This window comes from Serratia sp. NFX21, from assembly GCF_048517035.1.
GTDB lineage: Bacteria > Pseudomonadota > Gammaproteobacteria > Enterobacterales > Enterobacteriaceae > Serratia > Serratia quinivorans.
This window is the reverse complement of the sequence record NZ_CP183196.1, coordinates 4,922,125-4,978,697: the sequence shown is the minus strand read 5'-3', so window position 1 is coordinate 4,978,697 and position 56,573 is coordinate 4,922,125. Positions and strand designations below refer to the sequence as shown.

Genomic DNA, 56,573 nt, shown 5'->3' with positions numbered 1-56,573 from the left:
AGTTTCTTCGCGTGACGTTTCACAGCAGAAGCTTTAGCGCGCTTACGTTCGGTAGTCGGTTTTTCATAGAACTCACGACGACGAACTTCAGCCAAAACGCCCGCTTTTTCGCAAGAGCGTTTGAAACGACGCAGAGCAACGTCAAATGGCTCGTTTTCACGTACTTTAATTACAGGCATGTGCCTCTCACCTCAATAAAATTCGGTTTGCTGCTGGCCAAGCGCCAGCAATTTCAAAATGGTGCGGAATTTTACTTCAACGGATGCTGCTTTGTAAAGCACCACAGCAAATTGAACCTGCGGCCACCCTGGTAAAACATGCGCAATTTTGCATCGGGCGCTGATTATAGACTAATCAGAAAAAAATGCTCGTTTTTAATCAAACGGCATTTATGGCTGGAATCATCAACATAGCCCAGGGGAGCCGACAAGATGCGCCGCACTGGCGGTAAACCGGCCTGTTTGTGCTAAACTGGCGGCCGCACGTGAATGATGGGAAATGTAATGCGAGTACTGGGTATAGAAACCTCCTGCGATGAAACCGGAATTGCAGTGTATGACGATCAGGCCGGTTTATTAGCGAATCAATTGTACAGCCAGGTGAAGCTGCACGCCGACTACGGCGGTGTGGTGCCGGAACTGGCTTCCCGCGATCATGTGCGTAAAACCGTGCCCTTGATTCAGGCGGCATTGAAGGAAGCGAACCTGACCGCGGCCGATATCGACGGCGTTGCCTATACTGCCGGGCCGGGCCTGGTGGGGGCGCTGCTGGTGGGCGCGACCATTGGTCGTGCGCTGGCGTTTGCCTGGGGCGTGCCGGCAGTACCGGTGCATCACATGGAAGGCCACCTGCTGGCACCGATGCTGGAAGACAATCCACCGGCGTTCCCGTTTGTCGCGCTGCTGGTTTCCGGCGGCCATACCCAGTTGATCAGCGTGACCGGCATTGGTCAATACCAACTGCTGGGCGAATCGGTCGACGATGCGGCGGGTGAAGCCTTCGACAAAACGGCCAAGCTGTTGGGGCTGGACTATCCCGGCGGGCCAATGCTGTCGAAAATGGCGCAGCAGGGTACCGCAGGCCGTTTCACCTTCCCACGGCCAATGACCGATCGGCCGGGGCTGGATTTCAGTTTCTCCGGGCTGAAGACCTTTGCCGCCAACACCATTCGTTCCAACGGTAATGACGATCAGACGCGTGCGGACATTGCCCGGGCGTTTGAAGATGCGGTAGTGGATACGTTGGCGATCAAATGCAAACGTGCGCTGGAGCAAACCGGTTTCAAACGGCTGGTTATGGCCGGCGGCGTCAGTGCCAACCGCACGCTACGCACCAAAATGGCGGAAATGCTGCACAAACGCGGCGGTGAGGTGTTCTATGCCCGTCCGGAATTCTGCACGGATAACGGCGCAATGATCGCTTATGCGGGTCTGGTACGGTTGCAGAGCGGTGCCAATCCGGAACTGAGCGTTTCGGTGCGACCGCGTTGGCCGCTGGCTGAATTGTCTGCGGTATAAATAGTCGAAGGCCGGAGAGCTCCGGCCTTTTTGATTACTCTTCTTTTTTTTCTTCCTGCTCTACCGCGTCGTTTTTCTTCTTGCGGAAGACACCCCAGATTTTTCCTTCCTGGCCACGCCACAGGCGCTGAATATTGTCGTGGTGCCGCATCAGGATCAGGCACGACAGCATCGCTACCGGGAAGGTGAACTGCGGTTTGAACCACCAGACGTAGAACGGAGCAATCAGCGCGCTGATAATCGCACCCAGCGAAGAATAGCCGCTGAGCAGCACAGTCAGCAGCCAGGTGCCGGTCATCAGGCCGGTAAGATCCCAGCCGATCGGTGCTATGGCACCAAACGCGGTTGCCACGCCCTTACCGCCGCGGAAGTGGAAGAACACCGGGTAGATATGTCCCAGACAGGCGGCGATCGCCGTTAGGCCCAGATACAGCGGCGGGACATCAAGTTTGTATGCCAGCCAGACCGGCAGCATCCCTTTGAGAATATCGAATACCAGCACCGCCGCCGCAGCTACGCGCCCGCCGATACGCAGGACGTTGGTCGCTCCTGGATTCCCTGAGCCATTTTCACGCGGATCGGGCAGCCTGGCGATCCGGCAAACCAGGATCGCACTGGAAATTGAGCCACACAGATACGCGAAGATAATCATGCCAAGCGCGGTAGCACTCATAACGCGGTTCCGTTTAATAAGGGTCGTTTTACTCGCAACATATATGGATAATACCCATATTCCGCTGGAAGTGGTATCCGGCAAGGCCAAAAACAGAGAATGACGTGATGGATATCGTATTTATAGAAGAGCTTACCGTAATTACTACCATTGGCGTTTATGACTGGGAACAAAACATTCGCCAGAAGCTGGTGTTCGATATCGAAATGGGCTGGGACAATCGCCAGGCGGCCGCCAGTGACGATGTGAATGACTGCCTGAGCTACGCCGATATCAGTGAAGCCATCATCCAGCACGTGGAGCCCAATCGCTTTGCGTTGGTGGAGCGGGTTGCAGAGGAAATATCTGAAATATTACTCCAGCGCTTCAATTCCCCGTGGGTCCGTATTAAGGTCAGCAAACCGGGCGCTGTTGCACATGCCAGCCGGGTTGGGGTGATCATTGAACGTGGCACCCGGCCGGTGTGACGTTCTGTCATACCTGTGCAACTAAAGGTCATTAAATTGGTCTGAACCTGAGAATTGTTTTAGCGGCAATGTATTGAACACTGCCGCTTTTTTATGTTTATAGCCGTAAATTTATAGGGTGATCGAAGCACATGGCGGACATGCATTCACTGTTTATTGCGTTTGTTCTTGGGGTGGTCGAAGGGTTAACTGAATTCTTACCGGTGTCTTCAACCGGGCACATGATTATTGTCGGCGAGTGGCTGGGTTTTACCGGCGATAAGGCCAAAACCTTTGAGGTGATCATCCAGCTGGGGTCGATTCTGGCGGTGGTGGTGATGTTCTGGCGTCGCTTGTTCGGGCTGATCGGCATTCATTTCGGTGGTAAGCCGGTTGAGCATGAAGGCAAAACGACGGGCCATTTGAAACTGGGCCATATTCTGCTGGCGATGATCCCGGCGGTGGTGCTGGGGCTGCTGTTCCATGACGTTATCAAGTCGCTGTTTGCACCGAAAAACGTGATGTATGCGCTGGTGGTGGGTGGTTTCCTGCTGCTGGCAGCGGAATGGTTGAAGCCGAAAAAGCCGAGTGCTGAAGGGCTTGATGACATCACCTACCGCCAGGCGTTTATGATTGGTTGCTTCCAATGTCTGGCACTGTGGCCGGGCTTCTCCCGCTCAGGTTCCACCATTGCCGGTGGCATGCTGGTGGGCGTGAATCGTTACGCGGCTGCGGAGTTCTCATTTATTCTGGCGGTGCCGATGATGATTGGTGCCAGTGGGCTGGACTTGTACAAGAGCCTGCACTTCCTGACGATGGGCGATTTACCGATGTTTGCAGTCGGCTTTGCCACTGCTTTCGTGGTAGCACTGATCGCGATCAAGACCTTCCTGACGCTGATCAAACGCATCTCGTTTGTGCCGTTCGCCATCTACCGTTTTATCGTGGCCGGCGTGGTTTACATGGTCTTCATGTAAGCCGAGCGGCAATAAGAAACCCCGCGCTGCGGGGTTTTTTTATGCCTGATCGAGAGGGATATCCTGAGTTTGTTTCCACTCGGCCAATGCTTGTTGGCGGCGGCGTTTCAGCTCGTCGCGGACAGCCAGCCCTTGCAGGCCGCTGGCCACCACCTCTTTGACCGATACCGCATTCGCCACCTGAAACGCCTGGCGCAGATAGTCGCCCTGCGGATAAGGGTTGTTTTCAAAGCCGGTACGGCCGCGAGCGTCGGCTTCGCTGGTGAGGATCATCTGTTCCAGCCGCTGCGGTTTGCGCCAAACATCGACCGCATCAAACAGTTTCAGCAAGGTCTCAGGGCGCAGCTTGTTTACCGTATGGATCAGATCGTGATATTCGGCGACCAGCTTGGCCAGATCGCGCACCGGATTGGGCACACGCAGCCGCCGGCACAGTGCTTCGACCAACAGAACGCCCGCCGGTCCATGACCGTGGTGATGTGGCCAGAGCTCTTTTGGCGTCTGCCCCTTGCCGAGGTCGTGACAGAGTGCGGAAAAGCGCACGTCCACTTCAGGGCTGAGCTGGGCAGCGATGGCCAGCGTCATCAGGGTATGAATGCCGGTGTCGATCTCCGGGTGCCATTTGGCGGGGGCCGGTACGCCGAACAGCGCGTCGATCTCCGGGAACAGCACGCCCAGCGCCTCGCAGTCACGCAGTACCTGAAAATAGACCTGTGGACTTTGGCTTTGCAGCGCCTTCTCGGTTTCTTTCCATACCCGCTCGGCCGTCAGCGCGGCCAGTTCACCACTGCGTGCCATCTGACGCATCAACTCGGCGGTTTCCGGCGCGATGCTAAAACCCAAATGGGCGAAGCGGGCGGCGAAACGCGCCACGCGCAGTACACGCAACGGATCTTCACCAAAGGCATCGGACACGTGGCGCAGTACTCGCGCTTGCAGGTCGGCCACGCCGTTGAAAGGGTCGATCAGCTCACCGTCGGCGCTGCGGGCAATGGCGTTGATGGTTAAATCACGCCGTTGCAAATCTTCTTCCAGCGTTACGTCCGGCGCGGCGTAGCAGGTAAAACCGGTATAGCCCTGGCCGGATTTTCGCTCGGTGCGCGCCAGCGCATATTCTTCATGTGTCTTGGGGTTGAGAAACACCGGGAAGTCTTTACCGACCTGTTGATAGCCCAGGGCTGTCAGCTCCGAAGGCGCAGCACCAACCACCACCCAGTCGCGGTCGACTACCGGTATCTCAAGCAAGCTGTCGCGGACGGCACCGCCGACCAGGTAAGTCTTCACTGTTAACTCCTGAATTTATCCTAAGGCTCTGTTGACCAGATTACCTCAATTAGCGAGGCACTGCCGAAACCAATAAAAAGGGCGCCCTGCAGGCGCCCAATCTCAAACCGAACGATACTTTAATCAGTTCATCCAGCGGTTGTTGCTTTTACGACGCGGGATCAGGTGTGGTAACAGCAGACCCAACAGCAGGCCTACGCCGGCCACGCCGCCGCCGTACATAAACCACTGCAGGATAATGGTGCGCTGTTTGTCGTCGAGCTGCAGGTTAACCGCGTTAACCTTTTTCTGCGCCACTACCAGCTGGTTTTTCAGATCCTGGTTTTCCTGCTGCAGGCCGCTGATGGTGCTGTCGCTGCCGGCCACTTTCTGCTGCATTTCAGCGGTACGCTGGTTCCAGCTGTTGTCGATATTGGCCAGTTTATCGGTCAGGGTTTTGACCTGCTGCTCCAGCGCGGGCACCTGAGTGCGCAGGCTTGGGGTCTGGCTAAGCTGATCCAACGGGATCCAGGTGTTGCGGCCCTTGGCATCGCGGATCTGGCCATAGTTGGTGCTGTCGTTTACGCTCAACAGGGTCACTTCTTCACCGGCGTTCAAGGTGCCGACAATACGGTACTGATTACCCGGGCCGCTGTGGACGTAAGTATTCAATTCATCGGAGATATAGCGTTTATCTTCGGCATGGGCGCCCCAAGTGATGCTGAAGCTCAGCACGGCAAGGCAAATCAGGCGTAATTTCTGCATTAGTTCATCGTTTCTGTGTGAATTTATGGGAACGATAGTAGAGCGTTCAGTCTGACGACGCAACGCTAAAACCGGAATGAGAACTATCTTACTGTGGCAGATTCTGTGAGTTGCGCAGCGTTTTATAACGTAACAGGTTTTTTCTGCAGTTAGCAGGGTTAAGGCGCCGGGAATCGCGGTAAGATAACGGCAACTGTGCGTCACCGGGCAGAACGTGGCAGGCCAGGCCCGCCGCCGTGAAGGCTGACGCGAATGCGTAACTTATTGGTGTAAAAGACTTATGACCGTTGAAATAGAACTGAAATTTATTGCCACCCCGGATGCGGTTGCCGCCTTGCCGCAGCAACTGGCTGCCTGGCCGAATCAGCATTCCGCACCGCAAAAACTGACCAATATTTATTTCGAAACCGCCGACAATTTCCTGCGTGGTCAGGATATGGGGCTGCGTATCCGCGGGTTCGACGACAGTTATGAAATGACTATCAAAACCGCCGGCAAGGTGGTCGCGGGCTTGCATCAGCGCCCGGAATATAATGTGGCGATTGCCACGCCGGAGCTGGCGCTGGATCGGTTCCCGGCAGATATCTGGCCGCAGGGTTGTGATATCGCGGCGTTGCAGCAGGCGTTACAACCGCTGTTCCGCACCGATTTCGTGCGTGAGAAGTGGGTGGTCACTTACGGTAAGAGCGAGATTGAGGTTGGTCTTGACCAGGGTGAAGTGAAAGCCGGTGAGCTCAGCGAAGCGCTGTGCGAAATCGAGCTGGAATTGAAAGAAGGCAATACCGCCGATTTGCTGGCGCTGGCCAACGCACTGGCAGAGCACGGCGGCCTGCGTCAGGGCAGCCTGAGCAAGGCGGCGCGGGGTTATCATCTGGCGCAGGGCAATGTCCCGCGTGAGCGTCATCCGTTGGCGGTATTGAAACCGGCGGCCAAATCCAGCGTTGAGCAGGGGATGATCGCCAGTTTCGAACTGGGGTTGAGCCATTGGCAATATCACGAAGAACTGTGGTTGCGTGGCGATACTCAGGCCCGTCGCTCCGTGATGGAGGCGATTGCGCTGATCCGCCAGGCACTGGTGATTTTCGGCGGCCTGGTCCCCCGCAAGGCCAGCGCCGATCTGCGCGCCCGGCTGACTGCACTGGAGCCGCTGCTGATTGATAAAACCACTCAGCCACAGGAGTTGTGCTATAGCGCGGAATATCTGCAATGTAAGTTGGCGCTCACATCGTGGTTGGTGACCGCTGCCTGGAAACCTTTTATCGATGCCAAGGCGCAGGCCAAGCTTGATGGTTCCTTCAAACGTTTCAGCGACATTATGCTGGGGCGCAGCGCCGCCGAGTTGAAAGAAGCCTTCACCCGCACGCTGAACGATGACGAATACGAGGAACAGCTGCCGCGTCTGACTCGTCAGGTCTCGGCATTTATCCTGCTGTCTGGGGCTTACCCTGACGACGAAACCGGCCCCTACATTGACGGCTGGCGCGAGCTGCAACTGGCGGTGGCCGAACGGCGCCAGGGCTGGTACGAAGGCAGCCGCAAGCAGGCCTTATCGCATGCGCCATTCTGGTTAAACGGCGCGCTCCGCTAACTAAGCTGGCCTGCCAGGCGCAGGCCTTCGATTGGATCATTCACTATGTTGCCACTTTCAGCAGCGTTACAGACTCAGGCACAGAACATCGTGCAGCGTTTTCAGGAAACTCAGGGCGCGGACTGCGCGCTCAGCAGCCAGGAACTGTGGGTTTTGGCGTCGAGCGACTTTGTCTGCGACATGCTGCAGAGCCAGCCGGAATGGCTGGCGACGCTGCGCAAGCAACCGCCGGTGGCGGACGAGTGGCAACATTATGCCGCCTGGCTGCAGGATGATTTGGAAGAGGTGCGTGACGAAGCGCAACTGATGCGTGCACTGCGCCTGTTTCGCCGCGAGACGCTGGTCAGGATCGCCTGGGCGCAGGCGCTGGGCCAATGCAGCACGCAAGAAACGCTGTTGCAGCTGAGTGGGCTGGCGGAAACGCTGATTGTCAGCGCCCGCGACTGGCTGTACCAAACCTGCTGCCGTGAGTGGGGCACTCCATGCAATGCTCAGGGCGTGCCGCAGCCGTTGCTGATCCTCGGTATGGGGAAATTGGGCGGCGGTGAGCTGAACTTCTCGTCCGATATCGATCTGATCTTTGCCTACCCGGAAAACGGCCAGACCCAGGGCGGGCGGCGTGAGCTGGATAACGCCCAGTTCTTCACCCGTCTGGGGCAGCGGCTGATCAAGGCGCTGGATCAGCAAACCATTGACGGTTTCGTCTATCGCGTGGATATGCGGCTGCGGCCGTTCGGCGACAGTGGCCCACTGGTGATGAGCTTCGCCGCGCTGGAGGATTATTATCAGGAGCAGGGCCGTGACTGGGAACGTTATGCGATGGTCAAGGCGCGGCTGATGGGCGGTTCGGAAGACGCCTACAGCGAAGAGCTGCGCAAAACCCTGCGGCCGTTTGTCTTTCGTCGCTATATCGATTTCAGCGTGATCCAGTCGCTGCGTAATATGAAAGGCATGATCGCCCGTGAAGTCCGGCGGCGCGGGCTAAAAGACAATATCAAACTGGGTGCCGGTGGCATCCGCGAAATTGAATTTATCACCCAGGTATTCCAACTGATCCGCGGTGGCCGCGAGCCGGCGTTGCAAGGGCGCTCGTTGCTGCCGACGCTACAGGCGGTGGGGGAACTGGGGCTGCTGGAGCCGCAACAGGTACAGGCGATGAGTGCCAGTTACCTGTTCCTGCGCCGGCTGGAAAACCTGCTGCAGGCGATTGCCGATCAACAAACGCAAACGCTGCCGCAAGATGAACTCGACCAGGCGCGGCTGGCCTGGGGTATGGGGTTCGACGACTGGTCGGCCCTGCTGCTGGCGCTGGATCACCATATGCAGGCGGTCAGGGCGGTATTTAACGACCTGATTGGCGATGATAGCCCCGACGTTGGCGAAGATCCCGATTATCAGCACTATCACAGTCTGTGGCAGGACGCGCTGGAAGAGAACGAACTGGCCCCGTTGACGCCACATCTGGATGAAGAGGCGCGCAGACAAATGCTGCGCACCATCGCTGAATTTCGGCATGACGTCGACAAACGCACCATCGGCCCACGCGGTCGTGACGTGCTCGATCAACTGATGCCGCGCCTGCTGGCGGAAGTCTGCCCGCGTCAGGACGCGCCGACTGCACTGCTCAGGCTGACCCAGCTGTTACTGAGCATCGTGACCCGTACCACCTACCTTGAGCTGCTGGTGGAATACCATGCGGCCCTTAGCCATTTGATTCGCCTGTGTGCCGCTTCGCCGATGGTGGCCAACCAGCTGTCGCGTTATCCGCTGCTGCTCGATGAGCTGTTGGAGCCGGCGACGTTGTATCAGCCGGTGGCCCCGGATGCCTACCGCAGCGAGCTGCGCCAGTACCTGCTGCGGGTGCCGGAGGACGACGAAGAGCAAAGGCTGGAAGCGCTGCGCCAGTTCAAACAGGCGCAGCAGCTGCGTATTGCCGCCGGGGATATCTCTGGTGCGCTGCCGGTGATGAAAGTGAGCGATCACCTCACCTATCTGGCGGAGGCGATTATCGACACCGTGGTGCAGCAGGCGTGGAACGATATGGTCGCACGCTATGGCCAGCCAACCCATTTGCAGGAGCGTGAAGGGCGCGGTTTTGCGGTGATTGGCTACGGTAAGCTGGGCGGTTGGGAACTGGGTTACAGTTCCGATCTTGACCTGGTGTTTATCCTCGATTGTCCGCCGGAGGTGATGACCGACGGCGATCGCAGCATCGACGGCCGTCAGTTTTATCTGCGTCTGGCACAGCGGGTGATGCACCTGTTCAGCACCCGTACCTCGTCCGGTATTTTGTATGAAGTGGACGCCCGCCTGCGGCCGTCGGGGGCGGCCGGCATGTTGGTCAGCACCGTCGAAGCCTTTGCCGATTATCAGCAGAGCGAAGCCTGGACCTGGGAACATCAGGCGCTGGTACGGGCACGCATCGTGCATGGCGATCCGCTGTTGCATCAGCAGTTTGATGTTATCCGCCGGGAGATCCTGTGCAAACCGCGTGACCTGGAAACGCTGAAACGCGAGGTGCGTGAGATGCGCGAGAAAATGCGCAATCACCTTGGCAACAAGCAGCGTGAACTGTTTGATATCAAAGCCGACGAGGGTGGGATCACCGATATCGAATTTATTGCCCAGCATCTGGTCTTAGGCTATGCGGCCGCCGAACCGCGCCTGACGCGCTGGTCTGATAACGTGCGCATTTTCGAACTTATGGCCAATTACGACATCATGCCGGAAGAGGAAGCGCGCGCGCTGACCCAGGCTTACGTCAGCATGCGCGATGAGATCCATCATCTGGCGTTGCAGGAGCATTCCGGCAAGGTCGGTAACGGGCAATTCGCCGCCGAACGTGAACAAGTCCGCGCCAGTTGGGCGAAGTGGTTGGGCTGAGCAGGCCGGTTGCGCAATACGTTTTGCAGCTATTACAGACGTCTGTGGTAATATCTGCGCCACTAAAATTTTGTACTTTTTTGGAGTTATCGGATGAAAGTTACACTGCCTGATTTTCGCCGCGCCGGGGTATTGGTGGTGGGTGACGTCATGTTGGATCGCTATTGGTATGGGCCGACCAGCCGCATTTCACCGGAAGCGCCGGTGCCGGTGGTCAAGGTTGAAACCATTGAAGAGCGTCCCGGCGGTGCGGCTAACGTAGCGATGAACATTGCTTCGCTGGGCGCCAATTCACGCCTGGTGGGCCTGACCGGTATTGATGATGCCGCGCGGGCGCTGAGCGCCAAGCTGAATGAAGTCAACGTGCGCTGTGATTTTGTCTCGGTGCCGACGCACCCGACCATCACCAAGCTGCGCGTGCTGTCGCGTAACCAGCAATTGATCCGCCTCGATTTCGAAGAAGGTTTCTCCAACGTCGATCCGCAGCCGCTGTTGGAACGTATTCAGCAGGCATTGCCGCAGATTGGCGCACTGGTGCTGTCTGACTACGCCAAAGGCGCGCTGAGCCAGGTGCAAAGCATGATCCAACTGGCGCGTGCCGCCAAGGTGCCGGTGCTGATCGATCCAAAAGGTTCTGATTTTGAGCGTTATCGCGGTGCAACGTTGCTGACGCCAAACCTGTCCGAATTCGAAGCGGTGGTCGGTCACTGCAAAGACGAAGCCGAACTGGTTGAGCGCGGCATGAAGCTGGTGGCGGACTTTGAGCTTTCTGCACTGCTGGTCACCCGTTCCGAGCACGGCATGACGCTGCTGCAGCCGGGCATCGCGCCGCTGCATTTGCCCACTTTGGCGCAGGAAGTGTTTGACGTTACCGGTGCCGGCGATACCGTTATCGGCGTGTTGGCCGCGGCACTGGCTGCCGGCAACACGTTGGAAGAGTCCTGTTTCCTGGCCAATGCCGCCGCCGGCGTGGTGGTAGGCAAACTGGGGACCTCGACTGTTTCACCAATCGAGCTGGAAAACGCGGTACGCGGCCGGGCCGAAACCGGCTTTGGCGTAATGACCGAGGCGCAATTGAAAACCGCCGTGGCGCAAGCCCGTCAGCGCGGTGAGAAAGTGGTGATGACCAACGGCATCTTCGACATTTTGCATGCCGGTCACGTCTCTTATCTGGCCAATGCCCGCAAGCTGGGCGATCGCCTGATTGTGGCGGTGAACAGCGATGCTTCCACTAAACGTCTGAAAGGCGAAACCCGTCCGGTCAACGCGCTGGAAAACCGCATGATTGTACTGGGTGCGCTGGAAGCGGTGGATTGGGTGGTGCCGTTCGAAGAAGACACGCCACAACGCCTGATCGCCGATATCCTGCCGGATCTGCTGGTGAAAGGGGGCGATTACAAGCCTGAAGATATCGCCGGTAGTACCGAGGTATGGGCCAATGGCGGCGACGTAAAAGTGCTGAACTTTGAAGACGGCCTGTCGACCACCAACATCATCAAGGCAATCAAAGACGGGCGTGGCTAACGTTCGCTGAAAACGGCGGTGGGCAGTGAGTGGACTGAAGCAAGAGCTGAGTTTGGCGCAGGGCGTTGGGCTATTGTCCACTTCACTGCTGGGTACCGGCGTATTTGCCGTTCCGGCTTTGGCAGCACAGGTGGCACAGGGCGATAGTCTGTGGGCCTGGCCGCTGCTGATTATCCTGGTTTTCCCGATCGCCATTGCCTTTGCGGCTTTGGGCCGCCATTTCCCCAGTGCGGCTGGTGCCGCGCACTTTGTCGGGCTGGCCTTTGGTCCGCGCATGGCGAAAGTCACCGGCTGGCTGTTTTTGTCGGTTATTCCGGTTGGCCTGCCGGCGGCGCTGCAGATTGCCGCCGGTTTTTGGCAGGCCACTTTCGGCTGGAGCGCCAATGGCCTGCTGCTGGTGCAAATTGCCACGCTGGTGATGATTTGGTTTTTAGGCACGCGCAGCGCGGGTTCCAGTGCCAATATTCAAACGCTAATCGCCGTTCTGGTGGTAGCGCTGGTGGCCGCTATCTGGTGGCGTGGCGACATTTCACTGTCCCAAATTCCCTGGCCGGCAATCAACGAAATCTCCTCGCCCAATCTGTTCCATGCGCTGGCAGTGATGTTCTGGTGCTTTGTGGGGTTGGAGGCATTTGCCCATCTGGCGACCGAGTTCCGTAACCCTGAACGCGATTTTCCGCGTGCACTTCTGTTTGGCATGTTGGTCGCCGGGGCGGTGTACTGGGGCTGTACCGTGGCGGTGCTGCATTTCCACGCCTACGGTGAGCATCAGGCGGCGGCTGCGTCATTGCCGGGTATCGTGGTGCAACTGTTTGGACAGCATGCGCTGTGGGTGGCCTGTATCATTGGCTATCTGGCCTGCTTTGCCGGCGTCAATATCTATACCCAAAGCTTCGCCCGGCTGGTGTGGTCACAGGCGCAGGATCGTCCGTCCAGCGCACTGGCCAGGCTGTCTGCCGGACAGGCACCGGTCAATGCATTAAGCGCGGTGGTGGGCAGCTGTTTGCTGTTCACCTTGCTGATTTATACGCTGAAGCTGCCGCTGGATACGCTGCTGGTTTATGCCAATGGCATCTTTGTGCTGATCTATTTGCTGTGTATGCTGGCGGGCTGCCGAATTTTACACGGGCGTTCGCGGCTAATGGCGGCGACAGGATTAGGGCTGTGTGTGCTGTTGATGGTGATTATCGGCTGGAAAAGCCTGTATGCGCTGGGAATGTTCGCGCTGATTTGGCTGGTGTTGCGGCTTAAGGCTCAGGCGGCGCTCAAACCGCAATAAGGGCGCAGTATCGCGCCCTTAACGGTAACTTATTCGGCGTCTGGCTGTTGCGCAGCAGGCGTGGCGTTCAGCTTGCTTTCCAGCTCGCTCATACGCTGTTCCAGCAACGCCAGTTTTTCACGGGTGCGCAGCAATACCTGGGTCTGCACGTCGAACTCTTCGCGGTTGACCAAATCCAGACGGGTGAGCTGTGACTGCAACACCTGACGGATTTTCTTCTCAACGTCTTCCCCGAATTCGCGCACGCCTTTAGGCATGGACTCATGCACCTGACGTGCGATCTGTTCAATTTTTTTCGGGTCAATCATGGCGTATCCCTTTCAGAGTTTAATAGCTGTCGCCTAGTGTAATGCGAGTTGCCCGCCGGATAAACTATTTAACCGCATTCCCTGCGGCTGGCCGAATTGTGCTTTTGCCAATTGCCCTGATTAATCATTAGCGTTATAGTCGAGAGGCTTATTCTCAGGGCGGGGTGCAAGTCCCCACCGGCGGTAAATCACCTTCTACGGTGAAAGCCCGCGAGCGCTCAGCCAGTCTCTTGCAGTTTGGTTAGAGGTCAGCAGATCCGGTGTAATTCCGGGGCCGACGGTTATAGTCCGGATGGGAGAGAGTAACGGTATCTGCCGGGTTTGCGCCCGCTTGCGTTATTTTTTTAGCTATTGCTAGCTACTCCTCAAGATCGCCCTGGTTCTGGTAATCCATAATTTTCTAATGAGGTTTTTTACCATGAATCAGACCCTACTTTCAGATTTCGGCACGCCGGTAGAACGCGTAGAACGCGCTCTTGAAGCATTGCGCAATGGGCGCGGTGTGATGGTGCTCGATGATGAAAATCGTGAAAACGAAGGTGATATGATCTTCGCCGCAGAAACCATGACCGTTGAGCAGATGGCGCTGACCATTCGCCACGGTAGCGGTATTGTGTGCCTGTGTCTCACCGAAGAACGCCGTCAGCAGCTTGAACTGCCGATGATGGTGACCAACAACTCCAGCCAGTTCCAGACCGCCTTCACCGTGACTATCGAAGCGGCGCAGGGTGTGACGACCGGTGTTTCCGCGTCCGATCGCCTGACCACCATTCGCGCGGCGGTAGCCGATAACGCCAAGCCGAGCGATCTGAATCGTCCTGGCCACGTGTTCCCACTGCGTGCGCAGCCGGGTGGCGTCCTGAGCCGTCGTGGCCATACCGAAGCGACTATCGATTTGGTATCAATGGCCGGTTTCAAACCTGCCGGCGTGCTGTGTGAACTGACCAACGATGACGGCAGCATGGCGCATGCGCCAGAAGTTATCCTGTTCGCCAAACAGCATGATATGACCGTGCTGACCATCGAAGATCTGGTGGCCTACCGCCAGTCACACGAGCAGAAAGCCAGCTGATATCGGACTGATTTTCTGAATATAAAAAAGCCGCGAATGCGGCTTTTTTTGGCTTAAAAGGTTTAACCGATCCCGCCGCTTTGCAATAACGTCAGGCTGAATCCCATCACCGCCATTCCGCACAGCACGCCGTAACTCGGGTTATTGTTCGGATCAATTTCTTTCGCCAACGGCATCAGCTCATCGACCGACAGCGCCACCATAATGCCGGCGACTGCCGCCATAATCGACGCCATCACCACCGGCGATATCATCGGGCCGAGCAGCAGAAATGCCAGCACGCCGCCGAGAATTTCCGCCATGCCGGAAATACCCGACCACAGCAACGCCTTGGTCTTTGAGCCGGTCGCGGCATAAACCGGCCCGGCGACCGCCAGACCCTCAGGGATATTGTGAATGGCGACGGCCAGCGCGATACCCATTCCCAGCTCCAGATCGGCGCTGGCGGTCACGAAGGTGGCGATGCCCTCCGGGAAGTTGTGCAGGCTGATGCCTAGCGTCAGCAGCACGGCAGTACGTTTCAGGTTGTGCGGCTGGAGTGGTTTTTGCAGTAAATCCTGCGGGCAGCATCCGGTCCAGCGCAAAATAACCCAGCAGGCCAAGCATGAACATGCCGTAGCCCAGCATGGGTGACATACCGACGGTGTGCAGCGCCGCGGGCAGCATTTCCATCAGCGATATCAACAGCATAATCCCGGCCGCAAAGCCGAGAGCAAACGCCAGCATTCGGTTGGATGGCTTCTGGCCGATAATGCCGAACAGGGCACCGACAAAGGTGGCGCCGCCGGCCAGCAAGGTCAGGAGCAGCGGTACGGACATAGTCTTCTCCTGTACGTTGAAATTGTTGTTTATTTTCTGATACTAACAGAGTAAAGGCATAAATCGAGTGGATTTGGCTGATTGCTTCCATTGTTTTAACCATTCAAATTTATTGAAGATCATCATCATGGTTATCCGGCTGTTTTACCTCGGCAAACGGCGTAGTCTGGTTCATAGAATGTATTGCGACCAACCAAGGATCCTCTATGAAAACCTCTCGTATGCCAGCACTTTTCCTCGGCCACGGTAGCCCGATGAACGCGCTGGAAGAAAACCGCTACACCCGGGCATGGCGTACGTTGGGTGAAACCTTGCCACGTCCGAAGGGCATCGTTGCCGTATCCGCTCACTGGTATACCCGTGGCACCGCCGTTACTGCGATGGAAAAACCGAAAACCATCCATGACTTTGGTGGTTTCCCACAGGCGCTGTTTGATACCCAGTATCCGGCTCCCGGCTCTCCCGAATTGGCTGCGCAGGTCCAGCAGGTGTTGGAGCCGACTCGCGTCAAGGCTGACGTCAGTGAATGGGGGTTGGATCACGGTACCTGGGGCGTGTTGATCAAAATGTACCCTGAGGCGGACATTCCGGTGGTGCAGCTCAGCATCGACGGTACTCAGCCGGCAGAATACCATTATGAGCTGGGCCGCAAGCTGGCGGAGTTACGCGAACAGGGGGTTATGATCGTTGCCAGCGGTAACGTGGTGCATAACCTGCGGATGGTGAAATGGCAGGGTGACGCGACGCCTTATCCGTGGGCCACGTCGTTTGACAAGTTCGTGCGGGATAACCTGAATTATCATGGCGATAACCACCCGCTGGTGAACTTTATGCAGCATGAAGGCGCGGCGCTTTCGAACCCGACGCCGGAGCACTACCTGCCGCTGCTGTATGTGCTTGGCGGTTGGGACGGCAAGGAAGCGATCACCGTGCCGGTCGATGGCATTGAGATGAGCTCATTGAGCATGCTGTCAGTGCAGATCGGCTAGATCATTCACGCCAGCTCAGGCTGGCGTGGATTTATCGGCAAAACCGCAGGACTCGCGGATCACCAGAGAAGGCGGCAGGATGATACGTTTTGGCGGCTCATCATTACCCTGAATACGGCTGTACAACAGTTCCCCGGCCTTACGGCCAATCTCGCGCGAGGCCACCGATACGGTGGTCAAACCCGGCTGCACCAGCGAAGCTTCGGTAATATCATCAAAACCAATTAGCGCAAAATCACGGCCAATCTGGCGGTTGAGTTTGCGCAATGTTTGCATCACCCCCAGCGCGACAATGTCCTGATAGCATAAGGCCGCAGTGATTTCAGGATGGGCTTTCAGTAACTGTTCCGCCGCCATGGCTCCGGAACTCTGGCTAGCCTCGCTATCCACAATCCATTCCCCGTTGACCGCGATATTGTGCTCTACCAGCTTGCTGGTGTAGCCGCCCAGCCGTTGTGCGCGGGTAGTGGAGCTGATGGATCCCCCGATAAAGGCGATATGGCGATGCCCCAGATTCAGCAGATGCTGAGTCGCCAATTGAGTGCCCAGGAAGTTATCGGTGCCGACGAAGTCAAAGTGCGCATCGGCCACCGGGCGGACTACCATAATGGCCGGTATCTTGCGGCGCTTCAGCGTTTCAAAAAACAGCGGTGGCGTTTGTCTTGCGGCGCACAGCACCATGCCGCTGGTATTGTTCTGCAACAGGGAGTCGACAAATTTTTGCTGCCTGTCGGCAGACTCTTCGCTGTTGGCCAGAAACAGCATCAACTGATGGCGCTCCATTTCCTGGCTCAGCCCGGCGGTCATCTCCGCATAAAACGGATTGGTGATGTCGTGCAGCAGCAGGCCGACCTGATTGCTGCTGCGATTGCGCAGGTTAGCGGCGGTCTGATTGTAGACATAGCCCAGCTCATCAATGGCGCTCAGCACGCGCTTGCGGGTGGCATCCGATATGCGGCCTCGATTGCGCAACACCATCGATACCGTCGCGGTGGAGACTTTTGCAAGTGCGGCGACGTCCGCCAAGGTTATTGTGCTCATTTCATCTCCTGTCGGTGCCGACTGTCATAGCAAGGTATAACGATTAACCTTATTTTGTAAAACCCTGCCGAAAAATCGTGATTCGCGTCACGAAAGTTTGGTTTTTTATGGGGTTATTATCGATTGTAAGAGGTTAATCTCGTTAATCAGCCTATTTTGTCTTCGGTTAATCGATTAATCTTTTTCTATGTATTCAGTTCATAGGCAGAAGAATATGACACAGCAACAGCATAAATCAACAAGCTATGACAAGTCTCCGGAAGTGGCAGTGCAGGGATTTGATCATGCCGCCTGGCAGGGCTGGCAGGCAGTGGCCGCCGCCGTCAGCCACAAGATTGCCACTCTTGGGTTGCGCAAAACCCTGTTGGTGGTGGATTGCTACCATGGGGTGAGCCTGGCAGAGCTAACCGAGAATTTTATTCATCCTCTGCAACCGGTCAGTAGCATCAACGCCGAGTCGGCTAAATACGATGAGCCGCACATCCACGCGATGATTGAGCGCAATTTAACGGATGACCGTGTTTTTGGCGTGCTGTCGTGCCATGAAATGCCCGAGTTTTTTGATGCCGAGCGCGTCCAGCAGTTGCGCGATCAAATTGCGAGCGTAGACAGTGGGCTGGTGGTGGTTTACGGGCCGGGCGCGGCGCTGATCGCCGAAGCCGATGTGCTGGTGTATGCCGATATGGCCCGCTGGGAAATACAGCAGCGTTTCCGTCGCGGCGAACTGGGCAACTGGGGCGTGGCTAATGTGGACGAAGACGTGCTGCGCCGTTACAAACGGGCATTCTTCGTGGAATGGCGAGTCTTCGATCGTCATAAAACCCCGTTGCTGCAGCGTGCCGATTTTGTGTTGGATACCAATCAGGCCGGTCAACCCAAGCTGGTGACCGGCACGGCTTTCCACGCCGGATTGCAGCAGGCAACCCAACGCCCATTCCGCGTGGTGCCATTTTTTGACCCTGGCATTTGGGGTGGCCAGTGGATGAAACAACAGTTCGATCTCGACCCGACGGCAGCCAACTATGCATGGTGTTTTGACTGCGTGCCCGAGGAAAACAGCCTGCTAATGCGTTTTGGTGACGTTCGGGTCGAGATCCCCTCACAGGATTTGGTGCTGTTATATCCCCGCCCCTTGCTGGGTGAGCAGGTGCATGCCCGCTTCGGCGCCGAATTCCCGATCCGCTTTGACCTGCTCGATACCGTCGGTGGGCAAAATCTCAGTTTCCAGGTGCACCCGCTGACGGAATACATCCAACAGCATTTCGGCATGCACTACACCCAGGATGAAAGCTATTACATTCTGGCGGCAGAGCCGGGGGCTGAGGTGTACCTGGGAGTGAAAAACGGCACCGAACCGCAGGCGATGATGGCCGATCTGGCCGCTGCCCAAAGCGGTGAAAAGCCCTTCGATGACCAGCGTTTTGTTAATCGTTTTCCGGCGCGTAAACACGACCATTTCCTGATCCCGGCGGGGACGGTGCACTGTTCCGGCTCCGGCTCCATGGTGCTGGAGATCAGCGCGACGCCGTATATTTTCACCTTCAAACTGTGGGACTGGGGCCGCCTGGGATTAGATGGTCAGCCACGCCCGGTGCATCTGCAGCATGGCGAACAGGTGATCAACTGGCAGTGCGACACCACCTGGGCGAAGGATCACCTGGTGAACCGTATTGAACAGGTTGCCGAAGGGGCTGGCTGGCAGGAAGAGCGAACCGGTTTGCACGAGCGCGAATTTATCGAAACCCGTCGTCACTGGTTCAGTGAACCGGTGCTGCACCATACCGAAGGCCGGGTGAACGTACTGAATTTGGTTGAAGGGGAAGAAGCGGTAGTTGAAAGCCCTGAGGGCCATTTCGCGCCCTTTGTGGTGCATTACGCCGAAACCTTTATCGTACCGGCCGCCGTGGGGCCATACCGTATCAGCCCCCATGGTCGCAGCCTGGGCAAGACCCTGGGCACCATCAAAGCCTGGGTAAGGGGATAAGCATTATGTTGAAAGTGATAGTGACCTCCCATGGCCCGCTGGCCGAGGCGCTGATGAGCAGCGCACGTATGGTTTACGGTGATCTGCCGGGGACCAGCCATGTAGGCCTGAGCGAAGGTGCCGGTATCGAAGCCTTTAAACAGGAGTTTGCCGACGAATTGCAGCGGGTGAGTGCGGGTGTGGACGGTGTGCTGGTGCTGTGCGACATGCTGTGCGGTACGCCCTACAACGTGGCCTGCCTCCACGCTTTTGATCCCCAAACGCCGGTGCCGATGGCCGTGGTGACCGGCGTGAATTTCCCGATGCTGTTGATGAGTGCCGAATTGCTGGAAGAAAAGGACGTTCACCAGGTGGCACAGGAGCTGGTAGCGCTGGCGGGTGAGGCGATTGCCGTTGCCCGTCCGGCGGTAACGGCGCAACTGGACGATTTCTGAGGAGAGAAGATGGCCATTTCATTTGTACGTATCGACGACCGGGTCATTCACGGTCAACTGGTCACCCGCTGGGCGAAGGAGTTGCCTTGCGACGGTATTGTGGCGATCGATGATGAGGTGGCGGCAGACCCGTTGCTGTCATCGGTGATGAAGGGGGCGGTGCAGGACACGAAAGTGTGGCTGTTTACCGTGCAGCAGGCGATAGAAAAACTGCCGAAGGTGATCGCCAGCGACAAGCAGTACTTCGTGATCGGCAAATCGCCGGTCACGCTGCGCAGGTTGATAGAGGCAGGGATCGATCTCAGCAATCGTAACAAGAAAATTAACGTCGGGCCGATGTCTGCCCGCAAGGAAACGGTGACCATCGGCCCCAATCAATCCGTGAACGCGGCAGAGGCAGAGGCCTTCGATTTCCTTGCCGAACAAGGACATGCCATCGAATTCCGTTTAGTCCCAGACGCCAGCCATTTCAGCTGGCTGGACGCAAAAAAGAAACTCAAATAAGCCTGAACGGCGGGAGTGAACTATGTGGTTTGAAGCGACGCTTATCGGGATACTTTGTTATCTCGGTGCGCTGAGCAGCCCCTGGCTGCTGGGACTGACCGGAGGCTGGTATATCCTCAGCCGTCCGCTGGTCTCCGGCATGCTGGTGGGGGCTATCCTCGGCGATGTACAGACCGGCATTATCATCGGTGTTGCGGTTCAGGCGGTGTATATCGCCATGGTAACACCGGGCGGATCGATGCCGGCCGATCTCAACTTTGTGGCGTTCCCGGCGATTGCGTTGGGCATTCTTTCCGGTAAGGGAACCGAGGTGGCGGTGGCGCTGGCGGCGACTATCGGCATCATGGGCACCGTGCTGTTCAACGCCATGATGGTGCTCAACTCTTACTGGAATCACCGCGCGGATCTGGCGGTCGAGCGCGGCGATGAGCGGGGGATTTACCTCAATAGCGCCATCTGGCCGCAGGTCACCAACTTCCTGTTGCGGTTTATACCGACGTTCATCGCGGTCTTTTTCGGGGCGCGCTATATCAATGCCTTTATGGACAGCCTGCCGGCGCTGGTGTTGACTACCATGAACGTGGTGGGCGGTATTCTGCCTGCGGTCGGCATCGCTATTCTTCTCAAACAGATAATTAAAAGCTACAGCATGCTGATTTACTTCCTGGTGGGGTTCATCTGCATCGTTTTCCTCAAGCTGAATATGGTGGCGCTGGTGATTGTCGGCGCACTGCTGGCACTTATTCACTACAACTATAAGCCAGAGCCGCAGGTGGCCGCCGCACAGGGCACGCCTCAGGCTGATGATGAGGATGAATTCTGATGGATACGCCAACACCTAAATTGAATAAGCAGGATCTGCGTCGTTGCTGGCGCAGCTGGATGATGTACAACCTGTCATCGATGAGTTTCGAACGCCTGGAATCTTACGGTTTTTGCCTGAGCATGATGCCGGCGCTGAAAAAACTGTATCAGGATAAACAGCAGCGTATTGAAGCCATTCGCCGTCATACCTCTTTCTACAATACCGAGCCACAGCTGGGCGCGATTGTTAACGGTATGGTGATTGGGCTGGAAGAAAAACGTGCCAACGGTGAGCCGATCGACGGGGAAACCATCAACACGCTCAAGGTGGGGCTGATGGGGCCGGTGGCGGGTATCGGAGACTCGATGGTGCCGGGCATGTTGATCCCGATTTTATTGAGTATCGGCATGGCGCTGGCGGCTGGCGGCAGTGTGATTGGCCCGCTGTTTTACATCATCGCGTTTAGCCTGATCGTCATTCCGGGGTCTTACTGGCTGTTTATGAAAGGCTACCATATGGGCTCCGGTTCGGTGGAGATGCTGGTCAGCAGCAAGTCCTCACGGCTGCGAGAGGCACTTTCTCTGCTGGGAGTGTTCGTCATGGGCGGCGTAGCGGCGAGCTACGTCAAACTGGGGACTGGGCTGGAGTTTGTTACCAAAGACGGGGTGAATATCCATCTGCAGCAAATGCTGGACGGCATTTTCCCTAACCTGATGCCGCTGATAGTGGTGCTGGCGACCTGGTATCTGATGGCCAAGCGCGGACTGTCACCGGTGAAGGCGATGCTGGGGTTGTTGGTATTGGCAGCGGCAGGGGTAGCCTGCGGTCTATTCTCTTAATACCCGTCGCCTTTCAAGTTGCAGCGTTGTTACCTGCACTCAGTTATGTGGCCCGTCCATGGGCCACACCCCTTTGGGGCCGCTGCTAGCAGCGTTCAAATCTGCTCCCGGCAGATTTGTTACCCCAGTTACTTAAGTAAGCGCCTGGGGATGAGTGAGCTGGGCGCCTAGCTGCAACTCGAAATTCATAGGGTATGAAATTTCCTGTTATTGAGTGGGACAGTGGTCTTTACGGCTCAAATCGTTGCCATTTTTCTGCTACGCTGCCGGGTTTTGAAATGAACTGGAAGCGCGCCGGGTCAGCTTCAAACTGCGAGTATAAGGGAGCGTCGCTCAGACCGAATTCGTGGTATTGGCGCGGCCCGATGGCGTGCAGCCTGCCGGATTGATAGCGTGGATTCTGCTGCCAGACAATATTGCTGCCCTGCAACAGCGGGTACCAGGCCAGCCCTTTATATTCACGTACGGCATCGTATTCAAAGCCATATTCACGATCGCACCAGGCGGCGAAGGTCAGCGGCTGGTGAGGATCGGCGGAAATCGTGGCGTGCGCCCATCCTGGCGGTACCAATACTTTCTCACCCGGGCCGGCATGCACGGCAAAGCAACGTCCCGGCTCACGCTCAACCCTTTCTTGCATGTAAATAATGGCCTTCCCTTGCCAGATTTCGTACAGCTCCGGCGGTGACCAGCCACTGTGTACACTGATGCGATGCACATGACCCTGACTGCGTACTGGCTCCTGACCTAACTGGCCTTTCGCATAAGTGACAATGCCGAACAACAACATGCGTTTTTTTAATTCGGCTAAATGCTGCTGTTTGGCGACGTCCATGGCGATGGCATAGACCTGTTCTGGCCCGCTGCAGTCAGGGTCGCGCAGAGAACGGCGGATTTGTTCTAACGTCCGAATCTCCGGCAAGGGGCCAATCACGTCATCGCCATAGCTAAACCCCACCGGATGGTCGCTAATGGAGACATCCAGGCCAAATCTAAGCATCGAATCACTCATATTGCGCCTCCGCTTTCCAACCGCTGCCGTCGGCAAACACCCGCAGTTTGAAGCCCTGTGGCTGTAGTGCGTCGTAGTTGTGTCCAGCCACCGTTGGCCAAACCGCCAGTGCGGACAGTACCTCAGTACCGGTGTTGATCAGGCGATGAGCGGTAAAGGAAGGGATATGGTGCACGCTGCCGGGGGATACCTGTTCCAGCATGCAAGCACCGTCCCGGTGTTGCAGCAACAGCAAACCCTGGCCACGCAGACCAAAATAGAATTCCGCCTGTTCGGGGCGCTGATGAAAATGCCCGCGGGTCATAAAGAATTCGTTGCCCACCCGGCCAGGTTGCAGGTGAGTGGTGCCGACAAACAGTTCACCTTCCTGTTGCTCGGAAGGCAGCATTTCTACCTGATACACGGCAAATTCTGCCTGCATCGCGCGCCATGCGGCAGGATCGGAAAAGATCCCCGTCAGACTGCCCAGGGTGGTAGATTTTCGTTGAATATCAGGTGCAGTAAAGCATCCGTCCGCCAGGTTGATCTGCGGTGGAATAATGGACGTCAGTTTCATATCTGGTTGCTCCGCCCGAGGAGAACAGACGCTTTGAGTATAAAAGGTTAATCGATTAATCACCAGCCGAAAAGTATAAAAAAAGCGCGATATGATCGCGCTTGATATCAACCAATTTGCTCGTTAGCCGAGGATGATGTGCGGGTAGAAACGCGACAGATCCTGGGTGATCAGCTCGCGATCTTCACGCAGACCGATACCGCAGGGTTGATCGTCAACCAGCCAACTGCCGATCAGCGTATAGCTGCCTTCGAACTGTGGCAGTGGGTGGAACTGCTGCACGATCATGCCTTCTTCGCCGTAAGGGCCGTCGACGCGTGCCACTTCCTGACCGTTTTGCACGATCTGGATATTGGCACCTTCGCGTGAGAACAGCGGCTTGGTGACGTAGTGATCGAGCTGTGGATGATCGTCTTCTGCAAAATATGACGCCAGCAGATTAGGGTGATCCGGGAACATTTCCCACAGCATCGGCAGCAGGGCCTTGTTGGAGATAATGCTTTTCCACGCCGGCTCCAGCCAGCGCACGCCGGCATCTTCCAGCTTGGTGGAAAACATCTCGCGCAGCATGAATTCCCACGGGTAAAGCTTGAACAGGTTACCGATGACCTGATTTTGCAGGTCGGTAAACTGGCCTTTCTCACCCAGACCAATCTCTTCCATAAACAGGAATTCGGTCGGGACTCCGGCTTCCAGCGCGCAGTCTTGCAGGTATTGCACAGTACCGCGATCTTCCTCACTGTCCTGGCAACAGGCCAGGTGCAGCAGGCCGAAACCATGGTGTGCTTTCAGATCGGCGAAACGCTCGATCAGTTTTTCCTGCAGGCTATTGTACTGATCGGACTCCGGGCTGAGCTTGCCGGCGTTGATCTGGTCTTCCAGCCACAGCCATTGGAAAAAGGCCGCTTCATACAGCGAGGTCGGGGTATCGGCGTTGTTCTCCAGCAGCTTGGGCGGATTGATACCGTCGTAGGCCAGATCAAGACGTGAATACAGTGACGGTTGGCTGGTGCGCCATGAGCTGCGTACGAACTCCCAGGTGTGTTTCGGGATGCGGAACTTGGTCATCAGCGCATCGCTGCTGACCACTTTCTCTACCACCTGCAGGCACATCTGGTGCAATTCGGCGGTGGCGTTTTCAATTTCTTCAATCTGCGCCAGCGTGAATTGGTAATAGGCGTCCTCACACCAGTAGGGTTCGCCATACATGGTGTGGAAGCGGAAGCCGAATTCGGTGGCTTTTTCGCGCCAGTCCGGGCGCTCGGTGATCGCAACGCGTTTCATGCATTAACCGCCCATGCTGCGTGAGCTGGAGGTCGCGCTGCTGCGCTGCATGCTGGTCTGCTTGGCGACGGATTCGCCAAAGCCACCACGGGTGACGGTATTGGTCACTGCCGGTTTCGGGGCCATGGCGGTTTTTGGCACCGTCATGGTACGGCCGCCTGCGGTGGCCGGGCCGTAGCTCTTGCCAGAGGCATCAACGAATTTACCGTTGGCCGGGCTGGCGGCGTTTTTAGAGGTGAACAGCGGCTGTTGAGCAAAGCCGGAGCCGCCCATCATGCGGCCCATCATGTAACCCGCCATCAGCGGCATCCACATGCTGCCGCTGCTCTGTGACTCTGCAGCCATGCCGGCCTGTGCCGGAGCCGGTGCCTGAGTACACTGCGCTTCACCGAACTCGGCGACACAGTCTTCGCGAGTCGCGTATTTCGGCGCGGTTTTTTCGGCTTCTTTCAGGGCGTTGTTATAGGCAGTGGTGCACTGCTCGCTCATCGAAGGGTTGGTGCGCGAACAGTCGTCGGCATTTTGATACATAGAGACCGTTTCATCGCTCTTCTCGCAGCCGGCCAGCATAAAGACTGCGCTGATCGCCAAAGCTACGGGCGCAACGCGGTAGTCGCGCCAGGATTTGCGGAACGTCTCTCGGTTGATGTTTTTTGTCCGTTTCATCGTTATTCATCCCATCAGTCGGGCTGTATTCGCCCATTCCCAGTAATGGCGGTAAGGATAGGGTAAAGATGGTCAAAATTAAAGCTGAAATACTTAAGGAATCCACTCTTTACGCAGCTATACGTTGGGTTGTGCGCCAGTTCGCTTTACCGGCTAAAAAAGCCTCGTCAGAGTTTCATTATGAAACGTCATGGGTAAAGTAATGTTCCATAATGAAACGAAAATACCGGAGGTCGCAAAGCCTTCGACAAGCCCTATAGTCAGTCCATAACAACGCGACGGCACAAGACCGACGCACTATCACCTGATATCTGAACGTTACCATCGCCAATTTCCCTACAAGGATCCGGTTATGTTGAGAATCATCCAGTCTCCAGGCAAGTACATCCAGGGCGCCAACGCATTGGCCGCCGTGGGCGAATATGCGAAAGCCCTTGCCGACCATTATTTCGTGATCGCCGACGACTTCGTGATGAAGCTGACGGGCGATACCCTGATGGGCAGCCTGCACCAGCACGGGGTGAAGCATCACGCCTGTGTGTTCAACGGCGAATGCTGCCATAAGGAAATCGACCGGCTGGGCCAGGAACTGAAGGCCCATGGCTGCCGCGGTGTGATTGGCGTCGGCGGCGGTAAAACGCTGGACACCGCCAAGGCCATCGCCCATTACCAGCATCTGCCAGTGGTGCTGATCCCGACCATTGCTTCCACCGATGCGCCAACCAGCGCGCTGTCGGTGATCTACACCGAGCAGGGCGAATTTGACGAATATCTGATCCACACCAGTAATCCGGACATGGTGATAATGGACAGCTCGATTATCGCCAAGGCGCCGGTGCGGCTGCTGGTGGCAGGCATGGGCGACGCGCTTTCAACCTATTTTGAAGCACAGGCCTGTTTCGATGCCCAAGCGACCAGCATGGCGGGCGGCAAGTCCACGCTGGCGGCATTGAGCCTGGCGCGGCTGTGCTATGAGACGCTGCTGGCAGAGGGCGTGAAGGCCAAGCTGGCGGTCGAGGCCGGCGTGGTGACCGAGGCGGTCGAGCGCATTATCGAGGCCAATACCTATCTGAGCGGCATCGGTTTCGAAAGCAGTGGCCTGGCGGCCGCGCATGCCATTCACAATGGTTTTACCGTGCTGGAAGAGTGCCATCACCTTTATCACGGCGAAAAGGTGGCATTTGGCACGCTGTCACAGCTGGTGCTGCAAAACAGCAGCATGGCGCAGATCGAAACGGTGCTGGATTTCTGTCAGCGTCTCGGCCTGCCAATTACGCTGGCGCAGATGGGCGTTAGCGGCGACCCGGCGGAGAAAATCATGGCGGTGGCCGAAGCCAGCTGCGCGGCAGGCGAAACCATCCACAATATGCCGTTTGAGGTCACGCCTGCCAGCGTACAGGCGGCCATTCTGACGGCAGACCGGCTGGGCAACGCCTGGCTGCAACAACACTCAAGCTGATAGAACAGGGGCGCAGCACGCTGCGTCCCGTTGGCCAAACGAGGAAATAACCGTGAAAAAACTGATTAACAAGGTTGAGTCGGTACTGGAAGAGCAACTGCTGGGGTTGGCAGAGGCTCATCCTGAGCTGTTGGTGCATCAGGAGCCGGTGTTTGTCACCCGCGCCGATGCGCCGGTAGCGGGCAAGGTGGCGATCCTGTCCGGCGGCGGCAGCGGCCACGAGCCGATGCACTGCGGTTTTGTCGGCGAAGGCATGCTCGACGGCGCCTGCCCGGGGGAAATTTTTACCTCGCCAACGCCGGATAAAATGTACGAGTGCGGCCAGGCGATCGACGGCGGCGCCGGGGTATTACTGCTGATTAAAAACTACACCGGCGACGTACTGAACTTTGAAACCGCCACTGAGCTGCTGCATGACAGCGGTGTTCAGGTGGCGACGGTGCTGGTGGATGATGACGTGGCGGTTAAAGACAGCCTGTTCACCGCCGGGCGACGCGGGGTGGCCAATACCGTACTGATGGAGAAACTGCTCGGTGCGGCAACGGCGCGTGGCGATGACCTCGATAGCATCGTGACGCTGGGCCACAGCATCAATAATCACGGACATTCGATCGGTATCGCGCTGGGGGCCTGTACCGTACCGGCTGCCGGTAAACCGTCATTCGTGCTGGCGGAAAACGAGATGGAATTCGGCGTCGGTATTCACGGTGAACCGGGGATTGCGCGGCGCCCGTTCACCACCCTGAATGCGGCGGTGGACGACATGTTCCATACCCTGATCGACCATGGTCATTACCAGCGCACCATCCGCGTCTGGGATCGTCAACAGGGCGAATGGCGCGATGAAGTGCAGACCAAGCAACCGCTGACGCGCGGTGACCGGGTGATCGCACTGGTAAACAACCTGGGTGCGACGCCGCTGTCCGAACTGTATGGCGTCTATCACCGATTGGCGGAGCGTTGCGCCGAGGCGGGCATGATTGTTGAGCGCAGCCTGGTGGGCTCCTATTGCACATCGCTGGATATGCAAGGGGTCTCAATCACGCTGCTGAAAGTGGACGACGAACTGTTGTCCCTGTGGGATGCGCCGGTGAAAACGCCTGCGCTGCGTTGGGGTTGCTGAGGAGGAGTCATGGCGTTAACCAAACAACAAGTGGTCGACTGGCTGATGCGCTGCGGCGAGGTATTTACTCAGCAGCGTGATTTTTTAACCCGGCTGGATACCGAGATCGGTGATTCCGACCACGGGCTGAACATGAACCGCGGCTTCAACAAGGTAGTGGAAAAACTGCCTTCGGTGGCGGACAAAGACATCGGTTTTATCCTGAAGAACACCGGCATGACGCTGCTGTCCAGCGTCGGAGGAGCCAGCGGCCCGCTGTTCGGCACCTTCTTCATCCGCGCTGCGCAGTCGACCAATGCCAAGCAGAGCCTGGATCTGGCGGAGCTGCATCAAATGATGCAGGAAGGCGTCGAAGGCGTGGTGATGCGCGGCAAGGCGGAGCCGGGTGATAAAACCATGTGTGACGTCTGGTGGCCGGTGGTGGAAAGCCTGGGCCAGTCGGCCGAGCAGCAGCTAAGCGTGGCGGAGGCCTTGCAGCGCGCCAGTGACCGGGCGGAGCAGGCGGTTGAAAGCACCATCACCATGCAGGCACGCAAAGGGCGGGCCAGTTACCTGGGTGAGCGCAGCATCGGCCATCAGGATCCGGGTGCCACCTCGGTGATGCTGATGATGAAAACGTTGGCAGCGGTCGCCGGCCAATAGCAGGAGGCGAGATGATCAATATCGTTGTAGTTTCACACAGCGCGCTGTTGGCGCGCGGGGTTGAAGAGCTGGCGTTGCAGATGATGCGTGGCGATGGCTGCAAACTGGTGCTGGCGGCGGGGGTCGATGATGCGGATCACCCGATAGGCACCGACGCTGTCAAAGTGATGGAGGCGATTGAATCGGTGGCTGACGGTGCGGGCATTGTGGTGCTGATGGATTTGGGCAGTGCGCTGCTGAGCGCCGAAACCGCCATCGATCTGCTGGATCCGTCGTTGGCCGCCAAAGTCCGGCTGTGCTCGGCACCGCTGGTTGAAGGGACGCTGGCCGCGGTGGTGGCTGCCAATGCCGGAGCCGGGCTGGAACAGGTACTGGCCGAGGCGCAGGGCGCATTGCAGGCCAAGCAGGCGCAGTTGGGGGAAGCCACCGCGCCGGTTGCACAAAGCGTTGAGTTGCCGCTGACACAGGGGAAAAGCGTCAGTTGGACGGTGCAGAACCCGCATGGCCTGCACGCCCGACCGGCGGCGCGGCTGGCGGAAGCGCTGGCCCCCTTTGATGCCGAGCTGGTGTTGGAAAAACAGGGCCAGTGCGCCAATCCGCGCAGTCTTAACCAGATTGCGCTTTTGCAGGTGCGCCACGGCGACACCATTCGGCTGATTGCGGACGGACCACAGGCCGAACAGGCGCTGGCGGCTTTTAGCACACTGGCGGAGCAGCACTTTGGCGAAACGGTCTCCGAGCAGAGCCTGCCGTCGCTGCACGGTATTCCGGTAGCGGAGAGCGTGACCAGTGGCCCGGTGTGGCAAGCGCTGAGCTTCTGGCCGACAGTGGTCGAGCGCACTATTGGCGCTGACGACGTGCTGAACGAACAACAGCGGCTACGCCAGGCGTTGCAGCTCACGCTGAGCGATTTGAACCGGCTGGCGGAGCGCACTGGCTCATTGATTGGCAAACCGCAGGCGGCCATATTCGGCGCCCACAGCATGCTGCTGGACGATCCAGATCTGCAGCAGGCGGCCTATACCCGCATCGCCCGCCAGCAATGCAGCGCCGAGCAGGCATGGCGGCAAGAGATGGAAGCGATTGCCGGGGAGTATCGTGAACTGGATGATGAATATATGCGGGCGCGGGAATTGGACGTGCGCGACATGCTGCGTCGTACTCTGAGTCATCTGCAACAGCAGCCGTTACCGGTGATTACGCTAACCGCGCCGTCCATTCTGGTGATGGATGAACTGATGCCGTCTGACGTGGTGATGCTCGATCGTCGTCTGGTGCTCGGCATCTGCTTAAGCGGCGGTAACGCACTGTCGCACAGCGCCATTTTGGCGAAGGCGATGGGCATGCCGATGGTGGTGGGCATGAACGATTGCATCAGCAAAACCCGCAATGGCCAGAAAGCGATGCTGGATGCGGCGCGCGGTGTGTTGCAACTCAGCCACTGACGGCGTGCCCTCAGGCGCGCAGCTTAAACTGGCGAATATCAATCTGATACTGTTTGATTTTTCGCCACAGCGTGGTGCGACCAATGCCCAGCAGCTGCGCCATTTCGTTCAATTGCCCGCGGCTGACGTTAGCCGCGTGAATGATCGCCTGACGTTCCATCTCCGCCAGTGTTAATAGCGGTATGCCCGGCTGCGGTTCACTTTCCAGCAGTGGCTGGTGGCTGAGCAAGTGCTCGGGCAAGTCCGCCAGTTGCAGATGGTGGCCGTGGCACATCATCGCGGTGCGCTCCACCACTCCCTTCAGCTCCAGATCGTTGCCGGGCCACAGATACAGACCGAGCTGGACCATCACTTCGTCATCCACCCGAAAACGGCACTGGAAATGCTGTTCCAGCGTGCGCAGGTGGTGCTTCACCAGCAGCGGAATATCACTCAGCCGTTGGCGCAGCGCCGGGATTTGGATCTCGAACGCCTGCAGGCTGTAGAACAGTTGGCGGCGAAAGCGATTCTGTTGCACCAACAGCGGCAGATCGGCGGCACTGCTGGCGATCACCCGCACATCGACCGGGATCACCCGATTGGAATTGAGCCGCATGACTACGCCGGTTTTCAGCACCTGCAGCAGCGCAGACTGCATCTCCGCCGGCAAATACTCTATTTGTTCCAGGTACAGCGTACCGCCATTGGCCAGTTCAAACTTGCTGAGCTGGCCCGCCTCTTCCTCGTTGGCATCGCTGCCGAGCAGCTCCCGCAGCCCCTGAGCCTCCGGCAAGAGCTGGCAATTGAGGGCGATGTAAGGCCCGGTGGCGCGCTCACTGGCGTTGTGGATCGCCTGGCTGAGTAGCTCCTTGCCAACACCTTCTTCGCCGCACAGCAGGATCGGGTGCTGGCCCTTTGCCGCCTGTTGGCCATAGCGAATCAGCCGCCGCATCTCCAGCGAGGCGGAAGGCATCTGTTCAAAACTGTGGCTGACGCGCCCCAGCTGGCTGCTGACATACTGATGCAGTCGTTCGAGCGGATGGAGCAGGGCAATAAAGCTGCAGCGCTCACCGTCGAAGATCGGTTTGAGGGTTAACAGCGCCGCAATAAACTGCCGCTGGCTTTCGAAGGTCACCTCAACATGTTGCAGTGGCTGCCGCTGGGCGATGGCCCGGTTGAGCAGGGCGGGCAGCGTCAGTAACTGGCTCAGGGGCTTGCCCTGACTTTGTTGTTCATCCAGCTTGAGCAAGGAAGCGGCACGCTGATTGATGTACTGCAGGTAACCGCGATGGTCCCAGGCCATGACGCCGTCATCCACTCCGTCGAGCAGGCCGTATAGCTGATTCAGATGGCGGTTGGATTCCGCCAGCAGGCTGTCGGCGTTGATTGAATTACCGATCTCACGTGCCAGCGCCAGCGTCAGTGACAAATCACCGGCGGCACAGTCGGCAAGCAGGCAGCCTAATGCGATCGAGCCGCGTTGGCGGCCACTGTTGTCATAGACCGGCGTGGCGCAGAATGACCAGTCGTGCAGCGCCTGGCGCACATGTTCGCTGCCGCGGACCTGCATTGGGTGGCCCTCCGCCACCGCCAGTGACGGTGCATTGGTGCCGATGTCACCTTCGGCCCAATAAGCGCCAGGCATAAAACCCAACTGTTGCAGACGTTCGCGCGTTGGGGCATCGCCACACAGCCACAGCATGCAGCCGCTTTCGTCGAGGATCATCAGCAGGCAGCGCCGTTGTTCCATGTACTCGCAAGCGTCTTCCAGCGCCGCCTGGCCGAGCGTCAGCAGATCGTTCTTACGCTGGCAGATGGAGTTAAAGGTAGCGCCGAGTGCGCAGTGGGGGGCTTTCCACACCGCGGGCTGCATCAGGCTGCGGCAGCGTAGCCAGGAAGCATAGATTGCCGGCGCAGGACGTTGTTCGGGTGGCAGGTTGCCTTCGATCAGGCGTTGCCAGCTTGAGGTGTTTTCCATTGGATCCCGTCCAGACGAGATAAAGCGATAACCTGGATGATACCACCCCAGGGTGGGGGAACGGCTGTGAGGCGGTGGGCAGAACCGATGAGCAGGCAAAAAAAACGGGGTGCGGCAGATGCCGGACCCCGTATTCAGCGCAGTACGGCAATCAATTACGGAATGGATTACCGCTGGTGCGTGCAGGCTGGCTGGTGGTGGCCGCCGGCGCGGAGGCGCGGGTGGCAACCGGTGCTGCAGTTTGTGGCGCAGGGGCGTTGCCGTTATAGCCTTCAGCGTAAGCGTCCTGTGCGGTAGTCGGTGGCGCTACCACGTCTTGCGAAGTAGAAATCGGTTTACCCAATGCGCCATTCAGCATCATCAGATCGTTCTCGTTCAGGGTACCGAGTGCCGACTTGATGTTCAGTTGGTTGATCAGGTAGGTATAACGCGCGCTGGAGAGCTGTTGCTTGGCGTTATACAGCGTACTGGTCGCATCCAGCACGTCGACGATGGTACGGGTACCTACCTGGTAACCGGCCTCGGTCGCATCCAATGAACTCTGAGCAGACACTACCGCTTGTTGATAGGCGTTGATGCTGCTGATCGAGGCATTTACGTTATTGAACGAAGAACGCACGGTCTGCACTACGCTGCGGTGGGCGCTTTCCAGTTGCTCACTGGCGCCAACGAAGTTGTACTGCGCCTGCTGCACCTGCGAGTTGGTCTGGCCGCCGCTGTACAACGGCAAGTTAAAGCTCAGGCCCACTTTGTTCTGACCAATATCAGCGTCGTTGTTCACGTTGCGAGAACCGCTGTAATTAGTATTGCTCACCGCGGTGGATGCGCTGAAATCAACGGTAGGCATATAACCGGTCTGTGCGGAACGGATCTGCTCACGGGCCAGATCCTGGCTCAGGCGAGCGGACAACAGGCTCAGGTTACGGCTTTCGGCTTCTTTCAGCAGATTATTGACTGCATCCGGGCGTTTGGTGTTGAAACGGTCGGTATTCAACGAGGCCAGTTCCGGATAGAAGGTGCCGGTGACCTGGCGCAGTTTTTCCAGCGCGTTGTCCAGGTTGTTACGGGCGGTGACTTCGGCCGCCAGCACGGTATCGTAGGACGAACGAGCGTTCTGCACGTCGGTGATCGCGACCAGGCCCACGTTAAAGCGTTGGGTGGTCTGGTCCAGGGTGCGGTAAACCGCTTGCTTGTTCGCCTGGGTGTAGGACAGCGTATCGATGGCGCTCAGCACGTTAAAATAGGCGGTAGCGGTATCGAGGATCAGCTGCTGTGACGAGGTTTGGAAAGTCACGTCGGAAATGCCGGCGGTTTTTTCCTGCAGCGTCAGCGCACGCCATTTGGACATGTCGAAGATAGTCTGGGTCAACGCCAGGGAGCCACTGGTGGCATCGCTGTTGGCATCTTTGCTGTCACGGTAGCCATTGGTGTAAGTGTAACCGGCGCTCAAACCCAACTGCGGCAGCAACGGGCTGCGTGCTTCGTTGATTTTTTCGAATGCGGCGTCACGGTCAGCGGCGGTTTTGCGCAGATCCGGGTTACTTTCCCTGGCCTGTTTGTAGACCTGCAGCAGGTTCTCTGCCTGGCTCATTGCACTGAAGCCGCCCAGGCTCAGTCCGATAAGAAGGGGGAGCAGTTTCTTCATTTGCATTCCTTGTTGTGCAGCAATATTGCGGAGTTAGCTGACGATAGACGAAATAGTTGCCGATTCTAGCAGAGTCTGTTGTACGCCTAAGGTGGCTGAATGTGCCATCTCGCGTAACTTTTACCTTTCAGGCCGCCTGTTTACATTAGTTCAACTGGTCGCACACGTCACACCTGATATCATGGCTCACAATCTATCATAAAGCCGCGGAAGATTATCCCGCCGTTTCTGTCATCAAAACTGTTTATTTTATCGGCATACTCATGCAGGAGAATTCACTTATGAGCCACTCGCTTCCGTCGCCCGTTACTCTTGATGAAAATGATGTAGAAATTATTGCACGGGAGACGCTTTACCGTGGTTTTTTTTCACTCAATTTATATCGTTTCCGCCACCGCCTGTTCAACGGTGACATGAGCCCAGAAATTAAACGTGAAATTTTTGAGCGTGGGCATGCCGCGGTGTTACTTCCCTATGACCCGGTGCGTGACGAGGTGGTGCTGATTGAACAACTGCGGATCGCCGCGGTCGATACCAGTAACTCACCCTGGCTACTGGAAATGGTGGCGGGTATGATCGAAACCGGCGAAAGCGTTGAAGACGTGTGCCGCCGTGAAGCGCAGGAAGAGGCCGGCGTCGATGTCGGGCGGTGCAAGCCGGTGCTGAGCTACCTGGCCAGCCCCGGTGGTACCAGCGAGCGCCTGTCGATTATGGTGGGCGAAGTGGACGCGACTACCGCAGTTGGCATCCATGGACTGGAAGAAGAGCATGAAGATATCCGTGTCCATGTGGTCAGCCGCGAACAGGCTTACCGCTGGGTTGAAGAGGGCGCGATTGATAACGCGGCATCAGTGATTGCATTGCAGTGGCTGGCGTTGCACCATGAATCGTTAAGAAAAGAGTGGGCCAATTAATGAAACAGCGCTATACCCCTGATTTCCCCGAAATGATGAGATTGTGCGAAACCAACTTCGCGCAATTGCGCCGCTTGTTGCCGCGCAATGACGAAGTGGGTGAAACGGTGACTTATCAGGTGAGCGGCGCCAGTTATCGTCTGACCATTATTGAATCCACCCGCTATACCTCGCTGGTGCAAATTGAACAGACCGCCCCGGCGGTCAGCTACTGGAGCCTGCCAGCCATGACGGTGAGGCTGTATCATGACGCGATGGTTGCGGAAGTGTGTTCAAGTCAGCAGATCTATCGCTTTAAAGCGCGTTATGATTATCCCAACAAAAAGTTGCATCAACGCGACGAAAAGCATCAAATTAACCAGTTTCTTGCTGATTGGTTGCGCTACTGTTTGGCGCATGGAGCGATGGCGGTTCCGGTTTGTTAAACAGACTGAGATAACAAAGGACACCATTTGGAAAGCCTGTTTAAACCGACCGTGGCAAGTGGGGCCAGGGTCAGGATCCTGCAAATAACAGATACCCACCTTTTTGCCGGCGAAAATGAGACTTTGCTTGGCATTAATACCTATCGCAGCTATCACGCGGTGTTGGACGCTATCCTGGCGCAGCAGCGTGATTTTGATCTGGTCGTCGCCACCGGTGATTTGGCTCAGGATCATTCATTGGCTGCCTATCGGCACTTTGCCGAAGGTATTGCACGACTGCCGGCGCCTTGCGTTTGGCTGCCGGGCAACCATGATTTTCAGCCGGCGATGGTCGACGCACTGGCCGACGCCGGGATTGCCCCGTCAAAACAGGTACTGGTGGGCGACCACTGGCAGGTGCTGTTGCTCGATAGCCAGGTGTTCGGCGTGCCCTACGGCGAGTTGAGCGACTATCAGCTCGAGTGGATGGAGCGCTGCCTGCAAGCCTATCCCGAGCGCTATACCTTAATGCTGTTGCATCATCATCCGCTGCCTTCCGGCTGCACTTGGCTCGATCAGCACAGCCTGCGCAACCCGCATATGCTGGGTGCGGTGCTGCTGCGTTACCCGAAAGTGAATACCCTGCTGTGCGGGCATATTCACCAGGAGCTGGATCTGGAGTGGCAGGGCAGGCGCCTGCTGGCCTCGCCGTCCACCTGCGTGCAGTTCAAGCCGCACTGCACCAATTTCACCATCGACGAGGTTTCACCCGGCTGGCGTTATATTGATTTACTGCCGGACGGCCGCGTCGAAACGCAGGTTTTCCGCTTGGAAAACGACGATTTCCGCCCCGACATGGATTCGGAAGGGTACTGATGCCTTCGACACTGCTCTATCTGCACGGTTTTAACAGTTCGCCGTTTTCGGCCAAGGCAACGTCTTTCAAGGCGTGGCTGGCCGAACATCATCCGCATATTGAGGTATTAGTGCCGCAGCTGCCGGTTTTCCCGGCGGAGGCTGCCGAGATGATCGAGAACATGGTGATGGAGCGCGCCGGGCAGACGATAGGCCTGGTCGGTTCCTCACTGGGCGGGTACTACGCAACCTGGCTTTCACAGTGTTTTTCACTGCCGGCGGTAGTGGTTAACCCTGCTGTGAAGCCGTTTGAGCTGCTGATTGACTACCTCGGCAAAAACGAGAACCCCTACACCGGCCAGCAATATGTGTTAGAGTCTCGACACGTTTACGATCTGAAAACGATGCAGATCGATCCCTTGGAGTCACCGGATTTAATCTGGTTGCTGCAACAAACGGGCGATGAAATTCTCGATTATGGGCAAGCGGTGGCCTATTACACTGCGTGCCGTCAGACGGTGGAATCGGGTGGAAACCACGCTTTCGTCGGTTTCGAGCACTACTTCCCCCAGATTGTGGATTTTTTAGGGCTCAACGCTGTCTGAGCAGGCGGTTCCGGTTCCTTCCTTTAACCACGAAAAATTCAACGATGACTCAATCCAGCTATAACGCTGATGCCATTGAAGTACTCAGCGGTCTAGAACCAGTGCGCCGTCGTCCCGGCATGTATACCGACACGACGCGCCCCAATCACCTCGGCCAAGAGGTGATAGATAACAGCGTCGATGAAGCGTTGGCCGGTCACGCCAAGCGCATCGACGTGATTCTGCACGCCGATCAGTCACTGGAAGTGATCGATGACGGCCGCGGTATGCCGGTGGATATCCATCCTGAAGAAGGCGTTCCTGCGGTTGAGTTGATCATGTGTCGTCTGCACGCGGGCGGTAAATTCTCCAATAAAAACTACCAGTTCTCCGGCGGCCTGCACGGCGTGGGGATTTCGGTGGTTAACGCCCTGTCGACCCGGGTGGAAGTCAACGTCAAGCGCGACGGTAATGTCTACAGCATTGCCTTCGAAAACGGCGACAAGGTGCAGGATTTGGCGGTGACCGGCAGCTGCGGCAAACGCAATACCGGCACCAGCATCCACTTCTGGCCTGACGAGAAGTTCTTCGACAGCCCACGTTTCTCGGTTTCGCGTCTCAGCCACCTGCTGAAAGCCAAAGCGGTACTCTGTCCTGGAGTAGAAATCTACTTCATCGACAAGCTGAACAATACCGAGCAACGCTGGTGCTATCAGGACGGCCTGACCGATTACCTGATGGAAGCGGTTAACGGCCTGATTACCCTGCCGGAAGCGGCGTTTGTCGGCAACTTTGCCGGTGACACCGAAGCGGTAGACTGGGCACTGCTGTGGCTGCCGGAAGGCGGTGAACTGCTGACCGAAAGCTACGTGAACCTGATCCCGACCATGCAGGGCGGCACCCACGTTAACGGCCTGCGTCAGGGGTTGCTGGATGCGATGCGCGAGTTCTGCGAATTCCGCAATATTCTGCCGCGCGGCGTGAAGCTTTCCGCTGAGGATATCTGGGACCGTTGCGCCTACGTGCTGTCGGTGAAGATGCAGGATCCGCAGTTCGCCGGGCAGACCAAAGAGCGTCTGTCGTCGCGTCAGTGTGCGGCCTTCGTCTCCGGCGTGGTGAAAGACGCCTTCAGCCTGTGGCTGAACCAGAACATACAGGCGGCGGAACAGCTGGCCGAGTTGGCTATTTCCAGCGCCCAACGCCGTCTGCGTGCCGCCAAAAAAGTGGTGCGCAAGAAGCTGACCAGCGGTCCGGCACTGCCGGGTAAACTGGCCGACTGCACCTCGCAGGACCTGAACATGACCGAGTTGTTCCTGGTGGAAGGGGACTCGGCGGGCGGTTCAGCCAAGCAGGCGCGCGATCGCGAATATCAGGCGATCATGCCGCTGAAAGGTAAAATCCTCAATACCTGGGAAGTGTCTTCGGACGAAGTGCTGGCTTCGCAGGAAGTGCATGACATCTCGGTGGCGATCGGTATTGATCCGGACAGCGAAGATCTCAGCCAATTGCGCTATGGCAAAATTTGTATCCTGGCGGATGCGGACTCAGACGGCCTGCACATTGCCACGCTGCTGTGCGCGCTGTTTGTGCGCCACTTCCGTTCGCTGGTGAAGGGTGGCCACGTCTATGTGGCGATGCCGCCTCTGTACCGTATCGACCTCGGCAAAGAGGTGTTCTATGCGCTGGATGAAGAAGAAAAGGCCGGCGTTCTGGAACAGTTGAAGCGCAAAAAGGGCAAGCCTAACGTTCAGCGCTTTAAAGGGCTGGGTGAGATGAACCCGCCACAGCTGCGTGAAACCACGCTCGACCCCAATACCCGTCGTCTGGTGCAGTTGACGGTGAGCGATGAAGACGTGGATCAGACGCTGGCGATGATGGACATGTTGCTGGCCAAGAAGCGTTCGGAAGATCGCCGCAACTGGCTGCAGGACAAAGGCGATATGGCCGAGCTGTCTGCCTGACAGACCAGGCGAAAGACTGACTGACCCGGCTTCCCCGCCGGGTCTTCTTCCCGCAGGGGGACCGCGTGCGGCACCCGACCACACTGGGCGGAATCCATGAAAATCACCCTCGAAGAGTTACTGGCGTTTACCACCGTTGTTGATAGCGGCTCCATTACTGCCGCCGCCGAACAGCTTGGCCAGACCACCTCCGGCATCAGCCGTGCCCTCAGTCGGTTGGAAAAAAAGCTCGATACGACCCTGATGCGCCGCACCACGCGCCGGTTGGAGCTGACCGAAGAAGGCCAAAGTTTTCTCGGCCATGCGCGTGAAATTATCAACTCGGTGGAGAATGCTGAAGAGCAGATGGCGCTGCGCAGGCTGATCCCGGCCGGCAGGCTGCGGGTCAATGCCGCCGCCCCCTTTATGGAACACGTGATTGTGCCGCTGGTGGCGGGCTTTCGCCAAAGCTACCCGCAAATTGAGCTGGAACTGAATACCGATAACCTGATCATCGATCTGCTGGAGAAACGCACCGATATTGCCATTCGCATCGGCGCGCTGCGGGATTCGACCATTCATGCACGCCTGCTGGGTGCCAGCCGTTTACGTATTCTCGCCAGCCCGGATTACCTCGCACGTTACGGTACACCGGCCAGCGTCGAAGCGCTGCGAGATCACAGCCTGCTGGGCTTCACCCAACCGGAGTCACTCAATCTGTGGCCGCTGCGTTATCAGCAGGCACAGCACTTTGCTATCACGCCGACTATTTCGGCATCCAGCGGCGAAACGTTGCGGCAGTTGGCGTTGCGGGGTGAAGGGATTGTGCAACTGGCTGATTTTATGACCCGTGACGATCAGCGTAGCGGGCGGCTGGTACCGTTGCTGGAGCAGGAGACGTTGGATGTGCGCCAGCCGATTAATGCGGTCTATTACCGCAATACCCAGCTGGCGGCGCGTATTACCTGTTTCCTGGACTACGTCAGCGCGCATATTGACGCGCAGACGCTATAGGGGCCATAGGGCGGCCCCTCAGGGGCATTAAAGTGCGTTACCCAGTACGTGAATGGTCACGCCCAGTACGCTGTCCTTGATGGTGTCACGATGCCGATGCATGTGAGCGATATCCAGATGTTTTTCCAGGTGCGCCTGGCTGGCCCATTTTTCCAGCATAAACACCGAGTCCGGCGACAGTTTTTGCCAGGGTGCCTGGGTGTGGCTGTCGATCATCGGCGTATATTCGCTACAGCCGTCTTCTGCCAGCACCAGCGGGATCAGTTTCTCAATCGCCTTCAGGACCGTTTCACGGTGGCCCGGTTTGGTTTTGATTTCTGCAATTACGGTGATCATCACTACCTCATTGATTGACGTGCATAGTGCCAGTTAAGCAAAAATTTCGGCCAGATGCTCGCGATAACGTGCGATGTCGCTGTCGATATCCGGTTGTTTAATCACGTCATTACAGATAAAGGTCGGCAGCGCTTCCATGCCCAGAAACTCATTGGCCTTGTGGAAGTGCAGATACACGCCGTCAACGCCGACGCCGTGGAAGAACTGTTCCGGGTCGGTAAAGGCTTCCAGCGGGGCGTTCCAGGTCAGGCTCAGCATGTACTTTTTACCCTGGATCAGGCCACCGGAACCGTATTTCTTACCCGCGTCCGAGCGGGTGCGACCATCGCTGGCATACAGGCTGCCATGCCCGGCGGTGAACACTTCATCGATGTATTTTTTCAGGATCCACGGCTCGCCCATCCACCAGCCTGGCATCTGATAAACCACCACGTCGGCCCACAGATATTTTTGCACTTCGGCTTCGATATCGTAACCGTCATCGACCACGGTAACCTGTACCTGGTGTTGCACATCGCGCAGATAGGTTTCCGCCACGTCGCTCATGGTTTGGTTGAGTTCGCCGTTGGAATGGCCGAACTGTTTTTTAGCATTGATAATCAGGATATTGCTCATCTTTCGCGGCACCTGTCAGAGTTAAAGTCTATGATGCCCTCCGCGCCAGGGGGCGGAAAACATTTCACTGACAGGGAGTGTAATGCTTGGCAATGTAAGTAAAAATGGGATCCAGCGCACAACAGTGTTGACTGTGAGTCAATAAATGCGCCGTGGGATAGCGAAATTTTGCATAAAATCGGCCGATGAACCCGCGACACCGGACGATTGCTGCGCCATCTGTGACAGCCACCCCGCTGATGAGTTACTATCGCGGACAGAATCAACCCTTTGTCGTCCAGGGATTGCCAAGCCACGGTCTGAGGATAATTGAGTAATGAGTGATCTGACTCATGACGGTGTAGAGCGTTTACCGCTGCACACATTCACTGAAAACGCCTATCTGAACTATTCCATGTACGTCATCATGGATCGGGCGTTGCCGTACATTGGTGACGGTTTGAAGCCGGTACAACGCCGCATCATTTACGCCATGTCTGAGCTGGGGCTGAATAACAGCGCCAAATTCAAAAAATCTGCCCGTACCGTGGGTGACGTGCTGGGTAAATATCATCCGCACGGCGACAGTGCCTGCTATGAAGCCATGGTGTTGATGGCGCAGCCATTCTCATATCGCTATCCGCTGGTAGACGGCCAGGGGAACTGGGGGGCGCCGGATGACCCGAAATCCTTCGCCGCGATGCGTTATACCGAATCCCGCCTGTCCAAATATGCGGAAGTGCTGCTGGCCGAATTGGGCCAGGGCACGGTTGACTGGGTGCCGAACTTTGACGGCACCATGCAGGAGCCGAAGATGTTGCCGGCCCGCCTGCCCAACATCCTGCTGAACGGTACCACCGGTATTGCCGTGGGTATGGCGACCGATATTCCACCCCACAACGTGCGTGAAGTGGCCGCCGCTGCGGTGGCGTTGATCGACAAGCCTGGCGCTTCGCTGGAAGAGTTGTTCGAGTTCGTACAGGGCCCGGATTACCCGACCGAAGCCGAGATCATTACCCCGCGTGAAGAAATCCGCAAAATTTATCAGAACGGTCGTGGCTCGGTCCGCATGCGCGCCGTCTGGAGTAAAGAAGACGGCAGCGCGGTGATCACCGCCTTGCCGCACCAGGTTTCCGGTGCCAAGGTGCTGGAGCAGATTGCCAGCCAGATGCGTGCCAAAAAGCTGCCGATGGTCGAAGATCTGCGCGATGAATCCGATCACGAGAACCCAACGCGGCTGGTGATTGTGCCACGCTCGAATCGAATCGATCTCGATCAGGTGATGAATCACCTGTTTGCCACGACCGATCTGGAACGCAGCTACCGCATCAACATGAACATGATTGGTCTGGACAACCGCCCGCAGGTGAAAGGGCTGGTGGAAATCCTCACCGAGTGGCTGGCATTCCGTCGCGATACGGTGCGTCGCCGCCTGAACTACCGTCTGGAAAAAGTACTGAAACGCCTGCACATCCTGGAAGGTTTGCTGGTGGCGTTCCTCAATATTGATGAAGTGATCCACATCATCCGTAGCGAGGACGAACCCAAGCCGGTGCTGATGCAGCGCTTTGGTATTTCCGATACCCAGGCCGAAGCGATCCTCGAACTGAAACTGCGCCATTTGGCGAAGCTGGAAGAGTTCAAGATCCGCGGTGAGCAGGATGAGTTAGCCAAAGAGCGCGATCAACTGCAGGCGTTGCTGGCCTCCGAGCGCAAGCTGAACACCCTGATCAAAAAAGAGATCCAGGCCGATGCGCAGGCCTACGGCGACGATCGTCGCTCGCCGATTACCGAGCGTGCAGAAGCCAAGGCGATGAGCGAGCATGACTTTGTGCCGTCGGAGCCGGTGACTATCGTGCTGTCTGAAATGGGCTGGGTGCGCAGCGCCAAGGGCCACGATATCGATCCAAGTGGCCTGAGCTACAAGGCCGGTGACAGCTTCCGCAGTGCGGCACGTGGCAAGACCAACCAGCCGGTGGTGTTTATCGACTCCACCGGGCGCAGCTACGCACTGGATCCGCTGACGCTGCCTTCGGCGCGTGGGCAGGGCGAGCCGTTGACCGGCAAGCTGACGCCACCGCCGGGCGCGACCATTGAACAGGTGCTGATGGCTGCGGACGACCAGAAATTGCTGATGGCTTCCGATGCCGGTTATGGCTTTGTCTGTACCTTCAACGATCTGGTGGCGCGTAACCGTGCCGGTAAGGTGATGATTACTCTGCCGGATAATGCCAAAGCGCTGGCGCCGATGGAAATCCACGGTGAAGATGACATGCTGCTGTCGATCACTGCTGCCGGGCGCATGTTGTTCTTCCCGGTTGCCGACCTGCCGCAACTGTCGAAGGGCAAGGGCAACAAGATTGTCTCCATCCCGTCGGCACAGGCCGCATCCGGTGAAGACAAGCTGGCATGGCTGTTCGTGCTGCCGCCGCAAACCTCTGTAACCCTGCACGTGGGTAAACGCAAGCTGACGCTGCGTCCGGAAGATTTGCAGAAGTTCCGTGCGGAACGTGGCCGTAAAGGCACCTCACTGCCACGTGGCCTGCAGCGAATCGATCGCGTAGAGGTTGATGCCCCGGCACGTGTGCCTGGCGGTGACAGCGAAGAATAAGCCTGTGAAGGCTGGATAACCCCACGGGCGCAGCATACTGCGCCCGCTTTATTTCCCACCACCGGCAATTATTTTCAAATAGTTAACATTTCCCGGCATAAAATTATTGTGCGTTTCGTCGGCTGGCGGGAAAATAGCAAAAAAAGGCAGGGCAGGTTTTCGAACCCTGCAATCAAAGAATGAGTAAAGGGATCTGCGCAGCGTTTCAGGCTGCGCCGGCAGTGTGCTAATGAGGTTGTTATGTTATTAATTTTACGTGCCGTGCTCGCCACTCTGTATTGTCTTCTGGTGTGCATTTTCGGTTCTATTTACTGTTTGGTATTCCGCCCCCGTGATCCCCGCCATGTGGCGACGTTCGGTCATTTGTTTGGTCGCCTGTCCGGGTTATTTGGTCTGAAAGTGGAAGTCCGGGTACCGGCCGATGCGGCCAAAAACGGCAACTGCATTTATATTGCCAACCACCAGAATAACTACGATATGGTGACGGCCGCCAAAGCGGTGCAGCCGCGCACCGTGACCGTGGGTAAAAAAAGCCTGCTGTGGGTTCCGTTCTTCGGCCCGCTGTATTGGGTGACCGGTAACTTGCTGATTGACCGGGATAATCGCGCCAAGGCGCACGGTACCATTGCCCAGGTGGCTGAACAGTTTAAAAAACGTGATATTTCGGTCTGGATGTTTCCAGAAGGTACGCGCAGCCGCGGGCGTGGGTTGATGCCGTTTAAAACCGGTGCATTTCACGCGGCAATCGCTGCCGGGGTGCCGATTGTGCCGATCTGCGTTTCCACCACCAGCGGTAAAATTAATCTTAACCGTTGGGATAACGGTCATGCGATCGTAGAAGTGATGGAACCGATCGATATCAGTAATTACGGTAGAGAAAATGTGCGTGAGCTGGCAGCCCATTGCCATGAGCTGATGCTGGCGAAAATTGCCGAGCTGGACGCAGAAGTTGCCCAGCGCAATGCAGCCGGAAAATAATATTCCTACCGGCTTCAAAGAATGAACTTTTAAACGGCGTAAAACGCCGTTAACGCCTGGGCTCCTGCTAATCTGATTAACAGGAGCCCGGTCTTTGCACACGGTTTAGTCATTGCTTTTCATGGAGAAAATATGTCACTCAGTCGACGTCAGTTTATTCAGGCATCGGGCTTGGCGCTGTGCGCAGGAGCCGTGCCGCTGAGGGCTGAGGCGAGCGGAATGCAGACCCCATTACCTATTCCCCCGCTGCTGGAGTCCCGCCGCGGCCAGCCGCTGTTTTTAACCTTGCAGCGCGCCCATTGGGCATTTATGGATAACCGCAAGACGTCGGTGTGGGGCATTAACGGCATGTACCTTGGGCCGACGGTGCGGGTTTACAACGGTGATGACGTCAAGCTGATCTACAGCAACCGCCTGCCGGAGCCAGTGGCGATGACCATCAGCGGTCTGCAGGTGCCGGGAACCCTGATGGGTGGCGCACCGCGCATGATGTCTCCTAACGTTGACTGGTCGCCGGTGCTGCCAATCCGTCAGAGTGCCGCCACCTGCTGGTATCACGCCAGCACGCCCAACCGCATGGCACCGCATGTTTACAACGGCCTGGCCGGGCTGTGGCTGGTCGAAGACGAAGTCAGCAAGGCATTGCCGCTGCCCAACCACTATGGCGTCGATGATTTCCCGTTGATCATTCAGGACAAGCGACTGGATAACTTCGGCACACCGGAATACGCTCCCCCGTCGCAGGGCGGCTTTATCGGCGATACGCTGTTGGTTAACGGCGTGCAAAATCCTTATGTCGAAGTGTCACGCGGTTGGGTGCGCCTGCGTCTGCTCAATGCCTCCAACTCACGTCGCTACATGCTGCAACTGAGTGACGGTCGGCCGTTAAATGTGATCGCCAGCGATCAGGGTTTCCTGCCGGCTCCGGTAGCGGTACAGCAGCTGTCACTGGCGCCGGGTGAGCGCCGTGAAGTACTGATCGATATGTCAAAAGGCGATGAAGTGACGATCAGCGCCGGCGAGGCTGCGGGCATTATGGATCGCCTGCGTGGCCTGATTGAGCCTTCGAGCATCCTGGTTTCTACCCAGGTTCTGACGCTGAAACCGACCGGGTTGTTGCCGCTGGTGACCGATAACCTGCCGATGCGCCTGCTGGCGGATGAACTGCTGGACGGCAGCGTCAGCCGCACCCGCGAGTTCCGTCTGGGCGATAGCCAGGCCGGGATCAACGGGGCTATCTGGGACATGAACCGTATCGATGTGCAAACCCAGCAGGGCAGTTGGGAGCGCTGGAATATCCATGCGGATACGCCGCAGGCGTTCCATATTCAGGGCGTACGTTTCCTGGTGAAACGGGTCAACGGTGCGCAGCCGATGGCGGAAGATCGCGGCTGGAAGGACACGGTATGGGTCGACGGCGACGTCGAGCTGCTGGTTTACTTCAACCAGTCCACTTCGGAACATTTCCCGTTCCTGTTCTACAGCCAGACGCTGGAGATGGCAGATCGCGGCAGCGCAGGCCAGTTTATGGTGCAGCCTGCGCTTTAAGCTCGTTGCATAGACTTGTTCTGGGGAGCTGTACGCAGCATCTCCAGAAACGCCTGCACCACCGGCGTTGCGCTGTCAGCGTGATAAATAGCGTAAAGATCCGCTGACGGCGCCTGCTGCAGCGGGCAAAAACGCACGCCGGGCCAGGGAATACGGCCGTAACTGTCCGGCAGCAGCGTGATGCCATAGCCTTCGGCCACCAGTGCCATCAGCGTTTGCGGTTCGTTGACCTGATAGGCGATATCCGGCTTGAAACCCTGCTGCAGACACAAATTGTGCAGATAGAGACCCAAACTGGCTTCGTGCGGCGGCAGAACAATGAATTTTTCATGCCGCAGCGCGGCGAGCGGCAGGCTTTCCGCCTGAGCCAGTGGGTGGCCCTGCGGCAGCACCAGCGCAATATTCTCCCGTGCCAGCAACTGACTCGCCAACCCCGGCAATACCTGCTCCTTTGCCTCGCGCCAGACGCCAATATCGATATGACGCTTTTGCAGCGCAGCAATCTGCTGGCTGGGTGTCAGTTCGTTTAACGCCCAGGTGACGTTGGCCGTTTGCCCGGCAAAGCGTTTCAGCGCCGGAATTAGCCCGCCCCAAACCGAAGTGCCGACCATGCCGACCACCATGTGCCCGGCCTCGCCGCGCCCCAACTGCTGCACCTGATTGAGCGCATGCCCGGCCTGATCGAGCAGCATTTCTACATTGTGAAACAGCGTGCGACCGGCCAGCGTCAATGCCATCGATCGGGTGGTACGCTTGAATAGCTCCACGCCCAGTTGGCTCTCCAGCTCTTTAATATGTTTGCTGAGCGGCGGCTGCGAAATATTCAGCCGCAGCGCCGCCTGAGTGAAGTTCATCTCCTCCGCTACCACGCGGAAATAGTGCAGCAGGCGGAAGTTAATTCGGCTGGGATCGGGCAGTGGCTGGGGCTGTTTGATGCTGATGATCGCCTCCTGGGGCTACCAATTTATAGGTAAATGGAATAAATCGGCCGCCAATAATGTATTGGTCGCCGCCGCGCCTCGCTCTCTACTATGGGGATAACCTCCCCCCTCATAGAAGAGAATACAATGTTTAATCAAGAAGATGCTTTTTCCTGTGCCGAAGTGATCCGCACCAGGCTGCCGGACTTCCAGCCGCACGCTGCTTTGATACTGGGCTCCGGGCTGGGCGCGCTGGCAGAGGTGATGACTGACACCCTGACCATCGACTACGCAGAGCTGCCGGGTTTCCCGGTCAGTGGCGTGGTGGGCCATGCCGGGCAACTGGTTGCCGGTTGGCTGGAGGGCGTGCCGGTGCTCTGCATGAAAGGGCGCGGTCACTACTACGAAGGGCGCGGCATGCAGGTGATGACCACCGCTGTGCGCACCTTCAAACTGCTGGGCTGCGAATTCCTGCTGGCCACCAATGCTGCCGGCTCGCTGCGTCAGTCGGTGGCACCGGGCAGCCTGGTGGCACTCACCGACCACATTAATTTTATGCCTGAGTCGCCGCTGGTTGGCGATAACGACGAGCGTTTTGGCCCGCGTTTCTTCAGCCTGGCCAACGCTTACGATCGCGAGCTGCGCGGCCAGTTGGCACAGGTGGCGGAAAGCGTAGGCATTCCGCTGGCCGAAGGGGTATTTGCCGCTTACACCGGGCCAAACTTCGAAACCCCGGCGGAAATCCGCATGATGCAAACGCTGGGCTGCGACGTGGTCGGTATGTCTATCGTGCCGGAAGTGCTCTCGGCACGTCACTGTGGGCTGAAAGTGCTGGTAGTGTCCGCGATGACCAATTACGCCGAAGGGCTGTCCGATACGCCGCTGTCCCATGAGCAAACCCTGAGCTGTGCGGCGTTGGCGGCAGAGGACTTTATGCGCCTGATCCGCGAATTCTTCAAAACGCGGTAATGCCGTAAACCTCCCGACGGCAGGGTGCAGGGGCCCTGTCGTGCGAATCATCGTTTTAATCAGAATAATAAGGTGATGGTGATGGCAATAAAAACGCGACTGAAGGTGATGGTTTTTCTGCAGTTCTTTATCTGGGGTGCCTGGCTGGTTACGCTGGGATCTTACATGATTAACACCCTGCATTTCAGTGGGATGCAGGTGGGTATGGTCTACAGCGCCAAAGGCATCGCGGCGCTGATTATGCCGGGATTGGCAGGCATTCTTGCCGATCGCTGGATCAAGGCCAACTACCTGTACGCGCTGTGTCATTTGTTTGGTGCGCTGGCACTGTACTGTGCCGCCCAGGTTGAGCAACCTATGGTGATGTTCTGGGTGATGCTGTTCAACGCCATGGTGTATATGCCCACGATTTCGCTCTCCAACGCCATTTCTTATTTCTGCCTGGAGAAGCACGGTTACGATACGGTGAAAGATTTTCCGCCGGTACGGGTGTACGGCACCGTCGGCTTTATCGTAGCGATGTGGTTGATCGGTTTTAGCAGAATTGAACTCAGCAATTTGCAACTCTATCTGGCCTCCGGGGTGTCGTTGTTGTTGGCGGGTTATTCGCTGACGCTGCCGAATTGCCCGACCAGCAAAGTGGAAAAATCGAAAAGCTGGTTCAGCGTTTTGGGGCTGGACGCGCTGGTGCTATTCCGCCAGCGGCGCATGGCGCTGTTTTTCCTGTTTGCCATGTTATTGGGTGCCGCACTGCAGGTCACCAACACCTTCGGCAATCCCTTCCTGCACGATTTCGCCAATAACCCGTTGTATCAGGACAGCATAAGCGTCAGGTACCCCGCGGTGCTGTTGTCGCTGTCACAAATCTCCGAGGTGTTCTTTATCCTCACCATTCCGTTCTTCTTGCGTCGATATGGCATCAAACAGGTGATGTTGATCAGCATGGCGGCCTGGACCCTGCGTTTCCTGTTCCTGGCCTATGGCACCCCGGCGGGTTTCGGTTTTGTGCTGCTGCTGCTTTCGATGATCGTCTACGGTTGCGCCTTTGATTTCTTTAATATCTCAGGGGCTATTTTCGTTGAGAAAGAGGCCGATCACCGCATTCGTGCCAGTGCACAAGGGTTGTTTATGACCATGGTGAACGGTATCGGCGCTTATCTGGGGGCGATTGCCAGCGGTGAGGTGGTGGACTTCTTCACCCACAACGGCGTCAAGGACTGGCAAAGTATCTGGCTGATCTTCGCGTTATATACGCTGGTATTGGGAGTGATTTTCGCACTGACCTTCAACTACCAGCATCGGCCGGAGGAGCTGCCTGGGGCGGCGCAACGGGCACATTAAAATCCTATGGGCGCAACTCGGTTTGCGCCCATTTTACTTTATGGCCTCTCGCCTTGCCGCTGCGCTATTTCCCAGTTTTACCCCGGCAGGTGATATTTCTATAAATTGCTCTGGTTTATTATTATTGCTTTTAATAACGTAGATATTAAATAATGCACAACAAGATAAAACATTGATACAACAAAGTTGGTGAGGATTGTTTTATATAATGAATTTTAAGCGCCGATAGCTTATTGCTCTCGGCGTTTTTAGTCGCTAACCCTTGACTGCTATCGGGCTATGTGGTCTCTTATTCATAACGAGGAATAATGGATTATTGCTGAAGGGTATATTTTAGTTATGACACTCGCAGAGAAAAAGTTGTCTTTGGTTGAAAACGATTTTCTCGTTCTGAACAGTAAAAGTAGCACCCTAATTATCAAGCCGAAAAATATAACCATTCATCTTACTGAACTGCAGAGACGACTTTTTTGTATTTTGCTCAGTGGCGTAACCAAGAAGCAAGAAGTGATAGAGTCAGTATGGGAAAATAACCACGTTACTATCACTGACAACAACTATCATCAATTAATATATCAATGCAGAACGTTGCTTTCCCGCCATGGTATACCTCCCGAAGTCATCAAAACCATCCCCCGATATGGCGTGAGATTCAACTACTCGCCACTGGAAGAAGTCCTGAGCCAGCGCACCGTTAAATTGCCTAAATGGCATAAGAAACTTGCCGGAATGCTAAGTGAACGGCAAAGGTTGGTTCGCAATGTTCTGCTTCTTGTCGTTATTAATTATATAGTTATTGCCAGTGTCGTGGTTTGAGTTCGATAGGCATGCCTACATTCCATTACGACGAGTGAGAGACGCTGCATGAGGTTTGGCATTGTTTACGGCGACCTGCCAATCATCGGCCGTATTGACAAAGAAGCATGGCCGACAGTGCTGGGGTATCTATTTCTGTTGTTCGGGGTGCTGTCGGTATTTTGGGTCGGTTACGAAATTCCGAGTGCAAAAGAAATTCCTGAAGCCAATATTAAAGAATTATCCCAGATTATAGTCAGCAAACCCATGGAATTGGAGGCTAACCCATTACTGACCCTGTTATATTCAAATGCTCACGCCAACATGCCGATAGAGCAAACTCGTTTCCGTATTACCGAAAAAAAACTGAGTAATGCCCTATTAATGGCGGCGCCTGTAGCAAAGTTAGCGGTAAAAGTGGTGGGGTTGCTGTGCGATAAGGATGACCATGCCGGCATGGCGATTATTGAACGCTCAGGTCGGCAGCAGAGTTATGTATCAGGCGAAAAAATAAATGACACTTATCCGATAGTGAAAATATTGGCAGACCGGATCATTATCAATGAAAACGGATTTTATGCTGCATTAATGCTCGAAAATTGAGTGTAAACACAGCGGTTGCATGACAGCAGGCCGCAATCGGATACAGATATGTGCAACCTCGACTTATTTCCAGGCAGGCATTGGTACATGCGCGCAAAAATGACAAATATGCTCTTCTCGAAAATGATCGCATTAATGGCAGTGCTCATCATGCTGCTTTGGGTGACCGCCCCCGTTCAGGCCGAGGCGTTTTCCGCCAATTTTAAAGGAACGGATATACACGAATTTATCAGTACAGCCAGTAAGGCGCTGGGGAAAACCATCATTATTGACGATGCGGTAAAAGGCAAGGTTACGGTGCGCAGCTATGAGCCGCTGGATGCCGGGCAATATTACCAATTTTTCCTCAACGTGCTTGATGTCTATGGTTATGCGGTGATCAGCATGCCCAACAACGTTCTGAAGGTGATCCCGGCGAAAGACGGCAAAAGGGCGGCGCTCAACGCCCTGAATACCCCAGCCGAAGGCGATGAGCTGATCATGCGGATTGTGCCCCTGAACAATATCGCGGCGAAAGAGGTGGCGCCGTTGATGCGCCAGTTTAACGACAGCATTGGTATCGGGAACGTGGTGTTCCTGGAAAGTGGCAATGCGTTGTTGATCACCGGCCGTGCCGATGTGGTCAATAGTCTGGTTGAGCTGGCCCATGAAATGGATCGTACCGAACAGGCCGGCGTGGTCTCTGTCGCCTTGCAACATGCCTCCGCCACCGATGTGGTCAGCATTGTCACCACGTTATTTCGGGATGAAAACCGCACGAAAAAGGGTGCGCTTCCCGGCATGAAAGTGGTTGCCGATGAACGGACCAACACCGTGCTGATTGCCGGTGAACCGAGCCTGCAGGCGCGCATCGAAGGGATTATCCAGCAGTTGGATCAAGAAAAAGCCAGCCAGGGGAATACCAAGGTGATCCGGCTGAAATATGCCAAAGCGCAAGGCCTGCTTGAAGTGTTGTCCGGCGTCAGCGCCAATCTGCAAGACGAGAAAAAAACGGTCGGCAACAACGTTTCCGTCATGAAGAACATGGTGATCAAGGCAGATGAACAGACCAATGCGCTGATCATCAACGCCACACCGGACGTGATGAGCAACCTGGAAAAAGTCATTGAGCAGCTTGATATTCGCCGGGCTCAGGTACTGGTTGAAGCGGTGATTGTCGAAATGCAAAACGCAGACGGTCTGAACCTGGGTATCCAATGGGCCAACCGTTACGGTGGCGGTACGCAGTTCGGCAACGCTCAGGCGCAGATCGCTCCCGGCTTTAAAGGGGGAATGACGGAGGTGTTTAAAAACGCCAACGGTCTGGTCACGGGATTTTACAGCGGTAACTGGGCAGGCTTGCTCACCGCCATCAGTAACCAGAGCCAGAACAATATTCTCGCCACGCCGAGCATCATGACGTTGGACAACGAAGATGCCGAGTTTAGCGTGGGTCAGGATGTGCCGATTCTGACCGGCTCGCAAACCACCAACAGTGACAACGTGTTTAATACGGTGGCGCGCAAAACCGTCGGCATCAAGCTCAAGGTCAAGCCGCAAATCAACAAAGGGCAGTCGGTACTGCTGCAGATCGAACAGGAAGTTTCCAGCGTGGCGGAAAACAGCTCGGTGGATAAGGATAACCTGGGCGCGACTTTCAATATCCGGACGGTGAATAACACGGTGCTGGTTGAAAGTGGTGAGACCGTGGTGGTCGGCGGTTTGCTGGACAAGTCGCAATCTGACAGCAAAAGTGCGGTGCCGTTTTTGGAACGCATACCGCTGCTTGGCGCTTTGTTCCGCTCTACCTCTCATAAAGAGAGCAAACGGAATCTGATCTTGTTTATTCGCCCGACGGTCATACGCTCTACCGAGGAATACGCGCAAGAGAGTATGCGCAAAGCGGCCCGCTTCCGATCACTCGACGCGCAACCCCTTCCGTTAAAAACCCATGCGGAGGCGCAGCTCGATAGGGTCGGTTCCACCGCGAATGGCACCTTCCAGCGAGTCCAACGGCAAATTGATGCATTTTACCCGCGGGGGGAGCCGTGAATACACCCTGCTTGTCTTATGCCTGGGCCCGTCAGCATCACGCAGTACTCACCAGCGAAGAAAACCAATACACCCTATGGTGTCGACAGGACGTGGGCCTGGCCACGTTAGCCGAGCTTGCGCGTCTGCTGGAGGCCGACATTCCGCTGTGTTTGCTGGACGAAAATGCCTTTGAGCAGAAGTTGCTGGAACATTACCAACAGGGCAACAGCAATACGCAAAAGACCATGGACGACCTGGGCAAGGAGCTGGATTTCTACAGCCTGGCGCAGGCGCTGCCGGCTACCCAGGATCTGCTGGATGAACAGGACGATGCGCCAATTATCCGTTTGCTTAATGCGATGCTCAGTGAAGCCATTAAAGAGCGGGCCTCAGATATTCATATCGAGACCTATGACAGCGAACTGGTGATCCGTTTTCGTATTGATGGGGTGCTGAAAACCATTCTGACTCCCCAGCATCAACTGGCGGCCTTGCTGACCTCTCGCATTAAGGTGATGTCCAAACTGGACATTGCCGAGAAGCGCATTCCGCAGGATGGCCGCATCACGTTGAAGATTGGCGGCCGGGCCGTCGATGTGCGGGTGTCCGTGCTTCCGACCAATCACGGCGAGCGGGTGGTGATGCGTCTGCTGGATAAAAGCAGCGTCAGTCTGGATCTCGCCAGGATGGGCATACGCTCGGTGGAGTTCGCGGCGCTGACGCGACTGGTTCATCAGCCCCATGGAGTGATCCTGGTGACTGGCCCGACCGGCTCGGGCAAAAGCACCACGCTTTATGCGTTACTGATGCAGATTAATGACGGCAATCGCAACATCATGACCATAGAAGACCCGGTGGAGTTTGAATTAAAGGGCATTTCGCAAACCCAGGTCAACACGCGGGTCGATATGACGTTTGCCCGCGGGTTACGCGCCCTGCTGCGGCAAGATCCGGATGTGGTGTTGCTGGGCGAAATACGCGATACCGAAACCGCACATATCGCCGTACAGGCTTCACTGACCGGGCACTTGGTGTTGTCCACGCTGCATACCAATACCGCCATCGGCGCCATCACCCGCCTGCGCGATATGGGGATCGAACCCTTCCTGCTGGCCAGTTCGCTGACGGGCATTCTCGCTCAGCGGCTGGTGCGAAAACTGTGCCCGCATTGCCGCCAGGCCTATGTGCTTTCTGCAGAGCAAGCGCTCTCGCTACAGCTCTCTGTCGAGATTGAGCAGGTCGCGTGGCGTCCGATCGGCTGTGAAAAATGTAATGGCCTGGGCTACCGTGGGCGTCTGGGGATCCATGAACTGCTGCTGATTGATGACGCCATCCGCAAAGCCATTCATTTGGGCAGCAGTGAGCAGGAGATAGAGCAACTCTGCGGCCAGGCGCGACACACCCTGCGGCAAGATGGTGCGCGCAAACTGCTGACCGGTGAAACCAGTATTGAGGAAGTTCTGCGGGTGACTGGGGGGGATCATTGCGGTGAAGTTTAACTATCACGCCTACGATGCTGCCGGCAAAGGCGTCAGAGGGGTACTGGAGACGGATTGTTTGCGCAGTGCCCGGCAACGGCTCCGTGAGCAAAACCTGACGCCCTCGCATATTGCGCCGCAGGGAAACGGCATGGCCGCCACTTTGCTGGCCGCTCGGCGCCGACATCGTTTGAGCAGTGGCGAACTGGCTCTGGTGACCCGGCAGCTCGCCACCCTGATCGCGGCGGCTTTGCCACTGGAAGAGGCACTGTTAACCGTCGCATGTCAGTCAGAAAAAAAAACCGTTATCCAGTTAATCACCCGCATACGCAGCCATGTGCTGGAAGGCTTGTCGTTGTCGCAGGCATTGATGCAATTCCCCTCGGTTTTTGACCGTCTGTTTTGCGCCATGGTGGCCGCCGGAGAGAGCAGCGGCCAATTGCCGCTGATCTTCACCGAGTTGGCGGACTATGTCGAACAGCGGCAGAAAATCAAAAATAAAATGACTCAGGCCATGACTTACCCCGTGATATTGACGCTGGTCGCCATTGCGGTGATCGGCGTGCTGTTGGTGGCGGTGGTACCGAAGGTGATTGAACAGTTTGTGCATATGAAACAAACGCTGCCGTTAACCACGCAGATCCTCCTGCTGTGCAGTGAAGGCGTCGGTCGGTGGGGGCCTTCTGGCCTGGCGGTGGTCGTGCTGACCTTGCTGGGTTTTCGCTGGCAGTTGAAAAAACAGCGGTTTCGCCTGGTGTGGCACCGTTATCTGTTGCGCATGCCGTACCTGGGAAGCCTGTTCCTGAATCTGGATACGGCCCGTTATGCACACACTCTCAGCATCCTGACGCTCAGCGCGGTGCCTTTACTGGACAGCATGAATATCAGTGCTGCGGTGTTGAATAACGAGGAGGCCCGGCGTCGGTTGCTCGAGGCGATGACGCAGGTACAGGAGGGGGGATCTTTGCATCAGGCGCTGGCGGACAGCGATCTTTTTTCCCCGATGATGCGCCACATGATCGCGGCGGGCGAACGCAGCAGTGAACTTGGCAGCATGTTGAAACGGGCCGCCGCTATGCAACAGGACGCCCTTAATCAGCGCATTGCGTTGGTCCTGAGCCTGTTTGAGCCGGCGCTGGTGATCAGCATGGCCGGCATTGTCCTGTTCATTATTCTGGCGATCCTGCAGCCGATCTTACAGCTCAACAACATGATGGGTTAACTCAATGGAGAACCGTATGCGAACCCCAACAATGGCAAGGAACACCCGGCAGTCGGGATTTACACTGATGGAAATCATGGTGGTGATTGTGATCCTGGGCCTGCTGGCCAGCTTTATCATCCCCAATCTGATGGGCAATAAGGACAAGGCGGATCGGCAAAAAGCCGTCAGCGACATTGTTGCGCTGGAGAATGGGCTGGATATGTACCGTCTCGACAATGGCCGCTACCCCAACAACGAACAGGGGCTGGAGGCGTTGATTGCCAAACCGGTGACGCCACCGCTGCCCCGTAATTATCCGGAAGATGGCTACCTGCGCCGCCTGCCGCAGGATCCCTGGGGGAGCGATTACCGTTTGCTTAATCCGGGGAAACACAACCGGATAGACATTTCATCAGCCGGACCAGATGGCCAATGGGATAGTGAAGACGATATCACCAATGGCTCCTAGCGGCAGGCCGCATCAGCGTGGGTTTACCCTACTGGAAATTATGTTGGTTCTGGTGCTGATTGGCCTCACCGGTGCGATGTTAGTTCCCCATGGGCGTTCAGAGCGGGCGCTTTTTTCCACGACCATGAGCACGTTGATTCTGGCGCTGGATGCCGCTCAGCAGCGCGCAGAGCAAACGGGTTTACCCGTGGGCATTGCCGTTTCCGAGCAAGGATGGCAACGGATGATCTACCGTCTGAGGGACCGGCCAGGAGCAACCGAAGGTTGGCAAGCCGATGGCGTTCATACCGTCATTTTGCCTGAAACCCTCAGCCTTTCATTACGCCTGGAGCTGCAGGAGATCGCCTTGCCGTCTTCTCTGGCCCCCGACGTGACACCGCAGCTTTGGTTCTATCCCGGTGGTGAAATGTCGGTTTTTACCCTGAGGCTACGACAAGGGGCATGCGAACGGGTCCTGGAGACGAGCGGTTATATGAGCTTTAGCTCGGGAGATGAAAGTTGTGATGATGCGCAAGCACCATAACGGCATGACTTTGCTGGAAGTTCTGTTGGCGATGGTGATTTTATCCGTCGGTTGCATGGCGGTGATCCGCACTACCGGGCTACAGGTGCGCAATCTTGGCACGCTGGAGGAAAAAATGGTGGCCGGCTGGGTGGCGGATAACCAACTGACGCAGCTCTATCTGGGGGATATGACCTTGTCTCCGTTATGGCAGCAGGGGAATAGCATGATGGCTAATCGACAATGGTTCTGGCGTTGTCGCAGTCGGCAGACCACCGACAGCCATCTGCAGGCTATTGATATTGAAGTGGATAGCGAACCTGAGTTCAGGTCCCCGATCTTGCGCCTGCGAACCTGGAGGATAAGTGATGCCAAACCCTGAGCAAAAGGGGTTCACCTTAATCGAAATGATGCTGGCGATCGCGATTTTTTCCTTGATGTCGCTGATGGCGTCACAGTTGCTGAGCAGCATCGTTAAGAACAATGCCATAGTGAAAACTCAGGCCAACGCGCTGACCCAGATACAACAGGCACTGGCTCTGATGGAGCGGGATGTCCGCCAAACCCTGATGTTCCTGCCTGATCATCCGCTCAGGACCAATCTGAGGACTGCCCAAGTGGGGGAAGCCTCGCCGACGCTGGCGCTACTGCGTAGCAACTGGCTCAACCCTGGGGGCTTATTGCCTCGTTCCTCCCTGGAGCGCGTCAGTTATCGTCTGCATGACGGGCAGTTGCAGCGCCTGAGCTATCCGACCCCCGATGCCCCGGAAGACAAAGCCAGAGTCGTCACTTTGTTACAGGGCGTAGAACGTTTCCAACTGCGTCACCGGCTTACCGGACGTTGGCAAGAAGGGGCGTTTAACGGTGCCGGTTTACCTCAGGCGATAGAGGTGTCCGTGACCTTGTTCGACCGGGGGGAACTACAGCGTATTTTCTTGACGGCCGATGGAGAGGCGGCATGAAAAAATCACGGGGAATGGCGCTGCTGATCGTCCTGTTATT

General features: G+C 56.7%; 54 protein-coding genes, 1 pseudogene and 1 riboswitch (2 of these 56 only partly in view). Of the genes and pseudogenes, 39 read left to right on the top strand and 16 right to left on the bottom strand.

The genetic code is table 11. The features are described 5' to 3' along the window. On the bottom strand, window positions 1–179 hold the 5' portion of the coding sequence (rpsU, locus tag ACNT1W_RS23215; protein WP_001144069.1) for a 30S ribosomal protein S21. 37 nt of this gene lie to the left of the window's left edge; 179 of the gene's 216 nt are visible here — the first part of the coding sequence; it begins with the start codon at window positions 177–179; its stop codon lies off the left edge, out of view. 324 nt (window positions 180–503) lie between these two features. Between rpsU and tsaD the strand changes: the two genes are divergently transcribed. Continuing rightward, window positions 504–1,517: a tRNA (adenosine(37)-N6)-threonylcarbamoyltransferase complex transferase subunit TsaD gene (gene tsaD / locus ACNT1W_RS23210; RefSeq protein ID WP_419246195.1), complete on the top strand. Its 1,014-nt coding sequence runs from the start codon at window positions 504–506 to the stop codon at window positions 1,515–1,517. A gap of 34 nt (window positions 1,518–1,551) precedes the next feature. Here the strand turns inward: tsaD and plsY are convergent, their stop codons facing one another. After that, complete coding sequence (gene plsY, locus ACNT1W_RS23205) at window positions 1,552–2,190, bottom strand: glycerol-3-phosphate 1-O-acyltransferase PlsY (protein ID WP_419246194.1); 639 nt, start codon at window positions 2,188–2,190, stop codon at window positions 1,552–1,554. A gap of 107 nt (window positions 2,191–2,297) precedes the next feature. Between plsY and folB the strand changes: the two genes are divergently transcribed. After that, complete coding sequence (folB, locus tag ACNT1W_RS23200; RefSeq protein WP_006320572.1) at window positions 2,298–2,657, top strand: bifunctional dihydroneopterin aldolase/7,8-dihydroneopterin epimerase; 360 nt, start codon at window positions 2,298–2,300, stop codon at window positions 2,655–2,657. Between the two features lie 131 nt (window positions 2,658–2,788). Then, complete coding sequence (gene bacA, locus ACNT1W_RS23195; protein ID WP_012146993.1) at window positions 2,789–3,613, top strand: undecaprenyl-diphosphate phosphatase; 825 nt, start codon at window positions 2,789–2,791, stop codon at window positions 3,611–3,613. Window positions 3,614–3,652: 39 nt separating this feature from the next. Here bacA and ACNT1W_RS23190 read toward each other — a convergent pair whose 3' ends face one another. Together ACNT1W_RS23190 and ACNT1W_RS23185 are read right to left on the bottom strand one after the other, a co-directional pair. Continuing rightward, window positions 3,653–4,897 (bottom strand): multifunctional CCA addition/repair protein, encoded by a 1,245-nt coding sequence (locus ACNT1W_RS23190; RefSeq protein ID WP_261099296.1) that lies wholly within the window; start codon window positions 4,895–4,897, stop codon window positions 3,653–3,655. 123 nt (window positions 4,898–5,020) lie between these two features. Next, entirely contained in the window at window positions 5,021–5,641 is a 621-nt protein-coding gene (locus tag ACNT1W_RS23185) for a TIGR04211 family SH3 domain-containing protein (protein ID WP_012146991.1), read from the bottom strand. Between the two features lie 280 nt (window positions 5,642–5,921). On the opposite strand from ACNT1W_RS23185, the gene ACNT1W_RS23180 reads away from it, so the two are divergent. The 4 genes from ACNT1W_RS23180 to yjeH all read left to right on the top strand — a co-directional run bounded on the left by ACNT1W_RS23180 (window position 5,922) and on the right by yjeH (window position 12,915). Further along, window positions 5,922–7,229 carry an inorganic triphosphatase gene (locus ACNT1W_RS23180; RefSeq protein ID WP_115183685.1) on the top strand — a complete coding sequence of 436 codons (1,308 nt, stop codon included), beginning with the start codon at window positions 5,922–5,924 and terminating at the stop codon, window positions 7,227–7,229. A 45-nt stretch (window positions 7,230–7,274) separates the two neighbouring features. Further along, window positions 7,275–10,112, top strand: coding sequence for a bifunctional [glutamate--ammonia ligase]-adenylyl-L-tyrosine phosphorylase/[glutamate--ammonia-ligase] adenylyltransferase (glnE, locus tag ACNT1W_RS23175; RefSeq protein ID WP_419246193.1), 2,838 nt, complete (start codon window positions 7,275–7,277; stop codon window positions 10,110–10,112). Window positions 10,113–10,205: 93 nt separating this feature from the next. Further along, window positions 10,206–11,636, top strand: coding sequence for a bifunctional D-glycero-beta-D-manno-heptose-7-phosphate kinase/D-glycero-beta-D-manno-heptose 1-phosphate adenylyltransferase HldE (gene hldE, locus ACNT1W_RS23170; RefSeq protein ID WP_012146988.1), 1,431 nt, complete (start codon window positions 10,206–10,208; stop codon window positions 11,634–11,636). A 25-nt stretch (window positions 11,637–11,661) separates the two neighbouring features. Continuing rightward, window positions 11,662–12,915, top strand: a complete 1,254-nt coding sequence (gene yjeH, locus ACNT1W_RS23165; RefSeq protein WP_419246192.1) for an L-methionine/branched-chain amino acid transporter — start codon at window positions 11,662–11,664, stop codon at window positions 12,913–12,915. A 29-nt stretch (window positions 12,916–12,944) separates the two neighbouring features. Here yjeH and ubiK read toward each other — a convergent pair whose 3' ends face one another. Continuing rightward, window positions 12,945–13,223, bottom strand: coding sequence for a ubiquinone biosynthesis accessory factor UbiK (ubiK, locus tag ACNT1W_RS23160; protein WP_012146986.1), 279 nt, complete (start codon window positions 13,221–13,223; stop codon window positions 12,945–12,947). A gap of 146 nt (window positions 13,224–13,369) precedes the next feature. Further along, window positions 13,370–13,531: riboswitch (FMN riboswitch) on the top strand. A 110-nt stretch (window positions 13,532–13,641) separates the two neighbouring features. Here ubiK and ribB point away from each other — a divergent pair. Beyond that, entirely contained in the window at window positions 13,642–14,295 is a 654-nt protein-coding gene (gene ribB, locus ACNT1W_RS23155; protein ID WP_017894055.1) for a 3,4-dihydroxy-2-butanone-4-phosphate synthase, read from the top strand. A gap of 62 nt (window positions 14,296–14,357) precedes the next feature. On the opposite strand, the pseudogene zupT reads toward ribB, so the two are convergent. Continuing rightward, a pseudogene (gene zupT, locus ACNT1W_RS23150) lies at window positions 14,358–15,114 on the bottom strand (zinc transporter ZupT). 206 nt (window positions 15,115–15,320) lie between these two features. On the opposite strand from zupT, the gene ygiD reads away from it, so the two are divergent. Continuing rightward, a complete protein-coding gene (ygiD, locus tag ACNT1W_RS23145; protein ID WP_419246191.1) occupies window positions 15,321–16,103 on the top strand; it encodes a 4,5-DOPA dioxygenase extradiol in 783 nt (260 codons plus the stop codon). 15 nt (window positions 16,104–16,118) lie between these two features. Here the strand turns inward: ygiD and ACNT1W_RS23140 are convergent, their stop codons facing one another. Next, window positions 16,119–17,144 carry a LacI family DNA-binding transcriptional regulator gene (locus ACNT1W_RS23140; protein WP_115183689.1) on the bottom strand — a complete coding sequence of 342 codons (1,026 nt, stop codon included), beginning with the start codon at window positions 17,142–17,144 and terminating at the stop codon, window positions 16,119–16,121. A 214-nt stretch (window positions 17,145–17,358) separates the two neighbouring features. Here ACNT1W_RS23140 and ACNT1W_RS23135 point away from each other — a divergent pair, with 214 nt between their 5' ends. The 5 genes from ACNT1W_RS23135 to ACNT1W_RS23115 are packed head-to-tail and all read left to right on the top strand — an operon-like array spanning window position 17,359 to window position 21,710. Further along, a complete protein-coding gene (locus tag ACNT1W_RS23135) occupies window positions 17,359–19,128 on the top strand; it encodes a class I mannose-6-phosphate isomerase (protein WP_135344876.1) in 1,770 nt (589 codons plus the stop codon). Window positions 19,129–19,133: 5 nt separating this feature from the next. Next, window positions 19,134–19,562 carry a PTS sugar transporter subunit IIA gene (locus ACNT1W_RS23130; RefSeq protein WP_419246190.1) on the top strand — a complete coding sequence of 143 codons (429 nt, stop codon included), beginning with the start codon at window positions 19,134–19,136 and terminating at the stop codon, window positions 19,560–19,562. Window positions 19,563–19,571: 9 nt separating this feature from the next. Beyond that, complete coding sequence (locus ACNT1W_RS23125) at window positions 19,572–20,066, top strand: PTS system mannose/fructose/N-acetylgalactosamine-transporter subunit IIB (RefSeq protein WP_261421839.1); 495 nt, start codon at window positions 19,572–19,574, stop codon at window positions 20,064–20,066. Window positions 20,067–20,088: 22 nt separating this feature from the next. Continuing rightward, window positions 20,089–20,889: a PTS mannose/fructose/sorbose/N-acetylgalactosamine transporter subunit IIC gene (locus ACNT1W_RS23120; protein ID WP_012146978.1), complete on the top strand. Its 801-nt coding sequence runs from the start codon at window positions 20,089–20,091 to the stop codon at window positions 20,887–20,889. Continuing rightward, window positions 20,889–21,710 carry a PTS system mannose/fructose/sorbose family transporter subunit IID gene (locus ACNT1W_RS23115; RefSeq protein ID WP_012146977.1) on the top strand — a complete coding sequence of 274 codons (822 nt, stop codon included), beginning with the start codon at window positions 20,889–20,891 and terminating at the stop codon, window positions 21,708–21,710. The genes ACNT1W_RS23120 and ACNT1W_RS23115 overlap by 1 nt, the downstream gene beginning before the upstream one ends. 229 nt (window positions 21,711–21,939) lie before the next feature. Here ACNT1W_RS23115 and ACNT1W_RS23110 read toward each other — a convergent pair whose 3' ends face one another. The 4 genes from ACNT1W_RS23110 to ACNT1W_RS23095 all read right to left on the bottom strand — a co-directional run bounded on the left by ACNT1W_RS23110 (window position 21,940) and on the right by ACNT1W_RS23095 (window position 25,228). After that, window positions 21,940–22,722: a glucose-6-phosphate isomerase family protein gene (locus tag ACNT1W_RS23110; protein ID WP_419246189.1), complete on the bottom strand. Its 783-nt coding sequence runs from the start codon at window positions 22,720–22,722 to the stop codon at window positions 21,940–21,942. Then, window positions 22,715–23,278 carry a glucose-6-phosphate isomerase gene (locus ACNT1W_RS23105; RefSeq protein ID WP_419246188.1) on the bottom strand — a complete coding sequence of 188 codons (564 nt, stop codon included), beginning with the start codon at window positions 23,276–23,278 and terminating at the stop codon, window positions 22,715–22,717. Before ACNT1W_RS23105 ends, ACNT1W_RS23110 begins: the two co-directional genes overlap by 8 nt. 123 nt (window positions 23,279–23,401) lie before the next feature. Further along, window positions 23,402–24,562 carry a glutathionylspermidine synthase family protein gene (locus ACNT1W_RS23100; RefSeq protein WP_012146974.1) on the bottom strand — a complete coding sequence of 387 codons (1,161 nt, stop codon included), beginning with the start codon at window positions 24,560–24,562 and terminating at the stop codon, window positions 23,402–23,404. Between the two features lie 3 nt (window positions 24,563–24,565). Continuing rightward, window positions 24,566–25,228: a DUF1190 family protein gene (locus ACNT1W_RS23095; protein WP_012146973.1), complete on the bottom strand. Its 663-nt coding sequence runs from the start codon at window positions 25,226–25,228 to the stop codon at window positions 24,566–24,568. A gap of 352 nt (window positions 25,229–25,580) precedes the next feature. On the opposite strand from ACNT1W_RS23095, the gene ACNT1W_RS23090 reads away from it, so the two are divergent. From ACNT1W_RS23090 to dhaM, 4 genes are read left to right on the top strand one after another with little or no spacing between them, the layout of a single operon-like run. Next, on the top strand, window positions 25,581–26,687 hold the full coding sequence (locus ACNT1W_RS23090) for a glycerol dehydrogenase (RefSeq protein WP_017894049.1): 1,107 nt from the start codon (window positions 25,581–25,583) through the stop codon (window positions 26,685–26,687). 52 nt (window positions 26,688–26,739) lie between these two features. Continuing rightward, entirely contained in the window at window positions 26,740–27,810 is a 1,071-nt protein-coding gene (gene dhaK / locus ACNT1W_RS23085; RefSeq protein ID WP_012146971.1) for a dihydroxyacetone kinase subunit DhaK, read from the top strand. 9 nt (window positions 27,811–27,819) lie between these two features. Next, window positions 27,820–28,452 (top strand): dihydroxyacetone kinase subunit DhaL, encoded by a 633-nt coding sequence (gene dhaL / locus ACNT1W_RS23080; protein ID WP_012146970.1) that lies wholly within the window; start codon window positions 27,820–27,822, stop codon window positions 28,450–28,452. 11 nt (window positions 28,453–28,463) lie between these two features. Beyond that, a complete protein-coding gene (gene dhaM, locus ACNT1W_RS23075) occupies window positions 28,464–29,897 on the top strand; it encodes a dihydroxyacetone kinase phosphoryl donor subunit DhaM (RefSeq protein WP_419246187.1) in 1,434 nt (477 codons plus the stop codon). 10 nt (window positions 29,898–29,907) lie between these two features. Here dhaM and dhaR read toward each other — a convergent pair whose 3' ends face one another. Beyond that, window positions 29,908–31,854, bottom strand: coding sequence for a dihydroxyacetone kinase operon transcriptional regulator DhaR (dhaR, locus tag ACNT1W_RS23070; RefSeq protein ID WP_261277192.1), 1,947 nt, complete (start codon window positions 31,852–31,854; stop codon window positions 29,908–29,910). 151 nt (window positions 31,855–32,005) lie between these two features. Continuing rightward, window positions 32,006–33,499 (bottom strand): outer membrane channel protein TolC, encoded by a 1,494-nt coding sequence (gene tolC / locus ACNT1W_RS23065; protein WP_012146967.1) that lies wholly within the window; start codon window positions 33,497–33,499, stop codon window positions 32,006–32,008. A gap of 281 nt (window positions 33,500–33,780) precedes the next feature. Between tolC and nudF the strand changes: the two genes are divergently transcribed. From nudF to ACNT1W_RS23035, 6 genes are all read left to right on the top strand, one after another. Continuing rightward, on the top strand, window positions 33,781–34,413 hold the full coding sequence (nudF, locus tag ACNT1W_RS23060; RefSeq protein WP_112364136.1) for an ADP-ribose diphosphatase: 633 nt from the start codon (window positions 33,781–33,783) through the stop codon (window positions 34,411–34,413). Then, the gene (locus tag ACNT1W_RS23055) at window positions 34,413–34,838 is read left to right on the top strand and encodes a DUF1249 family protein (RefSeq protein WP_012146965.1); all 426 of its coding nucleotides are present in this window, start codon (window positions 34,413–34,415) and stop codon (window positions 34,836–34,838) included. The genes nudF and ACNT1W_RS23055 overlap by 1 nt, the downstream gene beginning before the upstream one ends. Window positions 34,839–34,865: 27 nt before the next feature. Continuing rightward, the gene (gene cpdA / locus ACNT1W_RS23050; RefSeq protein ID WP_012146964.1) at window positions 34,866–35,693 is read left to right on the top strand and encodes a 3',5'-cyclic-AMP phosphodiesterase; all 828 of its coding nucleotides are present in this window, start codon (window positions 34,866–34,868) and stop codon (window positions 35,691–35,693) included. Beyond that, the gene (gene yqiA, locus ACNT1W_RS23045; protein WP_012146963.1) at window positions 35,693–36,277 is read left to right on the top strand and encodes an esterase YqiA; all 585 of its coding nucleotides are present in this window, start codon (window positions 35,693–35,695) and stop codon (window positions 36,275–36,277) included. The genes cpdA and yqiA overlap by 1 nt, the downstream gene beginning before the upstream one ends. 44 nt (window positions 36,278–36,321) lie before the next feature. After that, entirely contained in the window at window positions 36,322–38,217 is a 1,896-nt protein-coding gene (gene parE, locus ACNT1W_RS23040) for a DNA topoisomerase IV subunit B (protein WP_012146962.1), read from the top strand. 96 nt (window positions 38,218–38,313) lie between these two features. After that, a complete protein-coding gene (locus ACNT1W_RS23035; RefSeq protein ID WP_261099304.1) occupies window positions 38,314–39,210 on the top strand; it encodes a LysR substrate-binding domain-containing protein in 897 nt (298 codons plus the stop codon). 27 nt (window positions 39,211–39,237) lie between these two features. Here the strand turns inward: ACNT1W_RS23035 and ACNT1W_RS23030 are convergent, their stop codons facing one another. Together ACNT1W_RS23030 and ACNT1W_RS23025 are read right to left on the bottom strand one after the other, a co-directional pair. Beyond that, a complete protein-coding gene (locus ACNT1W_RS23030) occupies window positions 39,238–39,546 on the bottom strand; it encodes a putative quinol monooxygenase (protein ID WP_012146960.1) in 309 nt (102 codons plus the stop codon). Window positions 39,547–39,579: 33 nt separating this feature from the next. Then, window positions 39,580–40,161 (bottom strand): NAD(P)H-dependent oxidoreductase, encoded by a 582-nt coding sequence (locus ACNT1W_RS23025; protein WP_012146959.1) that lies wholly within the window; start codon window positions 40,159–40,161, stop codon window positions 39,580–39,582. A gap of 316 nt (window positions 40,162–40,477) precedes the next feature. Here ACNT1W_RS23025 and parC point away from each other — a divergent pair, with 316 nt between their 5' ends. The 3 genes from parC (at window position 40,478) to ftsP (ending at window position 45,277) form a co-directional block, all read left to right on the top strand. After that, entirely contained in the window at window positions 40,478–42,751 is a 2,274-nt protein-coding gene (gene parC / locus ACNT1W_RS23020) for a DNA topoisomerase IV subunit A (RefSeq protein ID WP_419246186.1), read from the top strand. 240 nt (window positions 42,752–42,991) lie between these two features. Continuing rightward, window positions 42,992–43,729, top strand: a complete 738-nt coding sequence (locus tag ACNT1W_RS23015) for a 1-acylglycerol-3-phosphate O-acyltransferase (protein WP_012146957.1) — start codon at window positions 42,992–42,994, stop codon at window positions 43,727–43,729. Between the two features lie 132 nt (window positions 43,730–43,861). Then, window positions 43,862–45,277 carry a cell division protein FtsP gene (ftsP, locus tag ACNT1W_RS23010; RefSeq protein WP_112364139.1) on the top strand — a complete coding sequence of 472 codons (1,416 nt, stop codon included), beginning with the start codon at window positions 43,862–43,864 and terminating at the stop codon, window positions 45,275–45,277. On the opposite strand, the gene ACNT1W_RS23005 is transcribed toward ftsP, so the two are convergent. Continuing rightward, entirely contained in the window at window positions 45,274–46,212 is a 939-nt protein-coding gene (locus ACNT1W_RS23005) for a LysR family transcriptional regulator (RefSeq protein ID WP_419246887.1), read from the bottom strand. The two genes, ftsP and ACNT1W_RS23005, sit on opposite strands and share 4 nt — an antisense overlap. A 132-nt stretch (window positions 46,213–46,344) precedes the next feature. Here ACNT1W_RS23005 and xapA point away from each other — a divergent pair, with 132 nt between their 5' ends. From xapA to gspK, 12 genes are all read left to right on the top strand, one after another. After that, a complete protein-coding gene (gene xapA / locus ACNT1W_RS23000; RefSeq protein WP_419246185.1) occupies window positions 46,345–47,166 on the top strand; it encodes a xanthosine phosphorylase in 822 nt (273 codons plus the stop codon). Window positions 47,167–47,247: 81 nt separating this feature from the next. Continuing rightward, on the top strand, window positions 47,248–48,507 hold the full coding sequence (locus tag ACNT1W_RS22995; RefSeq protein ID WP_112364227.1) for a nucleoside permease: 1,260 nt from the start codon (window positions 47,248–47,250) through the stop codon (window positions 48,505–48,507). A 339-nt stretch (window positions 48,508–48,846) separates the two neighbouring features. Then, on the top strand, window positions 48,847–49,323 hold the full coding sequence (locus ACNT1W_RS22990) for a winged helix-turn-helix domain-containing protein (RefSeq protein ID WP_012146952.1): 477 nt from the start codon (window positions 48,847–48,849) through the stop codon (window positions 49,321–49,323). A gap of 48 nt (window positions 49,324–49,371) precedes the next feature. Further along, window positions 49,372–49,905: a type II secretion system protein N gene (locus ACNT1W_RS22985; protein WP_419246184.1), complete on the top strand. Its 534-nt coding sequence runs from the start codon at window positions 49,372–49,374 to the stop codon at window positions 49,903–49,905. Between the two features lie 87 nt (window positions 49,906–49,992). Then, entirely contained in the window at window positions 49,993–51,936 is a 1,944-nt protein-coding gene (gene gspD / locus ACNT1W_RS22980; RefSeq protein WP_411228006.1) for a type II secretion system secretin GspD, read from the top strand. Then, window positions 51,912–53,417 carry a type II secretion system ATPase GspE gene (gspE, locus tag ACNT1W_RS22975; RefSeq protein WP_419246886.1) on the top strand — a complete coding sequence of 502 codons (1,506 nt, stop codon included), beginning with the start codon at window positions 51,912–51,914 and terminating at the stop codon, window positions 53,415–53,417. Before gspD ends, gspE begins: the two co-directional genes overlap by 25 nt. After that, window positions 53,407–54,618, top strand: a complete 1,212-nt coding sequence (gene gspF / locus ACNT1W_RS22970) for a type II secretion system inner membrane protein GspF (RefSeq protein WP_419246183.1) — start codon at window positions 53,407–53,409, stop codon at window positions 54,616–54,618. The genes gspE and gspF overlap by 11 nt, the downstream gene beginning before the upstream one ends. Before the next feature lie 16 nt (window positions 54,619–54,634). Continuing rightward, window positions 54,635–55,069 (top strand): type II secretion system major pseudopilin GspG, encoded by a 435-nt coding sequence (gene gspG, locus ACNT1W_RS22965; RefSeq protein ID WP_223272808.1) that lies wholly within the window; start codon window positions 54,635–54,637, stop codon window positions 55,067–55,069. Then, window positions 55,026–55,592, top strand: a complete 567-nt coding sequence (gspH, locus tag ACNT1W_RS22960; RefSeq protein WP_419246182.1) for a type II secretion system minor pseudopilin GspH — start codon at window positions 55,026–55,028, stop codon at window positions 55,590–55,592. The genes gspG and gspH overlap by 44 nt, the downstream gene beginning before the upstream one ends. Beyond that, window positions 55,573–55,953, top strand: a complete 381-nt coding sequence (gene gspI / locus ACNT1W_RS22955; RefSeq protein ID WP_261409393.1) for a type II secretion system minor pseudopilin GspI — start codon at window positions 55,573–55,575, stop codon at window positions 55,951–55,953. Before gspH ends, gspI begins: the two co-directional genes overlap by 20 nt. Continuing rightward, complete coding sequence (gspJ, locus tag ACNT1W_RS22950) at window positions 55,940–56,533, top strand: type II secretion system minor pseudopilin GspJ (protein WP_419246885.1); 594 nt, start codon at window positions 55,940–55,942, stop codon at window positions 56,531–56,533. Before gspI ends, gspJ begins: the two co-directional genes overlap by 14 nt. Further along, window positions 56,530–56,573, top strand: partial view of a type II secretion system minor pseudopilin GspK gene (gspK, locus tag ACNT1W_RS22945; RefSeq protein WP_419246181.1) — the beginning only. It continues 913 nt past the right edge of the window; 44 of the gene's 957 nt are visible here — the first part of the coding sequence; its start codon is at window positions 56,530–56,532; its stop codon lies beyond the right edge, outside the window. The genes gspJ and gspK overlap by 4 nt, the downstream gene beginning before the upstream one ends.

Excerpts from the sequence above, each read along its gene's own strand:
- tsaD (WP_419246195.1), top strand. The coding sequence starts at position 504 with ATGCGAGTACTGGGTATAGAAACCTCCTGCGATGAAACCGGAATTGCA.
- plsY (WP_419246194.1), bottom strand. The coding sequence starts at position 2,190 with ATGAGTGCTACCGCGCTTGGCATGATTATCTTCGCGTATCTGTGTGGC.
- folB (WP_006320572.1), top strand. The coding sequence starts at position 2,298 with ATGGATATCGTATTTATAGAAGAGCTTACCGTAATTACTACCATTGGC.
- bacA (WP_012146993.1), top strand. The coding sequence starts at position 2,789 with ATGGCGGACATGCATTCACTGTTTATTGCGTTTGTTCTTGGGGTGGTC.
- ACNT1W_RS23185 (WP_012146991.1), bottom strand. The coding sequence starts at position 5,641 with ATGCAGAAATTACGCCTGATTTGCCTTGCCGTGCTGAGCTTCAGCATC.
- ACNT1W_RS23180 (WP_115183685.1), top strand. The coding sequence starts at position 5,922 with ATGACCGTTGAAATAGAACTGAAATTTATTGCCACCCCGGATGCGGTT.
- glnE (WP_419246193.1), top strand. The coding sequence starts at position 7,275 with ATGTTGCCACTTTCAGCAGCGTTACAGACTCAGGCACAGAACATCGTG.
- hldE (WP_012146988.1), top strand. The coding sequence starts at position 10,206 with ATGAAAGTTACACTGCCTGATTTTCGCCGCGCCGGGGTATTGGTGGTG.
- ubiK (WP_012146986.1), bottom strand. The coding sequence starts at position 13,223 with ATGATTGACCCGAAAAAAATTGAACAGATCGCACGTCAGGTGCATGAG.
- ribB (WP_017894055.1), top strand. The coding sequence starts at position 13,642 with ATGAATCAGACCCTACTTTCAGATTTCGGCACGCCGGTAGAACGCGTA.
- ygiD (WP_419246191.1), top strand. The coding sequence starts at position 15,321 with ATGAAAACCTCTCGTATGCCAGCACTTTTCCTCGGCCACGGTAGCCCG.
- ACNT1W_RS23140 (WP_115183689.1), bottom strand. The coding sequence starts at position 17,144 with ATGAGCACAATAACCTTGGCGGACGTCGCCGCACTTGCAAAAGTCTCC.
- ACNT1W_RS23135 (WP_135344876.1), top strand. The coding sequence starts at position 17,359 with ATGACACAGCAACAGCATAAATCAACAAGCTATGACAAGTCTCCGGAA.
- ACNT1W_RS23130 (WP_419246190.1), top strand. The coding sequence starts at position 19,134 with ATGTTGAAAGTGATAGTGACCTCCCATGGCCCGCTGGCCGAGGCGCTG.
- ACNT1W_RS23125 (WP_261421839.1), top strand. The coding sequence starts at position 19,572 with ATGGCCATTTCATTTGTACGTATCGACGACCGGGTCATTCACGGTCAA.
- ACNT1W_RS23120 (WP_012146978.1), top strand. The coding sequence starts at position 20,089 with ATGTGGTTTGAAGCGACGCTTATCGGGATACTTTGTTATCTCGGTGCG.
- ACNT1W_RS23115 (WP_012146977.1), top strand. The coding sequence starts at position 20,889 with ATGGATACGCCAACACCTAAATTGAATAAGCAGGATCTGCGTCGTTGC.
- ACNT1W_RS23110 (WP_419246189.1), bottom strand. The coding sequence starts at position 22,722 with ATGAGTGATTCGATGCTTAGATTTGGCCTGGATGTCTCCATTAGCGAC.
- ACNT1W_RS23105 (WP_419246188.1), bottom strand. The coding sequence starts at position 23,278 with ATGAAACTGACGTCCATTATTCCACCGCAGATCAACCTGGCGGACGGA.
- ACNT1W_RS23100 (WP_012146974.1), bottom strand. The coding sequence starts at position 24,562 with ATGAAACGCGTTGCGATCACCGAGCGCCCGGACTGGCGCGAAAAAGCC.
- ACNT1W_RS23095 (WP_012146973.1), bottom strand. The coding sequence starts at position 25,228 with ATGAAACGGACAAAAAACATCAACCGAGAGACGTTCCGCAAATCCTGG.
- ACNT1W_RS23090 (WP_017894049.1), top strand. The coding sequence starts at position 25,581 with ATGTTGAGAATCATCCAGTCTCCAGGCAAGTACATCCAGGGCGCCAAC.
- dhaL (WP_012146970.1), top strand. The coding sequence starts at position 27,820 with ATGGCGTTAACCAAACAACAAGTGGTCGACTGGCTGATGCGCTGCGGC.
- dhaM (WP_419246187.1), top strand. The coding sequence starts at position 28,464 with ATGATCAATATCGTTGTAGTTTCACACAGCGCGCTGTTGGCGCGCGGG.
- dhaR (WP_261277192.1), bottom strand. The coding sequence starts at position 31,854 with ATGGAAAACACCTCAAGCTGGCAACGCCTGATCGAAGGCAACCTGCCA.
- tolC (WP_012146967.1), bottom strand. The coding sequence starts at position 33,499 with ATGAAGAAACTGCTCCCCCTTCTTATCGGACTGAGCCTGGGCGGCTTC.
- nudF (WP_112364136.1), top strand. The coding sequence starts at position 33,781 with ATGAGCCACTCGCTTCCGTCGCCCGTTACTCTTGATGAAAATGATGTA.
- ACNT1W_RS23055 (WP_012146965.1), top strand. The coding sequence starts at position 34,413 with ATGAAACAGCGCTATACCCCTGATTTCCCCGAAATGATGAGATTGTGC.
- yqiA (WP_012146963.1), top strand. The coding sequence starts at position 35,693 with ATGCCTTCGACACTGCTCTATCTGCACGGTTTTAACAGTTCGCCGTTT.
- parE (WP_012146962.1), top strand. The coding sequence starts at position 36,322 with ATGACTCAATCCAGCTATAACGCTGATGCCATTGAAGTACTCAGCGGT.
- ACNT1W_RS23035 (WP_261099304.1), top strand. The coding sequence starts at position 38,314 with ATGAAAATCACCCTCGAAGAGTTACTGGCGTTTACCACCGTTGTTGAT.
- ACNT1W_RS23030 (WP_012146960.1), bottom strand. The coding sequence starts at position 39,546 with ATGATCACCGTAATTGCAGAAATCAAAACCAAACCGGGCCACCGTGAA.
- ACNT1W_RS23025 (WP_012146959.1), bottom strand. The coding sequence starts at position 40,161 with ATGAGCAATATCCTGATTATCAATGCTAAAAAACAGTTCGGCCATTCC.
- parC (WP_419246186.1), top strand. The coding sequence starts at position 40,478 with ATGAGTGATCTGACTCATGACGGTGTAGAGCGTTTACCGCTGCACACA.
- ACNT1W_RS23015 (WP_012146957.1), top strand. The coding sequence starts at position 42,992 with ATGTTATTAATTTTACGTGCCGTGCTCGCCACTCTGTATTGTCTTCTG.
- ftsP (WP_112364139.1), top strand. The coding sequence starts at position 43,862 with ATGTCACTCAGTCGACGTCAGTTTATTCAGGCATCGGGCTTGGCGCTG.
- xapA (WP_419246185.1), top strand. The coding sequence starts at position 46,345 with ATGTTTAATCAAGAAGATGCTTTTTCCTGTGCCGAAGTGATCCGCACC.
- ACNT1W_RS22995 (WP_112364227.1), top strand. The coding sequence starts at position 47,248 with ATGGCAATAAAAACGCGACTGAAGGTGATGGTTTTTCTGCAGTTCTTT.
- ACNT1W_RS22990 (WP_012146952.1), top strand. The coding sequence starts at position 48,847 with ATGACACTCGCAGAGAAAAAGTTGTCTTTGGTTGAAAACGATTTTCTC.
- ACNT1W_RS22985 (WP_419246184.1), top strand. The coding sequence starts at position 49,372 with ATGAGGTTTGGCATTGTTTACGGCGACCTGCCAATCATCGGCCGTATT.
- gspD (WP_411228006.1), top strand. The coding sequence starts at position 49,993 with ATGCGCGCAAAAATGACAAATATGCTCTTCTCGAAAATGATCGCATTA.
- gspG (WP_223272808.1), top strand. The coding sequence starts at position 54,635 with ATGCGAACCCCAACAATGGCAAGGAACACCCGGCAGTCGGGATTTACA.
- gspH (WP_419246182.1), top strand. The coding sequence starts at position 55,026 with ATGGCCAATGGGATAGTGAAGACGATATCACCAATGGCTCCTAGCGGC.
- gspI (WP_261409393.1), top strand. The coding sequence starts at position 55,573 with ATGATGCGCAAGCACCATAACGGCATGACTTTGCTGGAAGTTCTGTTG.
- gspJ (WP_419246885.1), top strand. The coding sequence starts at position 55,940 with ATGCCAAACCCTGAGCAAAAGGGGTTCACCTTAATCGAAATGATGCTG.